Source organism: Streptomyces sp. Y1 (assembly GCF_041053115.1).
Classification (GTDB): Bacteria; Actinomycetota; Actinomycetes; order Streptomycetales; family Streptomycetaceae; genus Kitasatospora; species Kitasatospora rubellomurina.
Window position 1 is genome coordinate 3528197 of record NZ_CP163445.1, and the last position, 56904, is coordinate 3585100.

General features: G+C 74.0%; 48 protein-coding genes, 2 tRNA genes, 2 rRNA genes, 1 pseudogene and 1 riboswitch (2 of these 54 only partly in view). Of the genes and pseudogenes, 28 read left to right on the plus strand and 25 right to left on the minus strand.

The features are described 5' to 3' along the window. The 4 genes and pseudogenes from AB2U05_RS14890 to AB2U05_RS14905 form a co-directional block, all read right to left on the minus strand. A 23S ribosomal RNA gene (locus tag AB2U05_RS14890) occupies positions 1-2379 on the minus strand; it reaches 742 nt to the left of the window's first position. A 259-nt stretch (positions 2380-2638) separates the two neighbouring features. Beyond that, positions 2639-4162, minus strand: a 16S ribosomal RNA gene (locus AB2U05_RS14895). The 16S and 23S rRNA genes sit together here, the layout of an rRNA operon. Positions 4163-4771: 609 nt before the next feature. Beyond that, positions 4772-6040, minus strand: a pseudogene (locus tag AB2U05_RS14900) (PP2C family protein-serine/threonine phosphatase); the annotation flags it as partial. Positions 6041-6210: 170 nt separating this feature from the next. After that, complete coding sequence (locus tag AB2U05_RS14905; RefSeq protein ID WP_369185956.1) at positions 6211-7596, minus strand: NAD(P)/FAD-dependent oxidoreductase; 1386 nt, start codon at positions 7594-7596, stop codon at positions 6211-6213. A 545-nt stretch (positions 7597-8141) separates the two neighbouring features. Between AB2U05_RS14905 and AB2U05_RS14910 the strand changes: the two genes are divergently transcribed. Beyond that, a complete protein-coding gene (locus AB2U05_RS14910; RefSeq protein WP_369183438.1) occupies positions 8142-9080 on the plus strand; it encodes a helix-turn-helix domain-containing protein in 939 nt (312 codons plus the stop codon). A gap of 509 nt (positions 9081-9589) precedes the next feature. Continuing rightward, on the plus strand, positions 9590-11587 hold the full coding sequence (locus AB2U05_RS14915; protein ID WP_369183439.1) for a sigma-70 family RNA polymerase sigma factor: 1998 nt from the start codon (positions 9590-9592) through the stop codon (positions 11585-11587). A 27-nt stretch (positions 11588-11614) separates the two neighbouring features. On the opposite strand, the gene AB2U05_RS14920 is transcribed toward AB2U05_RS14915, so the two are convergent. Then, positions 11615-12319 (minus strand): DsbA family oxidoreductase, encoded by a 705-nt coding sequence (locus AB2U05_RS14920; RefSeq protein WP_045705639.1) that lies wholly within the window; start codon positions 12317-12319, stop codon positions 11615-11617. Between the two features lie 216 nt (positions 12320-12535). Here AB2U05_RS14920 and AB2U05_RS14925 point away from each other — a divergent pair, with 216 nt between their 5' ends. Beyond that, positions 12536-13075, plus strand: coding sequence for a universal stress protein (locus tag AB2U05_RS14925; RefSeq protein ID WP_052706462.1), 540 nt, complete (start codon positions 12536-12538; stop codon positions 13073-13075). Here the strand turns inward: AB2U05_RS14925 and AB2U05_RS14930 are convergent. Further along, positions 13065-15221 (minus strand): asparagine synthase-related protein, encoded by a 2157-nt coding sequence (locus tag AB2U05_RS14930; RefSeq protein WP_369183440.1) that lies wholly within the window; start codon positions 15219-15221, stop codon positions 13065-13067. The genes AB2U05_RS14925 and AB2U05_RS14930 overlap by 11 nt on opposite strands. A gap of 722 nt (positions 15222-15943) precedes the next feature. Here AB2U05_RS14930 and AB2U05_RS14935 point away from each other — a divergent pair. The 8 genes from AB2U05_RS14935 to AB2U05_RS14970 all read left to right on the plus strand — a co-directional run bounded on the left by AB2U05_RS14935 (position 15944) and on the right by AB2U05_RS14970 (position 26304). After that, positions 15944-17371 (plus strand): hypothetical protein, encoded by a 1428-nt coding sequence (locus AB2U05_RS14935; RefSeq protein ID WP_045701795.1) that lies wholly within the window; start codon positions 15944-15946, stop codon positions 17369-17371. 651 nt (positions 17372-18022) lie between these two features. After that, positions 18023-19600: a TROVE domain-containing protein gene (locus tag AB2U05_RS14940; RefSeq protein ID WP_369183441.1), complete on the plus strand. Its 1578-nt coding sequence runs from the start codon at positions 18023-18025 to the stop codon at positions 19598-19600. Between the two features lie 417 nt (positions 19601-20017). Next, the gene (gene lhgO, locus AB2U05_RS14945; protein ID WP_369183442.1) at positions 20018-21253 is read left to right on the plus strand and encodes an L-2-hydroxyglutarate oxidase; all 1236 of its coding nucleotides are present in this window, start codon (positions 20018-20020) and stop codon (positions 21251-21253) included. A 102-nt stretch (positions 21254-21355) separates the two neighbouring features. Then, entirely contained in the window at positions 21356-22186 is an 831-nt protein-coding gene (gene trmB / locus AB2U05_RS14950; protein ID WP_045701787.1) for a tRNA (guanosine(46)-N7)-methyltransferase TrmB, read from the plus strand. Positions 22187-22357: 171 nt separating this feature from the next. Next, entirely contained in the window at positions 22358-23662 is a 1305-nt protein-coding gene (locus AB2U05_RS14955) for a PrsW family intramembrane metalloprotease (protein WP_369183443.1), read from the plus strand. Positions 23663-23712: 50 nt separating this feature from the next. Further along, positions 23713-23786 (plus strand) — tRNA-Met (locus AB2U05_RS14960). Positions 23787-23985: 199 nt separating this feature from the next. Next, complete coding sequence (locus AB2U05_RS14965; protein WP_045701785.1) at positions 23986-24822, plus strand: hypothetical protein; 837 nt, start codon at positions 23986-23988, stop codon at positions 24820-24822. Between the two features lie 375 nt (positions 24823-25197). Continuing rightward, a complete protein-coding gene (locus AB2U05_RS14970; RefSeq protein ID WP_045701783.1) occupies positions 25198-26304 on the plus strand; it encodes a hypothetical protein in 1107 nt (368 codons plus the stop codon). Here AB2U05_RS14970 and AB2U05_RS14975 read toward each other — a convergent pair. The 3 genes from AB2U05_RS14975 to AB2U05_RS14985 all read right to left on the minus strand — a co-directional run bounded on the left by AB2U05_RS14975 (position 26301) and on the right by AB2U05_RS14985 (position 28682). Next, positions 26301-27038, minus strand: a complete 738-nt coding sequence (locus AB2U05_RS14975) for a hypothetical protein (protein WP_052706464.1) — start codon at positions 27036-27038, stop codon at positions 26301-26303. The genes AB2U05_RS14970 and AB2U05_RS14975 overlap by 4 nt on opposite strands. An 85-nt stretch (positions 27039-27123) precedes the next feature. Beyond that, positions 27124-27924 (minus strand): sensor domain-containing protein, encoded by an 801-nt coding sequence (locus AB2U05_RS14980; protein WP_369183444.1) that lies wholly within the window; start codon positions 27922-27924, stop codon positions 27124-27126. A gap of 113 nt (positions 27925-28037) precedes the next feature. Continuing rightward, positions 28038-28682 (minus strand): GNAT family N-acetyltransferase, encoded by a 645-nt coding sequence (locus AB2U05_RS14985; protein WP_369183445.1) that lies wholly within the window; start codon positions 28680-28682, stop codon positions 28038-28040. Positions 28683-28724: 42 nt separating this feature from the next. Between AB2U05_RS14985 and AB2U05_RS14990 the strand changes: the two genes are divergently transcribed. Continuing rightward, complete coding sequence (locus AB2U05_RS14990) at positions 28725-29597, plus strand: hypothetical protein (protein ID WP_045701781.1); 873 nt, start codon at positions 28725-28727, stop codon at positions 29595-29597. Positions 29598-29736: 139 nt separating this feature from the next. On the opposite strand, the gene AB2U05_RS14995 is transcribed toward AB2U05_RS14990, so the two are convergent. Further along, positions 29737-30606 carry a M23 family metallopeptidase gene (locus AB2U05_RS14995; RefSeq protein ID WP_052707621.1) on the minus strand — a complete coding sequence of 290 codons (870 nt, stop codon included), beginning with the start codon at positions 30604-30606 and terminating at the stop codon, positions 29737-29739. A gap of 12 nt (positions 30607-30618) precedes the next feature. Further along, a riboswitch (cyclic di-AMP (ydaO/yuaA leader) is annotated at positions 30619-30777 on the minus strand. Positions 30778-31239: 462 nt separating this feature from the next. Here AB2U05_RS14995 and AB2U05_RS15000 point away from each other — a divergent pair. The 6 genes from AB2U05_RS15000 (at position 31240) to AB2U05_RS15025 (ending at position 35704) form a co-directional block, all read left to right on the plus strand. Next, the gene (locus AB2U05_RS15000; protein WP_244178972.1) at positions 31240-32493 is read left to right on the plus strand and encodes a sensor histidine kinase KdpD; all 1254 of its coding nucleotides are present in this window, start codon (positions 31240-31242) and stop codon (positions 32491-32493) included. Continuing rightward, on the plus strand, positions 32477-32890 hold the full coding sequence (locus AB2U05_RS15005; RefSeq protein ID WP_045701779.1) for a roadblock/LC7 domain-containing protein: 414 nt from the start codon (positions 32477-32479) through the stop codon (positions 32888-32890). The genes AB2U05_RS15000 and AB2U05_RS15005 overlap by 17 nt, the downstream gene beginning before the upstream one ends. Next, positions 32887-33234 carry a DUF742 domain-containing protein gene (locus tag AB2U05_RS15010; protein WP_045701777.1) on the plus strand — a complete coding sequence of 116 codons (348 nt, stop codon included), beginning with the start codon at positions 32887-32889 and terminating at the stop codon, positions 33232-33234. The genes AB2U05_RS15005 and AB2U05_RS15010 overlap by 4 nt, the downstream gene beginning before the upstream one ends. Continuing rightward, positions 33212-33838 carry an ATP/GTP-binding protein gene (locus tag AB2U05_RS15015; protein WP_078860647.1) on the plus strand — a complete coding sequence of 209 codons (627 nt, stop codon included), beginning with the start codon at positions 33212-33214 and terminating at the stop codon, positions 33836-33838. The genes AB2U05_RS15010 and AB2U05_RS15015 overlap by 23 nt, the downstream gene beginning before the upstream one ends. Then, positions 33835-35316, plus strand: coding sequence for a cytochrome P450 (locus AB2U05_RS15020; protein WP_369183446.1), 1482 nt, complete (start codon positions 33835-33837; stop codon positions 35314-35316). Before AB2U05_RS15015 ends, AB2U05_RS15020 begins: the two co-directional genes overlap by 4 nt. A 124-nt stretch (positions 35317-35440) precedes the next feature. Continuing rightward, positions 35441-35704 carry a hypothetical protein gene (locus AB2U05_RS15025; RefSeq protein WP_045701775.1) on the plus strand — a complete coding sequence of 88 codons (264 nt, stop codon included), beginning with the start codon at positions 35441-35443 and terminating at the stop codon, positions 35702-35704. Between the two features lie 91 nt (positions 35705-35795). On the opposite strand, the gene AB2U05_RS15030 is transcribed toward AB2U05_RS15025, so the two are convergent. After that, positions 35796-36605, minus strand: coding sequence for an isocitrate lyase/phosphoenolpyruvate mutase family protein (locus tag AB2U05_RS15030; RefSeq protein WP_045701773.1), 810 nt, complete (start codon positions 36603-36605; stop codon positions 35796-35798). Between the two features lie 11 nt (positions 36606-36616). Further along, the gene (locus tag AB2U05_RS15035) at positions 36617-37123 is read right to left on the minus strand and encodes a carboxymuconolactone decarboxylase family protein (RefSeq protein ID WP_369183447.1); all 507 of its coding nucleotides are present in this window, start codon (positions 37121-37123) and stop codon (positions 36617-36619) included. Positions 37124-37252: 129 nt separating this feature from the next. Between AB2U05_RS15035 and AB2U05_RS15040 the strand changes: the two genes are divergently transcribed. From AB2U05_RS15040 to AB2U05_RS15060, 5 genes are all read left to right on the plus strand, one after another. Beyond that, positions 37253-38035 (plus strand): NRDE family protein, encoded by a 783-nt coding sequence (locus tag AB2U05_RS15040; RefSeq protein ID WP_369183448.1) that lies wholly within the window; start codon positions 37253-37255, stop codon positions 38033-38035. Between the two features lie 128 nt (positions 38036-38163). Then, positions 38164-38397 (plus strand): hypothetical protein, encoded by a 234-nt coding sequence (locus AB2U05_RS15045; RefSeq protein ID WP_369183449.1) that lies wholly within the window; start codon positions 38164-38166, stop codon positions 38395-38397. A 97-nt stretch (positions 38398-38494) separates the two neighbouring features. Continuing rightward, entirely contained in the window at positions 38495-39415 is a 921-nt protein-coding gene (locus AB2U05_RS15050) for an undecaprenyl-diphosphate phosphatase (RefSeq protein ID WP_045709653.1), read from the plus strand. A 127-nt stretch (positions 39416-39542) separates the two neighbouring features. After that, positions 39543-39893, plus strand: coding sequence for a hypothetical protein (locus AB2U05_RS15055; protein WP_045701763.1), 351 nt, complete (start codon positions 39543-39545; stop codon positions 39891-39893). A gap of 4 nt (positions 39894-39897) precedes the next feature. Beyond that, on the plus strand, positions 39898-40155 hold the full coding sequence (locus tag AB2U05_RS15060) for a hypothetical protein (RefSeq protein WP_045701761.1): 258 nt from the start codon (positions 39898-39900) through the stop codon (positions 40153-40155). A 39-nt stretch (positions 40156-40194) separates the two neighbouring features. Here the strand turns inward: AB2U05_RS15060 and AB2U05_RS15065 are convergent, their stop codons facing one another. After that, entirely contained in the window at positions 40195-41079 is an 885-nt protein-coding gene (locus AB2U05_RS15065) for a sigma-70 family RNA polymerase sigma factor (RefSeq protein ID WP_045701758.1), read from the minus strand. 118 nt (positions 41080-41197) lie between these two features. Here AB2U05_RS15065 and AB2U05_RS15070 point away from each other — a divergent pair, with 118 nt between their 5' ends. Together AB2U05_RS15070 and AB2U05_RS15075 are read left to right on the plus strand one after the other, a co-directional pair. After that, complete coding sequence (locus tag AB2U05_RS15070) at positions 41198-41647, plus strand: carboxymuconolactone decarboxylase family protein (protein ID WP_045701806.1); 450 nt, start codon at positions 41198-41200, stop codon at positions 41645-41647. Between the two features lie 29 nt (positions 41648-41676). Next, positions 41677-43128 carry a PLP-dependent aminotransferase family protein gene (locus tag AB2U05_RS15075; RefSeq protein ID WP_369183450.1) on the plus strand — a complete coding sequence of 484 codons (1452 nt, stop codon included), beginning with the start codon at positions 41677-41679 and terminating at the stop codon, positions 43126-43128. An 18-nt stretch (positions 43129-43146) separates the two neighbouring features. Here AB2U05_RS15075 and AB2U05_RS15080 read toward each other — a convergent pair whose 3' ends face one another. The 9 genes from AB2U05_RS15080 to AB2U05_RS15120 all read right to left on the minus strand — a co-directional run bounded on the left by AB2U05_RS15080 (position 43147) and on the right by AB2U05_RS15120 (position 53372). Next, positions 43147-43353, minus strand: a complete 207-nt coding sequence (locus AB2U05_RS15080) for a DUF6126 family protein (RefSeq protein ID WP_045701754.1) — start codon at positions 43351-43353, stop codon at positions 43147-43149. A gap of 31 nt (positions 43354-43384) precedes the next feature. Further along, on the minus strand, positions 43385-44020 hold the full coding sequence (locus AB2U05_RS15085) for a helix-turn-helix transcriptional regulator (protein ID WP_045709656.1): 636 nt from the start codon (positions 44018-44020) through the stop codon (positions 43385-43387). Between the two features lie 94 nt (positions 44021-44114). After that, positions 44115-45848, minus strand: coding sequence for a pyruvate dehydrogenase (locus tag AB2U05_RS15090; protein ID WP_279616852.1), 1734 nt, complete (start codon positions 45846-45848; stop codon positions 44115-44117). Between the two features lie 105 nt (positions 45849-45953). Beyond that, positions 45954-48359: a glycoside hydrolase family 65 protein gene (locus tag AB2U05_RS15095; protein WP_369183451.1), complete on the minus strand. Its 2406-nt coding sequence runs from the start codon at positions 48357-48359 to the stop codon at positions 45954-45956. Beyond that, on the minus strand, positions 48356-49129 hold the full coding sequence (locus tag AB2U05_RS15100) for an HAD family hydrolase (RefSeq protein ID WP_369183452.1): 774 nt from the start codon (positions 49127-49129) through the stop codon (positions 48356-48358). The genes AB2U05_RS15095 and AB2U05_RS15100 overlap by 4 nt, the downstream gene beginning before the upstream one ends. 109 nt (positions 49130-49238) lie before the next feature. After that, positions 49239-50039 carry a VOC family protein gene (locus AB2U05_RS15105; RefSeq protein WP_369183453.1) on the minus strand — a complete coding sequence of 267 codons (801 nt, stop codon included), beginning with the start codon at positions 50037-50039 and terminating at the stop codon, positions 49239-49241. A 195-nt stretch (positions 50040-50234) separates the two neighbouring features. Then, positions 50235-51983 carry an LCP family protein gene (locus AB2U05_RS15110; protein WP_369183454.1) on the minus strand — a complete coding sequence of 583 codons (1749 nt, stop codon included), beginning with the start codon at positions 51981-51983 and terminating at the stop codon, positions 50235-50237. 485 nt (positions 51984-52468) lie between these two features. Next, positions 52469-52541 (minus strand) — tRNA-Lys (locus tag AB2U05_RS15115). A 108-nt stretch (positions 52542-52649) separates the two neighbouring features. Further along, on the minus strand, positions 52650-53372 hold the full coding sequence (locus tag AB2U05_RS15120) for a nucleotidyltransferase domain-containing protein (protein ID WP_369183455.1): 723 nt from the start codon (positions 53370-53372) through the stop codon (positions 52650-52652). A gap of 379 nt (positions 53373-53751) precedes the next feature. On the opposite strand from AB2U05_RS15120, the gene AB2U05_RS15125 reads away from it, so the two are divergent. Further along, positions 53752-54444, plus strand: a complete 693-nt coding sequence (locus AB2U05_RS15125; RefSeq protein WP_045709659.1) for a tyrosine-protein phosphatase — start codon at positions 53752-53754, stop codon at positions 54442-54444. Between the two features lie 18 nt (positions 54445-54462). Here the strand turns inward: AB2U05_RS15125 and AB2U05_RS15130 are convergent, their stop codons facing one another. Then, complete coding sequence (locus AB2U05_RS15130; RefSeq protein ID WP_369183456.1) at positions 54463-54912, minus strand: RICIN domain-containing protein; 450 nt, start codon at positions 54910-54912, stop codon at positions 54463-54465. Next, positions 54909-55097, minus strand: a complete 189-nt coding sequence (locus AB2U05_RS15135; protein ID WP_369183457.1) for a hypothetical protein — start codon at positions 55095-55097, stop codon at positions 54909-54911. Before AB2U05_RS15135 ends, AB2U05_RS15130 begins: the two co-directional genes overlap by 4 nt. 76 nt (positions 55098-55173) lie before the next feature. Here AB2U05_RS15135 and AB2U05_RS15140 point away from each other — a divergent pair, with 76 nt between their 5' ends. Further along, entirely contained in the window at positions 55174-56268 is a 1095-nt protein-coding gene (locus tag AB2U05_RS15140) for a hypothetical protein (RefSeq protein WP_045701739.1), read from the plus strand. A gap of 105 nt (positions 56269-56373) precedes the next feature. Continuing rightward, positions 56374-56709, plus strand: coding sequence for a hypothetical protein (locus AB2U05_RS15145; protein ID WP_208615542.1), 336 nt, complete (start codon positions 56374-56376; stop codon positions 56707-56709). 24 nt (positions 56710-56733) lie between these two features. Here AB2U05_RS15145 and AB2U05_RS15150 read toward each other — a convergent pair whose 3' ends face one another. Beyond that, on the minus strand, positions 56734-56904 hold the end of the coding sequence (locus AB2U05_RS15150) for a TIGR02452 family protein (RefSeq protein ID WP_045701737.1). 654 nt of this gene lie beyond the right edge of the window; the window shows 171 of its 825 coding nt (coding positions 655-825); the start codon falls outside the window, past its right edge; the stop codon is at positions 56734-56736.

The window sequence follows — 56904 nt, forward strand, 5'->3', positions numbered from 1 at the left end:
TCCCACCCAACTGGCGTTGGGCTTTCACAGTCTCCCACCTATCCTACACAAGCCGAACCGAACACCAATATCAAGCTATAGTAAAGGTCCCGGGGTCTTTCCGTCCTGCTGCGCGAAACGAGCATCTTTACTCGTAATGCAATTTCACCGGGCCTATGGTTGAGACAGTCGAGAAGTCGTTACGCCATTCGTGCAGGTCGGAACTTACCCGACAAGGAATTTCGCTACCTTAGGATGGTTATAGTTACCACCGCCGTTTACTGGCGCTTAAGTTCTCAGCTTCGCCTCGACGAATCAAAGCTAACCGGTCCCCTTAACGTTCCAGCACCGGGCAGGCGTCAGTCCGTATACATCGCCTTACGGCTTCGCACGGACCTGTGTTTTTAGTAAACAGTCGCTTCTCGCTGGTCTCTGCGGCCACCCCCAGCTCAGAGTGCAAGACTCGTCACCAGGAATGGCCCCCCTTCTCCCGAAGTTACGGGGGCATTTTGCCGAGTTCCTTAACCATAGTTCACCCGAACGCCTCGGTATTCTCTACCTGACCACCTGAGTCGGTTTGGGGTACGGGCCGCCATGAAACTCGCTAGAGGCTTTTCTCGACAGCATAGGATCATCCACTTCACCACAATCGGCTCGGCATCAGGTCTCAGCCTTAATGAGTGACGGATTTGCCTATCACTCGGCCTACACCCTTACCCCGGGACAACCACCGCCCGGGCTGGACTACCTTCCTGCGTCACCCCATCGCTCACCTACTACCCCGTTGGGTCACCGGCTCCACCACTTCCCTTTGCCCGAAGGCTCCGGGACGGCTTCACGGGCTTAGCATCAGAAGGTTCAGCGTTGGCGCTTCAAAGCGGGTACGGGAATATCAACCCGTTGTCCATCGACTACGCCTGTCGGCCTCGCCTTAGGTCCCGACTTACCCTGGGCAGATCAGCTTGACCCAGGAACCCTTGGTCAATCGGCGCAAGAGTTTCCCACTCTTGTATCGCTACTCATGCCTGCATTCTCACTCGTATACCGTCCACGACTGGTTTCCACCGCCGCTTCACCCGGCACACGACGCTCCCCTACCCATCACAGCAACCGTTAGGTCTTCACGCTGCAATGACACGACTTCGGTGATGTGCTTGAGCCCCGCTACATTGTCGGCGCGGAATCACTTGACCAGTGAGCTATTACGCACTCTTTCAAGGGTGGCTGCTTCTAAGCCAACCTCCTGGTTGTCTCTGCGACTCCACATCCTTTCCCACTTAGCACACGCTTAGGGACCTTAGTCGGTGTTCTGGGCTGTTTCCCTCTCGACCATGGAGCTTATCCCCCACAGTCTCACTGCCACGCTCTCACTTACCGGCATTCGGAGTTTGGCTAAGGTCAGTAACCCGGTGAGGCCCATCGCCTATCCAGTGCTCTACCTCCGGCAAGAAACACGTGACGCTGCACCTAAATGCATTTCGGGGAGAACCAGCTATCACGGAGTTTGATTGGCCTTTCACCCCTAACCACAGGTCATCCCCCAGGTTTTCAACCCTGGTGGGTTCGGTCCTCCACACGGTCTTACCCGCGCTTCAACCTGCCCATGGCTAGATCACTCCGCTTCGGGTCTTGGGCATGCAACTCAGTCGCCCTATTCGGACTCGCTTTCGCTACGGCTACCCCACACGGGTTAACCTCGCTACACACCGCAAACTCGCAGGCTCATTCTTCAAAAGGCACGCAGTCACGGCCAGCCGGCAAGCCGACTGACGACGCTCCCACGGCTTGTAGGCACACGGTTTCAGGTACTATTTCACTCCGCTCCCGCGGTACTTTTCACCATTCCCTCACGGTACTATCCGCTATCGGTCACTAGGGAATATTTAGGCTTAGCGGGTGGTCCCGCCAGATTCACACGGGATTTCTCGGGCCCCGTGCTACTTGGGAGATGAGCAAGCAAGCCGTACAGATTTCGTCTACGGGGGTCTTACCCTCTACGCCGGACCTTTCGCATGTCCTTCGACTACCCATACGGTTTCTGACTCGCCGACCGGCCGGCAGACCGATCAAGCTCATTCCCACGACCCCCTGAGCGCAACCCCTGCCGGGTCTCACACGCTCAAGGTTTAGCCTCATCCAGTTTCGCTCGCCACTACTCCCGGAATCACGGTTGTTTTCTCTTCCTGCGGGTACTGAGATGTTTCACTTCCCCGCGTTCCCTCCACACTGCCTATGTGTTCAGCAGCGGGTGACAGCCCATGACGACTGCCGGGTTTCCCCATTCGGACACCCCCGGATCAAAGCTCGGTTGACAGCTCCCCGGGGCCTATCGCGGCCTCCCACGTCCTTCATCGGTTCCTAGTGCCAAGGCATCCACCGTGCGCCCTTAAAAACTTGGCCACAGATGCTCGCGTCCACTGTGCAGTTCTCAAACAACGACCAGTCACCCACCTCAACAAGCATGGGACCGGCAACCACTGAGACAACGTTTCCGTTCCCTCAGGACCCAACAACGTGCCCGACACAGTCAATCCCAGACCACGTTCCACGCCCGAAGGCAGTACTAACGATCCGATCTCTTCCTGTGCCGAATAGTCAACGTTCCACCCATGAGCGAGCACTCCGGGACATTCGCCCGAAGCTGCTATGTGCTCCTTAGAAAGGAGGTGATCCAGCCGCACCTTCCGGTACGGCTACCTTGTTACGACTTCGTCCCAATCGCTGGTCCCACCTTCGACGGCTCCTCCCCTTACGGGTTAGGCCACCGGCTTCGGGTGTTACCGACTTTCGTGACGTGACGGGCGGTGTGTACAAGGCCCGGGAACGTATTCACCGCAGCATGCTGATCTGCGATTACTAGCAACTCCAACTTCATGGGGTCGAGTTGCAGACCCCAATCCGAACTGAGGCCGGCTTTTTGGGATTCGCTCCGCCTCGCGGCATCGCAGCCCTTTGTACCGACCATTGTAGCACGTGTGCAGCCCAAGACATAAGGGGCATGATGATTTGACGTCGTCCCCACCTTCCTCCGAGTTGACCCCGGCAGTCTCCTGTGAGTCCCCATCACCCCGAAAGGCATGCTGGCAACACAGAACAAGGGTTGCGCTCGTTGCGGGACTTAACCCAACATCTCACGACACGAGCTGACGACAACCATGCACCACCTGTATACCGACCACAAGGGGGCACCCATCTCTGGATGTTTCCGGCATATGTCAAGCCTTGGTAAGGTTCTTCGCGTTGCGTCGAATTAAGCCACATGCTCCGCTGCTTGTGCGGGCCCCCGTCAATTCCTTTGAGTTTTAGCCTTGCGGCCGTACTCCCCAGGCGGGGAACTTAATGCGTTAGCTGCGGCACCGACGACGTGGAATGTCGCCAACACCTAGTTCCCAACGTTTACGGCGTGGACTACCAGGGTATCTAATCCTGTTCGCTCCCCACGCTTTCGCTCCTCAGCGTCAGTAATGGCCCAGAGATCCGCCTTCGCCACCGGTGTTCCTCCTGATATCTGCGCATTTCACCGCTACACCAGGAATTCCGATCTCCCCTACCACACTCCAGCCTGCCCGTATCGAATGCAGACCCGGGGTTAAGCCCCGGGCTTTCACATCCGACGCGACAGGCCGCCTACGAGCTCTTTACGCCCAATAATTCCGGACAACGCTCGCACCCTACGTATTACCGCGGCTGCTGGCACGTAGTTAGCCGGTGCTTCTTCTGCAGGTACCGTCACTTGCGCTTCTTCCCTGCTGAAAGAGGTTTACAACCCGAAGGCCGTCATCCCTCACGCGGCGTCGCTGCATCAGGCTTTCGCCCATTGTGCAATATTCCCCACTGCTGCCTCCCGTAGGAGTCTGGGCCGTGTCTCAGTCCCAGTGTGGCCGGTCGCCCTCTCAGGCCGGCTACCCGTCGTCGCCTTGGTGGGCCGTTACCCCACCAACAAGCTGATAGGCCGCGGGCTCATCCTGCACCGCCGGAGCTTTACACCCAGGAGCATGCACTCCCAGGTCATATCCGGTATTAGACCCCGTTTCCAGGGCTTGTCCCAGAGTGCAGGGCAGATTGCCCACGTGTTACTCACCCGTTCGCCACTGATCCACCCCGAAGGGCTTCACCGTTCGACTTGCATGTGTTAAGCACGCCGCCAGCGTTCGTCCTGAGCCAGGATCAAACTCTCCGTGAATGTTTACCGGTAATCCGGTCCACACCCGCGTTGAGCGGCACGGCAACCACCGGAATAGGGCGGCCCCGCGCACTGCGTCCTCGCTAGTGTTTATTTCAAAAGGAATCTCCAACCCCAGGAAACCTGAGGCCGGGGATGTCAACATATCTGGCGTTGACTTTTGGCACGCTGTTGAGTTCTCAAGGAACGGACGCTTCCTTCGAGCCGCTTTCCAGCGGGCCCTCCGGGCTTCGTTCTTTCGTGTTTCCAGCTTATCAGATGTTTTCCGCTCCGTTTCCGGGGCTTCGTCATCCAACTCGCCGGTGTCTTCCGGGGCTTGACGCCCTGTCCGACGTTTCAAACTCTAGCCGATCCCCGCTCCGAAAAGCGAATCCAGCCGAGTCCGACCGCAATCCGATAAAACGCGCACACCGAATAAGCACCCTGCCGCGACGCGAAAACGCAAACGCGACCCAGTGCGAACCGGGAAGTGGTGTTTCGAATGATTGGCTACCCCGGGACCGTCCGCGCAGATGCGTGTCCGGTGCTCCCTGCCAGGCAGCTCGAAGAACACTAGACCTCTGGCACAGCCGAGTCAAGCTCCGCAACCGGATTCCCGGCCTCCGCCTCGGCCGGCAGCTGGAAGGCCAGGACGGCCACGTCGTCGTCGTGCTCCGAGGCCACCCCCATCGCGCGGAGCAGGCGGGCGCAGATGACCTCGGGGGCGCCGATCGCGCCGGTGAGGGTGCGGGCCAGGAGGTCGAGGCCCTGGTCGATGTCCTCGTCGCGGCGTTCGACCAGGCCGTCCGTGTAGAGGACACCGGTGGTGCCGGGCAGCAGGCGCAGGGTGTGGGAGACGTGGAGGCCGCCGCCGGTGCCGAGCGGCGGGCCGTTCTGTTCCTCGCTGCGCAGGACGGTGCCGTCCGGGCAGCGCAGCAGCATGGGGAGGTGCCCGGCGGAGGCGTAGGTGAGGGTGCGACGGCACGGGTCCCAGACGGCGTAGGTGCAGGTGGCGATCTGGTTGGCGTCGATCTCCATGGCGATGTCGTCGAGCAGGCGCATCACCTCGTGCGGGGGCAGGTCGAGGCGGGCGTAGGCGCGGACGGCGGTGCGCAGCTGTCCCATCACCGCGGCGGCCCGCAGGCCCCGGCCCATGACGTCGCCGATGACGAGCGCGGTGCGTCCGCCGTCGATGGCGATGACGTCGTACCAGTCGCCGCCGACCGCGGCCTCGGCGCCGCCGGGCTGGTAGGTGGTGGCGACCCGCAGGCCGGCGGGCTGGTCGAGCTTCTGCGGGAGCAGGCTGCGCTGGAGGGTGACGGCGGCTTCGCGCTGGCGGCGCTCGGCCTCGCGGAGGCGGGCGGCGGCGAGGACCTGGTCGGTGACCTCGGCGGCGAAGATCAGGACGCCTGCGGGCGGGCCGTCCGCCGGGGTGTCGCAGGGGCCGAGCGGGACGCAGGAGACGTTGTAGTAGCGGTTGCCGGTGAGGCCGAGGATGCAGCGGGCCTTCACACTGCGGGGGCGGCCGCCGCGGATGACCTGGTCCATCAGCGGGAGGACGCCCATGGTGCCGAGCTCGGGGAGGGCTTCGCCGGCGGGCAGGCCGGTGCGGCGGTCGCCGAAGAGCTCGCGGTAGGCGCGATTGGTGTAGCCGAGCTGGTGGGCCGGGCCGTAGGTGACGGCGACCGGGGCGGGGATGCGGTTGAGGACCTCGCGCAGGTGCTGGGGTTTGAGCGGGTCGAGGAGTTCGGCGACGGCGGCCGGGTTGCTCGGGTCCCGGGGGCTGGGGACGACCACGGTGTCGGCGGAGGGCGTGCCCTCGTCGGTGCCGGCCCCGTTGGACGGGGTGGCACGCCAGGGGACTCCGGTGAGCCGGGCGCTCCAGCGCATGAGGTTCAAACGACGGCCGCTTCCTCGTTTTCCAGTCATATCATCACTTTTTGTGCGCACAGCAGCACACGGGGTAATGACCAGTTCGGGCTGATCCTGTCAGGCCGTGGCCCGATTCCGGAAGTCGCGCGCCCGGCGTGGCCGTCCGAACCGCCCCCGGGCGGAATCGTCCGCGCCGCTCACCGGGGCGCCTCCGGTCCGCCGCCGGGCGGCCGGCCCGGCCCGGGGTCGAACCCCGCCTCGAACTCCGAACGCCCGTACTCGACGCCGCCGAGCGAGACCACTTCGCGGGAGAACACCCCGCCGAGCACCCAGTCCATCAGCACCCGCACCCGGCGTTCCCGGCTCGGCAGCCGGCGCAGGTGCCGGGCCCGGTGCAGCCACCAGGCCCGCCGCCCGGTGAGCCGGCCGCCGCGCCGGGTGTGCGTGACGGCCCGGCCCAGGCCCAAGGAGGTGGAGCAGGCGGCGGGGCCCGGCCGGTACGGGGCCAGGCCGGGCGCGTGCGGCCCGCCGTCCAGGGCCACCGCGAGGTTGCGGGCGAGCAGGTCGGCCTGCGCGAAGGCGTGCTGGGCGTTGGGGGCGCAGGGCGCGCCGTCCGCGTTCGGGTCCGGTACGGCGGCGCAGTCGCCGACCGCCCAGACGCCGGGCAGCGCCCGCCCGTCCGGTCCGACCGCCTGCAGGGTGGCCAGGCAGCGGACCCGGCCGTGGGTGTCCAGCGGCAGGTCGGTGTCGCGCAGCAGCGGGGAGGGGCGCACGCCCGCCGTCCAGACCAGGGTGCGGGCGCCGAAGCGGCTGCCGTCCGAGAGCGCCACGACCTGGTCGACGGCGGACTCCAGGGTGGTCCGCAGGCGGACGTCGACGCCGCGTTCGCGCAGCTCGCCGAGGGTGTGGGCGGCGAGGTCGGGCGACTCCTCGGCGAGGATCCGGCCGGTGGCCTCGACCAGGACCCAGCGCAGGTCCTCGGCGGCGACGTTGTGGTACTGGCGGACGGCGGTGCGGGCCATGTCCTCCAGTTCGGCGAGCGCACCGACGCCCGCGTAGCCGGCGCCGACGAACACGAAGGTGAGCGCGGCCTGGCGCAGCGCGGGGTCGCGGGTGGTGGCGGCCAGGTCGAGCTGTTCCAGGACGTGGTTGCGCAGGTCGACCGCCTCGCCGACGGTGGAGAAGCCGCGGCCGTGCTCGGCGAGGCCGGGCACCGGCGCGGTGCGGGGCGCCGAGCCGGCGGCCACCACCAGGAGGTCGTAGGGGAGTTCGACGGGTGCGGGGGGCTCGCCCGGCCCGGCGGCGTCGGCGAAGGCCCGGCGGGTCGCGTGTTCGATGCGGGTGATCCGGGCGGTGAGCACCCGGCAGTCGGGCAGGGCCCCGCGCAGCGGGACGACGATGTGGCGGGGGTCGATCGAGCCGGCCGCGACCTCGGCCAGCAGGGGGTGGTAGGTGAAGTAGGCCCGGGGCTCGACGACGGTGATCTCCGCTTCGCCGCGCCGGATCCGGTCCCGCAGACCGCGCTGGAGGTTCAGCGCGGCGGCCGTTCCGGCACAGCCGCCGCCGGCGATCAGGATTCGGATGGTGCACCTCCTGACGATGTGACGATTCGTCCCGGCCTCGCGGCCGGGGGCGTCCCCCCATCACGCCCCCCTATGAAGGACCTGCGGGGGCGGTCTTGTCCACAGCCCGTACGGCCCCGGTCGTGGCGGCCGGGGCCGGAGTGGCCAGTTGTGCTGCCCGGACGACTTTCTGACGCACTTTCGGACGCGAAGAGGCGTGAACTATGGTCGGATTGTGTACCGGAGCGGCCACCGCCACGACCATCGGCGGCGACGCACCGTGGATCGGCCACTACGGCCTGTTCCAGTGTCGGCGCGCGGACCCGACTGCGGGGCAGTCATCCGGGGAAGGGTAGTTCCCGGACGAGGCCCCGGACCGGGCCGACGCGCCGGGCCGGACCACCCGGCCCGGCCGCACGAACCACCACCGTGGTCGACGGGACGGGACGGGCCGCACGAGCGATGGATCATCGGGTCTTTTCTGACGGATCGAGCTGCACCGGGGGGTGCAGAGGCGGGCGACGACGGGTACTGGTTTCGGACGCCTGCGGGGGAGAGTTGGGATGATGGAGCAGAAGCAGGTGTTGGGGCGGGTGGACACACCGCACGCGGGCCAGGGCACGGTTCCGGAGCAACGCGGGCCGGTGGACCTGCCGCCGCCCTTCGATGCGGCGCGGTCGGACTCCGTACCGGCCGTTCAGGCCGCCCAGGCCGTTCACGTCACTGCGTCGGGAGCGCCGGCCGCCTCCTACGCGGGTGCGCCGTACCGCGCGGAGCCGCCGCAGGCCGCTCCGCCGCTGCCCGGGGCCCGGCTGCGGGTGGATGCCCGGCGGAACCTGGAGAGCGTGCTGCGGGCCGCCCGCGAGGTGTTCGGCGAGTTCGGCTACGACGCCCCGATGGAGGAGGTGGCGCGCCGGGCCGGGGTCGGGGTCGGCACCGTGTACCGGCGCTTCCCGAGCAAGGAGGTGCTGGTCCAGCGGATCGCCGCCGAGGAGGTGGCCTGGCTGACCGACCAGGCCCGGGAGTCGCTGTACGGCGGGGACGGCGCCTGGGAGGCGCTGGCCGGCTACCTGGCGCGGGCGGTGAGCACCGGCGCCGGGCGGCTGCTGCCGCCGGAGGCGTTCCGGTACGCGGAGGAGCTGGGCCGGGTGCCCGAGCCGCGGCTGCCGGAGCAGCCGGCCGCCGTCCGCTTCGACCCGCGCGACGAGGACGAGCGGTCCGACGCGGCGGGCGAGCCCTCGGCGGCGGACGCCGATCCCCGGCTGCTGCTGCAGTTGCTGGCCGCCCTGGTGGCGCGGGCCGGCGCGGCGGGCGAACTGCGGCCGGGCGTCACGGTGTCGGACGTGGTGCTGGTGCTGACGGCGTCGGTGCCGGTGCACGCGGCGCGGACGGCCGTGGCGGGCGGCGGCTTCGGCGCCGGGGCTCCGCAGGCGGACGGTCAGCCCGCCGCCGGGCCCTCGGACCGACTGCTGCAGATCCTGCTGGACGGCCTGCGGGCGCGCTGACCCGGGTTCAGGGGCGGTCCGGCCCGGCTTCGCAGGTGTCGGACGGGCAGCGGGAGTTGAGCGGACCACCGGCGCGCGGCCCCATCACGCGCGCCGGGTGCGTGCGGCGCGCAACAGCCCGTCGCACGGGGGGCGAACACATCCGCGACGGCCCCACGGAAGAGTGGGTACCGGCCGGTCCGGCTACCGGCCCGCGCTGCGCTATGCCATCCTTTGCCCGTGGTTGGAGCCAATGTCCGGATGCGCGCCCTTCGCGCGCCGTCGGCGCCGCACGCCCGGGAACAGTGCGCCTGCGCACTCCCGCGCGCCCTGCCACACTACGGGGGCTGTCGTGGAGTCTGGGGTCCGTTGTGAGCGCCGAGGAACAGAACGACTACGGGTACGGCCTCGACTTCGGGGGCCCGTCCGGTAGTACGGCCGAAGGGTCCGCCGCGGGCCCCGGCGGTGCCGCCCACGCCCCCGGCGCCGCAGCCGGTCCGGGCGCCGGACACGTCCCCGACCAGGCCGGGATGCCCGACCGCGAGTCGCTGTCCGCCGCTCCGCTGCCGCCGGGCCGGGTGCCCGGCCAGGCCCCGGCCGGGCGCGGCGGCGTCGCCCCCGAGGCCTTCGTCGGCGGCGGCCGCCCCGTCCGCCCCACCGTGCCCGCCCCCGCCCACCCGGTGGACGGCGAGCGCCCGCCCGCCGACGCCGAGTTGACCGCCCGGGTCCGGGCCGGCGACGACACCGCGTACGAGGAGATCTACCGCCGGCACGCCGACTCGGTGCGCCGCTACGCGCGCACCTGCTGCCGGGACAGCTTCACCGCCGAGGACCTGGCCGGCGAGGTCTTCGCCCGCACCCTGCAGGCCCTCAGGGCGGGCAAGGGGCCGGACTTCGCCGTCCGCGCCTACCTGCTGACCGCCGTGCGCAACGTCGCCGCCGCCTGGCACCGCAGCGAGCGGCGCGAACAACTCGTCGACGACTTCTCGGTGTTCGCGCAGACCTCGGCCGCCGTCGCCGAGTTCGACCTGGCCGACCCCGGCGCCGACGCCTGGGCGATGGCCATGGCCGACCAGCGCATGGTGATGCAGGCCTACGCCGAACTCCCCGAGGACGACCGGGTGGTGCTCTGGCACACCGAGGTCGAGCGGGAGTCCCCGAAGACCGTCGCCGTGATGCTCGGCAAGACCGCCAACGCGACCGCCGTGCAGGCCCACCGGGCCCGCGACCGGCTCGCCGCCGGCTTCCTGCAGGCCCACGTCTCCGGCAGCCAGGACAGCTCCTGCGCGTCGTACGCCAACCGGCTCGGGGCGTACGCGCGCGGCTCGTTGCGCAAGCGGGCCTCGGCGGAGGTCGGCCGGCACCTCAAGGAGTGCGACCGCTGCACCGCGGCCTGCCTCGAACTGACCGAGATCAACACCGGACTGCGCGGGCTGCTGCCCGGCGGCGTGCTGGTCTGGATCGGCGTCGGCGGGGCCGGCGCGGCCGCGGCCGCCGTGGGCGGGGTCGCGGCGGTCGGCGGCGCGACGGTCGCGGCCGGTGCCAGTGCGGCCGGTGGCGGCGCGGCCTCCGGAAGCGGCGGGGCCGCCGCGGCGGCCGGCGAGGGCCTGGGCACCGCCGCGAAGGCGGGCATCGCCGCCGCGGTCGCGGTGGCCGCGGCCGCCGTCGCCGCGTACGCGCTGACCGGCTCCCCCGAGCCCGCGCCCCCGGTGGCCGCTCCCCCGGCCACCAGCGCGCCGGCCGCCCCCACCTCGGCTCCCCCCGCACCGCCGGCCCCGGCTCCGGCGCCCAGCAGCGCCGCCCCGGCCCCGGAGGCGCCCGCGCCGAGCAAGGCCCCGGCCCCGGCGCCGACACCCACCCCGGCGCCCTCGAAGGCGCCGAGGACCGCACCGCCCGTCCGGAACAGCCCGGCGCCCGCGCCCGCGCCGGTCGACGCGCCGACGCCGGTGCCCGAGCCGACCCTGCCGCCGGTGCCGACGCCCGCCATCCCGGACATCCCGGTGCCGACCGTCCCGACGATTCCGACCGTCCCGCCGGTCCCGACGCCCACCGTCGTGCCGCCGTCGCCGCCCGCGCCCAGCGACTTCTGGGCCGACGCGCTGCCGGTGCACAAGCCCGGCGGCCACCGGGAGCCGCCCAGCGGGCCGAGCATCCGGCAGAAGGGCAGCGACAGGTTCCAGCAGCGCGACGGCGCCTGGATCGGTGGCGAGTACCACCCGCACGCCGTCACCGTGCACGCGCCGGCGACCACCCTGATCGACCTCAACCGCAGCTGCACGTCCTTCGACGCCGTGGCCGGGGTGGACGACGCCACGCTCACGCCGGGCGGCGTGGTCTTCACCGTCCAGAGCGGCGACGGCAGCACCCTGTGGCGCTCCCCCGCGCTGAGCGAGGGCGACGAAGCGGTGCCGGTGCACGTGCCGCTGGCCGGGCAGACCTCGATCCGGCTGGTGGTCACGCCGGTGCACGGGATCTGGTCGGCGCTGAACATCGCGGACTGGGCCGAGGCCCGGTTCAGGTGCTCCTGAACCGGGCCTCGTGAAGGGGCGCGCGGATCAGATCGCGCAGGCGCCGTCCGCGCAGGCCTCGCCGGCCGGGGCGACCGGCTGCGGGGCCGGGCGGCGCTCGCCGATCTCGGCGGCGACCTGCTCCAGCACCTTGCGGAAGGTCTCGGCGTCCTGGGCGCCCTGGACCGCCCACTTGCCCTCGAACACGAAGGTCGGCACGGCGGTGATGCCCAGCTCGCGGGCCTCGGCCAGCTGGGCGTCGACCTCGGCGGCGCCCTCGTCGCCCGCCAGGTAGGCGGCCGCCCGCTCCCGGTCCAGACCGGCGGAGGCGGCGACCTCGGCCAGCGCGGCACGGTCGCCGACGTCGACGCCGTCGGTGAAGTGCGCCTTCAGCAGCGCCTCCTTCAGCCGGCCCTGCACCTCGGCGCCGTACTCGGTCTCGGCGAGGTGCAGCAGGCGGTGGCCCAGCAGGGTGTTGGCGTGCAGCGCGGCGTCGAAGTCGTACGTGATGCCCTCGGCGAGGCCCAGCTCGGCCACCCGGGCGTCCATCGCCACGGACTGCGGGCCGTAGCGCTCGGCCAGCCAGGCGCGGTGCGGGCTCGCCGTCTCCGGCGCGTCCGGGACCAGCTGGTACGGGCGGTAGACGACCTCGACGCCGTCCTTGCCCGGGAAGCCCGCCAGGGCCTGCTCGAAGCGGCGCTTGCCGACGTAGCACCACGGGCAGGCGATGTCGCTCCAGATCTCGACCTTCATGCGGGGTGGCTCCAGGGGGTTGCGGGGACAGGGGTGTCAGGGTGGGTGAACGGTGAACCATCTCGGGACATTCCCGGCACTCCCCGCGCCGCCGGACGCGTGCGGCGCGGCTGCGGGGGCCGGTCCGGCGGGGCGGGCCATGATGGCGGGGCCGCGGACCACGGGTGCGAGCGGCTTCGGCGGTAGGGGCGGTTTCGGTGGTGAGGAGGCTGTGCGGTGGCCGGTGTGAGCCCCGGGCGGGACGTGCCCGTCGTGCTGTCGGTGCTCGGGCGTCCGCCGGTCGGGCGGCCGCCGGGCGTGCTGGCGGCCTGCGACGGCTCGGACGGCTCGCTGTGGGCGCTGGACCGGGCGATGACGGAGGCGGAGCTGTTCGGGCTGCCGCTGTACGTGCTCGCCGTGGTGAACCCGGCCCCGGCCGGCTACCCGCCGGGGATGGCGGAGCTGGTGCAGGAGAGCGTGGAGACGCTGGTCGAGAGCATGGCGGACGGGCTGCGCCGCGCCGTCACCGCCGTGCAGCGGCAGCGGCCCCGCCCGTACGCCGGGGAGATGTCGCTGCACGTGGTGCTGGGCAACGTGATCGAGGTGCTGCTGGAGGCCTCGACCCGGCAGCACACGCTGGTGCTCGGCACCCGGGGCAACGGGGGCTACGCCCGGCTGCTGCTGGGGTCGGTGTCCTCGGCGGCCGTGCACCACGCGGCCTGCCCGGTGCTGGTCGTCCCGGCGCCGCCCGATCCGCGGGAGGCCGTCAGGGCGTGAGAGCGTGCTGCCGGGGTTGCGGGAGGCCGGTCCAGCAGGCGCCGTGCCGGCGGGCGCGCAGCCGGCGCAGCCAGAGCTCGGTGGAGACCAGTTCGGCCAGGCCGGCCAGGTCCGCCGGGGAGAGCGGGGTGTCGGGGTCGGCACCGTGGGCGAGCCGGGCGCGGACGGCGGGGAGGTCGATCAGGCCCGCCTCGGCGAGCAGGGGGGCGTCGAAGAGCTCGGCGAGGCCGTCCGCGGCGAGGCGCAGGCCCTCCCGGGCGGGGGCGGTGCGGTCGGGGCGGGGGCCGCGGCCCCAGTCGGGGGGCAGGTCGGTGCGGCCGGCGCCGGTGAGGACGGCGCGCAGCAGGGCGTGCCGGGCGCCGGGCTGGAGGCGGACGTCGTCCGGGAGCAGCCGGGCGGCGCGGACCACCTGGTTGTCGAGGAAGGGCGCGTGCAGGCGTTGGCCGGGTTGTTCGGCGGCGTGCACGAGCGTGCGGAAGGAGCGCGCCTGCCGGTAGAGGGCGTGCCGGGCCCGGTGCGCGCCCGGACGGTCCTCGGGCGCCGGTCGGCGCGCCGCCAGCCGCAGCCGGAGCGCGACCGAGGAGAGCGCCTCGTCGGAGAGCCAGCGGGCGGCCGGGCCGGGGACGCACCAGGCGAGGTCGACGGCCGAGCGGTGGCCCGCGGTGCCGGCGCCGTCCGGGACGTGCCGGGCGGTCAGCCGGGCGGCCGCCTCGTCCAGCGCCTCGGCGTAGCGGACCCGGGAGAGCCGGTGGGCGGCCCGGACCACGGTGAGCGGGGTGCGCAGCGCACCGGCCAGCACGCCCACGGCGGCCCGGTCGGCGCCGGCCAGCGCGGCGACCGGGGGCAGGAGTTCGCGCGGGCGGCCGGCCCGGAGCAGGTCGGCGAGCCGGGCCGGGTGGCCGTCCAGGACCTGGCGGGCGCCGTAGCCGGTGAGGTGGTCGGTGCCGCCGGCGTCGAAGCGGGCCTCGGCGCGGGCGGCGGCGACGAGTTCCGGGCCGGGCTCGTCGGTGAGCCGGCCGGCCTGCGGGTCGGCGCCCGGCCCGGCGTACGGGAGGGTGCCGGGGGCGGGGTCGAGGACGGTGTGCCGAAGCCGGGGGGTGTCGGGGGCGAGCGCGAGGACGGCCGGGGCGGCGGTCTCGCCGAGCGTGACGGCGGCCAACTGCTCGGGGGCGGACGGCTCCCGGGCGGCGGCGCGGGCCCAGGAGCCCTTCACCGCGCCGTTGCGGGCGCCGCCCCGGCCGCCGCCCGTCCGGGCCCCGGGCACGGCCGCCGTCGTCGCCGCCGGTGCGGTCGGCGGCAGCGGGACGGCGGCGGCGAGCAGGGCGACGGTCGCGGAGGCGGTGCCGTAGGAGAGGTCGACGCCGAGCCGGGCGCGGCCGTCCGGCCCCTGCGCGGGCACCGTGGTGCGGACCCGGGAGCGGACCGACTCCAGGAGGGCGCGTGTGAGTTCGCGGATCGCCGGGGCCTCGCCGCGGGCCTGGTCGGCGCCGGCCGTCTCGTCGTAGGCGTCCAGGTACGGGCGGCCGTCGCGGACGGCGAGCACGTGGCCGGGCGGCACCCGCTCGACGCCCAGGTACGGGGTGCCGGTGCCGAGCGCCTCCGGCGATTCCGGGCAGGCCAGCCGGGCGGCGAGGTGGCCGGTGTCCAGCCGGGCGCCGACCAGGTCGGCGAGCGGGAGGGCGGCGGTGGCGTAGGCGGTGCCGCCGGCCCACGGGGTGTGGAAGACCGGCTGGGCGCCGGCCAGGTCGGTGAGCAGCAGGGTGGAGCGGGTGCCGGTGCGCAGCACGACGGTGTGGCTGCCGGGCCAGGCGGTGAGGTGGCGGACGGCGCCGCCGCGGGCGGCGGCGAGGCCGGCGGCGAGTTCGGCGTCGGTGGCGCCGCAGTGGCCGAGGACGGCGAGCCGGGAGGTGGCGGGGGTGTCCTCGACCTGGTCGGGGGCGGTGGGGCCGGTGGTGACGGTGGCGGGGGCGCCGGGGCGGAGGGTGACCAGGCGGATCTCCTCGGGGCGCCAGTCGCCCACCGCCCAGAGCGGGTTGGGCCCGCCCCACAGGGGGCGCGCGGCGATCGGCGCGACCGCCGCGAGGGCTTCGCGCGCCGGTGTGCCCGCCCGGGATGTGCCCGTGCTCCAGCCCGTCAGCCACCGCATCGCGCCTCCACCGGACGAGGACCTGCATCCGTGCGGCGCGTCCGGGCGCGGGGCGGCCGGGTCGGGTGCCGTGGCCGGGCGCACGCGTGTCCTGGTGTGCCCGCCGGCGCTCCGGCGCGCCGTCAGTCTGGGGACATCGTGCCATCGCCGGGCACGGCTGGGGCCGGTGTTACCGGTTCCGGTTCCGCGTCGGGCCGCTCGGCGGGGCCGCAGCGGGGCCGTGGGGGGTGGTGGGGGAAGGGCGGGCCGGGCCTTCCCCTCCCGGGCCCGGACCGCCGAGGGACTGCCTTGGCATGGGCATCGCGAGATGGCCGAAAGGCGTCGCCCAGCCCGGGAGGGCATCCGCATGCCCTCCCGGACCTCGCCGCCGCCCGCGGGGATTGAGACGGCGGCGTCCCCCGGCCCGCCGGGTCCTCGACGGCGGGCCGACCCACGACCACCAGCGAACTGCCGACCAGCCGGTCGGGCCAGGGGGCACGGCCGGGCGCACATCGACACGGGACCGGAGCACGGCGCTCCGGCGCGTGGCACTTTCGGCCGGAAACAGGCGGTCCGGACCAACTCCCGCGCCGCCGCGGCGGGGTGGCCCGGGCACGCGATCCCGCCATCCGGAATGCGACCTCTTAACCCTCGGAACGCGTCCGACTACGCTAGGTACAGCAGCTACGGCCCGGTGCCGCCCGGGCCCCGCGCACAAGGCCGCAGGAGGTGCCGCCGCCACCATGACCGTCAGCCCGCGTGGACCGAACGAACGGCTCGGCACGCTCCTGTCCCTCGCCCAGATCAGCAACGCCGGCCTGGCCCGCCGGGTCAACGACCTGGGCGCCCAGCGCGGGTTGACCCTGCGCTACGACAAGACCTCGGTGGCCCGCTGGGTCAGCAAGGGCATGGTCCCGCAGGGGCCCGTCCCGCACCTGATCGCCACCGCGATCGGCGGCAAGCTCGGCCGCCCGGTGCCGCTGGAGGAGATCGGCCTCGGCGACACCGACCCGGCGCCCGAACTCGGCCTGGCCTTCCCGCGCGAGGTCGCCGACGCCGTCCGTTCCGCCACCGACCTGTGGCGGGTCGACCTCGACCTGCGCCGCGGCCCCGGCGGCGGGCGCTGGAGCGACAGCCTGGCCGGCACCTTCTCGGTCGCCGCCTACGCGACGCCCGTCTCCCGCTGGCTGATCACGCCCGCGGACGGCTCGGTGGCCCGCGAGGTGCCGCGCGCGGCCAGCGAGGCGGCCTCCTACCGGGTCGGCCACTCGGACGCCGCCAAGCTCCGCGAGGCCGCCCAGGAGGCCCGCCGCTGGGACTCCAAGTACGGCGGCGGGGACTGGCGTTCGTCGATGGTGCCGGAGTGCCTGCGGGTGGAGGCGGCGCCGCTGCTGCTCGCCTCGTACAGCGACGCGGTCGGCCGGGCGCTGTTCGGCGCGACCGCCGAACTGACCAGACTGGCCGGGTGGATGGCCTTCGACACCGGGCAGCACGAGGCCGCCCAGCGCTACTACATCCAGGCCCTGCGGCTCGCCCGGGCCGCCGCCGACGTGCCGCTCGGCGGCTACGTGCTGGCCTCGATGAGCCTGCAGGCCGGCTACCGGGGCTTCGCCGAGGAGGCCGTCGACCTCGCGCAGGCCGCCCTGGAGCGCAACCGGGGCCTGGCCACCGCCCGCACCATGAGCTTCTTCCACCTGGTGGAGGCCCGGGCCCAGGCCAAGGCCCGCAATGCCGCGGCGTGTGCGACGGCGCTCGGCGCGGCGGAGAGCGCACTCGAACGGGCGCGCGCCGGGGATCCCGACCCGGCCTGGATCGACTTCTACGCCTACGACCGGCTCGCCGCCGACGCCGCCGAGTGCTTCCGCGACCTCGGAGTGCCCTCCAAGGTCCGGCAGTTCACCCGCGAGGCGCTGGCCAAGCCCACCGAGGGCTACGTCCGCTCGCACGGCCTGCGGCTGGTGGTCTCGGCGATGGCCGAGGCCGAGGCCGGCGACCTGGACGCCGCCGTCGCCGCGGGCGAGCGCGCCGTCGAGGTCGCCGGGCGGATCTCCTCGCAGCGCAGCCGCGAGTACGTGGTGGAGATGCTGCGGCGGCTGGAGCCCTTCCAGGGCGAGCGCCGGGTCCGGGAGTTGACGGAACGGGCGCGGGCGGTGATCGTCGCGCCGGCGTGAGGGAGCACGCCGCGCGAGGGGCGCACCCGCCCCGGCGCGAGGGGCGCGGGTTCGGCGGTAATTCGGGTGCGCCCGCGAGAGGGGCCTGGCTAAGGTCTCTCTCGTCCAGGTGCGCAGGCGGAGGTTACTTCCACTCTTCATGGGCGGGTCGCGGGTTCGAATCCCGTCATCGGCTTCGGGCCGGTGTAGCTCAGTTCGGTAGAGCAGCTTCGTCACCTCAGCCGACCTCGAACTCTGGACGCCTACACGTGAATAGAGACATCTGAACAAGATGTCCGCACCTCCCGGTGCGAAGGCAGCGGTTACTTCCCGGTAAAGGCGTCGGAAACGGCGCCCGCGGTTCAAGCCCGCAACGCGGTTGAGCGCGCCATGCGATCAACCGCGCAGACACCGCCGCCACTCTTGATCTCGGGAGGCATCGCGCTTCGGTGTGCCCGGTGCGCAGGCGGGGGTTACTTCGGATCTTGCGGTTCCGGGTTCAAATCCCGGGCGGCCGTGCGCGAGTGCGGCCGGTAGCTCAATTCGGAAGAGCACAAGGCATATACCTCCACCGACGCCGGCCGTTCGACGACGGCCGGCACGATCTCGGGCACCCTCAGCCGCCGCATGCCTCCCTCCCGACGAAACCCGCAGGCCGAGGGGGGCTGCATCATGTCCAGGTTCAACATCCGCAAGACCAAGGCGAACCCGCTCTCGCCGGTGGCCACCACCGGTCGGCGCACCACCAACCACAACGGCGGCACCGGCTTCGTCCGGGACGAGAAGTCCGAACTCTTCCTGCTCGCCGTGGCCAACATGGTGGGCCAGGACACCTTCCACGAGCAGGGCGGCGCGCGCGACGACCGCTACACCGCGCTCGTCCGCGGGCTCGCCGTCAGCGATCCCGAGTGGACGCTCGCGCTGCTGCGCTGGCTGCGCGGCGACGGGCAGTTGCGCACGGCCGCGCTGGTCGGCGCCGCCGAGTTCACCCGCGCCCGGCTGGCCGCGGGCGCCCACGGGTACTCCCGGCAGGCCGTCGACGCGGTGCTGCAGCGCCCCGACGAGCCCGGCGAACTGCTCGCGTACTGGACGTCCCGCTACGGCCGTTCCCTGCCCAAGCCGCTCAAGCGCGGTGTCGCGGACGCCGTCCGCCGCCTCTACAACGCCCGCTCGCTGCTCAAGTACGACACCGCCGGGAAGGGTTACCGCTTCGGCGACGTGATCGAACTGACCCACCCCTCGCCGGACCCGGCCAAGCCCTGGCAGGGCCCGCTGTTCCAGTACGCGCTGGACCGCCGGCACCGGCCGGAGGAGGCCGTGCCGCCCGCGTCCGACCGGGTGCTGACCGCCAACCGCGAGCTCCTCGCGCTGCCGGTCGACGGGCGCCGGCCCGCCGTCGTCGCCGAGGGCGGCGCCGAGCGGCTCTCCGCCGCGGGCCTGACCTGGGAGGCGCTGGCCGGCTGGCTGCAGGGGCCGCTGGACGCGGCGGTCTGGGAGGCCGTCATCCCGTCCATGGGCCCGATGGCGCTGGTGCGGAACCTGCGCAACTTCGACCGGGCCGGGGTGTCGGACGCCGTCGCGGCCTCGGTCGCCCGGCGGATCTCCGACCCGGACGAGGTGCGGCGCTCGCGCCAGTTCCCGTTCCGCTACCTCGCGGCGTACCGGCACGCGCCCTCGCTCCGGTGGGGGCACGCGCTGGAGACGGCGCTCGCCCACTCGCTCGCCAACGTGCCCGAGCTGCCCGGCCGGACGCTGATCCTGGTCGACCGCTCCGGCTCGATGTTCGACCGGCCCAGCGCGCAGACCCAGCTCAACCGGGCCGACTCGGCGGCGATCTTCGGCACCGCGCTGAAGGTCCGGGCGGCGGAGGCGGACCTGGTCGAGTTCGGCACCAGCAGCAAGGTGATCGAGGTCGGCCGCGGGGAGGCGGTGCTGCGGGTGCTGGAACGCTTCTCCAGCCTCGGCGGCACCAACACCGCCGCCGCCGTCCGCGGCCACTACCGGGGGCACGACCGGGTCGTCATCGTCACCGACGAACAGACCGGCCCGGGCTCCTACGGCTCCGATCCTCTCGCCGCCGTTCCGGCCCACGTGCCCGTCTACACCTGGAACCTGGCCGGCTACGCCGCCGGCCACGGCTCCAGCGGCGGCGCCAACCGGCACACCTTCGGCGGCCTGACCGACGCGGCGTTCCGGCTGATACCGCTGCTGGAGGCCGGGGCGAACGCCGGCTGGCCCTGGGAGGCCTGAGGCCTGAGCGAGGGGGGCGGTGGCGCGCCGGGTCCGGGGGGCCGGCGCGCCACCGCTGGTGCGGCCGGGCCGTGGGAGCCCGGCGCGCGCTGTCGGGCCGGGCGGGCAGGAATGCCACCGGCGCACGCCCCGGAACCCGGCGCGCCGCTGTCGCGAGACCGGCGGCCGGACCGGCAGGAAGACCGGCGGGGAAAACCGGCAGGGAAGACCGGCGGGGAAAACCGGCAGGGAAGACCGGCGGAGAAGACCGGCCTCAGCACCACGGACGGGCCCGGCACGACCGCACCCGGCCGCTCGGCGGAGCCTTCGCGGGCCGACCGCCGCGCGGTGCGGAGGCCGTGCCGAGGCGCTCTGGACCGCCATCGGGCGCCGTGGCAGCATCGGCCGCACATGCGGTCGGATGCGAGGAGCGCGGCGATGGCGGACGAGTTCGATGTCGCGGTGGTCGGCGGAGGGATCGTCGGACTGGCCACCGCCCACGCGTTGACGACGGCACGACCGGGCCTGCGGGTGGCGGTGCTGGAGAAAGAGAGCGGCTTCGCCGCGCACCAGACCGGGCGCAACAGCGGGGTGATCCACAGCGGCATCTACTACCGCCCCGGCTCGTACAAGGCCCGGTTCGCCGTCGAGGGCGCGGCGGAGCTGGTGGCGTTCTGCCGGGAGCAGGGCCTCCCGTACGAGGTGACCGGCAAGCTGATCGTGGCCACGGGCGCCGCCGAACTGCCCCGGCTGGCGGCGCTGGCCGAGCGCGGCCGGGCGAACGGCATCCCGGTCACCGAGCTGGACCGGGACGGCATCGCGCAGTACGAGCCGAACGTCTCCGGCCTGGCCGGACTGCACGTCGGCACCACCGGCATCTGCGACTACCCGGCCGTCGCGACCGCGTACGGCCGGCTGGCCCGGGAGGCGGGCGCCGAACTGCGCCCCGGCGGCGAGGTGCTGAGCGTGGCCCGGCGCCGGGACGGGGTGACCATCGGCACCGCCACGGGCGAGCTGCGCTGCGGGGTGCTGGTGAACTGCGCCGGCCTGCACAGCGACCGGATCGCCCGGATGACCGGGGACGACACCGGGGTGCTGATCCTGCCGTTCCGCGGCGAGTACTACGAACTGACCGAGGACCGGCGGAAGTTGGTGCAAGGCCTGGTCTACCCGGTGCCCGACCCGGCCTTCCCCTTCCTCGGCGTGCACCTCACCCGGGGCATCCACGGGGACGTCCACGTCGGCCCGAACGCGGTGCCGGCGGCGGCCCGCGAGGGGTACGGCTGGGGCGTCGTCCGCCCGCGCGACGTGGCCGAGACGCTCGCCTTCCCGGGGACCTGGCGGATCCTGCGGCGGCACTGGCGCTACGAGGTCGGCGAGTTGCACCGCTCGCTGTCCAAGCGGGCGTTCACCACCGCCGTGCAGCGCCTGCTGCCGGCCGTCACCGCGGCGGACCTGGTGCCGGCCGCCGCCGGGGTGCGGGCCCAGGCGGTGGCCCGGGACGGCTCGCTGCTGGACGACTTCGTCTTCGCCGGCTTCGACCCGGCGGACCGGCGCTCCCCGCGCCGGGCGGTGCACGTGCTGAACGCCCCCTCCCCCGCCGCGACGGCCTCGCTGCCGATCGGCCGCGAGGTGGCCCGCCGGGCGCTGGCCGCACTGGAGGCGGGCGGCTGAGAGGCGGGCGGCCGAGAGCGCGGCCGGCGCCGGACTCCCCCGGATGAGCCGCGTCACAGGCCCTGCGGGGGAACGGCGGCGGCCCCGTAGACTCGGGTGATTGTGACTGCCACCGCCCCGATCCCCCAGCAATCGCCGTCCGCCCGGATGTCGGCCGCGCCGGCCGCGTACCCCGCGCCGATGTACCCGCACAAGGCCACCGAGGCCCAGCACCGCGAGCGGCGCATCCGCAGCTTCCAGCCGCGCCGGGGCCGGATGACCAACGCCCAGGCGGGCGCCCTGGACCGGAGCTGGGAGAGGTACGGCATCCCGATCGACGGCAGCCCGCTGGACCTGGCGGAGCTGTTCGGCGGCCTGCCGGTGACCCTGGAGATCGGCTTCGGCATGGGCGAGACCACCGCCGCGATGGCCGCCGCCGACCCGTCGACCGGCATCCTCGCCGCCGACGTGCACACCCCGGGCCACGGCAACCTGCTCGGGATGCTGGAGCGCGACGGTTCGCAGAACGTGCGGCTGGCCGCCGGCGACGCCGTCATCCTGCTGCGCGACATGCTGCCGGACGCCTCGCTGGCCGGACTGCGGGTCTACTTCGCCGACCCGTGGCCCAAGCCCAAGCACCACAAGCGCCGGCTGATCCAGCCCGCCTTCCTCGACCTGGTGCTGCCCCGGCTGGCCCCCGGCGCCCTGGTGCACTGCGCCACCGACTGGGAGCACTACGCCGAGCAGATGCTGGCGGTGCTGTCCGCCTCGCCGGAGCTGGAGAACCTGCACCCCGAGGGCGACGGGACGGGCTGGCTGGAGCCGGCCGACCACCCGGAGGGCAGCGTCCCCGGCTACGCGCCGCGCCCGGACTGGCGGCCGGTCACCAAGTTCGAGCGGGCCGGCATCGCCAAGGGCCACGTGGTGCACGACCTGCTGTTCCGCCGCCGCTGACCCGGCCGGGCGGGCGGCCGGCCGCCCGCTGAACCACCGGCCGCCGTTCGAACGCACGACCGCCCGCCGACCGGGTGTCGTTGCCCCGGACGGCCCAGTGGTCATGACCCGGACGGACGATTCGTCCCGAGTCCTCCCGGCGGGCCGCCCCCGTGGCCTACCCTGAGCCGCATGGGCAGCCCGTCCGGCGGCGGGCTCCGGACCACCGACCCGGCCCCCGCTGACGCACCGCACACGGCCCCGCGCACCGGAGGCACCCGGACCATCCCGGGGCCCCGGGGGCGCCGGGCCCACCGGCTGCTGCCCCGGCCGGGCGCCGCACCGCCGCCCGCCGGCCCGCCGCCCCGGCGGGGCCGCTCCCCGGCGCTCACCTCGGTCACCGCGACCACCGCGCTGACCCTGGCCGGCTGCGGGGTGCTGATCCTGCACCTGGTGCAGCGGCAGACCGGCACGCTCGGGCTGGTCGTGGGCCTCGCCCTGGCGATGGTGCCGGTGCCGTTCGTGCTCGGCGGCCTGGCCTGGCTCAACCTGACCGCGCGGGTGCCGCTGCGGCACACCGTGTTCTGCCTCGGCTGGGGCGCCTTCGCGGCCACCACCGTCGCCATCCTCGCCAACAACTGGACGGCCAGTCACCTGGCCAACCACCAGGGCCCGCTCGGCGAGCTGCTGGGCGCCGGGATGGCCACCCCGATGATCGAGGAAGTCGCCAAGGCCACCGCGCTGTTCGTGCTGCTGCTCCCGCTCGGCCAGCGGCTGCGCTGCCACGGCCGCCGCACCGGCCGCCCCTGCGCGCCCCTGCTGCACCGGCCGCCCGCCCCGCGCCGCACCCGCCCGTACGGGCACCGCGCGGCCGGCCCGCACGCCCGCGAGAAGCTGCGGCTGCGCCCGTACCTGCGGCCGCTGCCGTACCTGCGCCCCGCCCCGCCGTCCGGCGACGGGGCGCACCGCCGCTCCCGGCCGCGCACGCTGGCCGCCGGGGTGGTGCTCGGCGGGATGACGGCCTGCGGCTTCGCCTTCACCGAGAACGCCCTCTACCTGGGCCGGGCCTTCACCAACGACCAGCGGCAGCGGCTGGACAGCATCGGCCTCGGCACCCGGCCGAGCATCCGGGACTTCGACGGCACCGTGCAGACCTTCGTGCTGCGCGCCCTGCTCTCGCCCTTCGCCCACCCGCTGTTCACCGCGCTCACCGGGATCGGCCTGGCCGTCGCGCTGACCACCGGGCGGCGCTGGCTGGCCCGGCTCGCCGTGCCGGCCGGGCTGCTGCTGGCGACGGCGCTGCACGGCGCCTGGAACGCGGCCGCCGACCTCGGGACGGACGGCTTCCTGGTGGTGTACGCGGCGCTGATGGTGCCGTGCTTCGGGGCGCTGGTCGGCTTCGCGGCCTGGACGAGGTCGCGGGCCGCCCGGCCCGCCGGGCGGCGCGGGCGGCGGCCCGTGGAACCCCGGACGGGCACGCCCCGGGAGGCGGTCTGAGGAACCGATTTCCCATCCCGGCGACTTCCACGTATTGTTGTGTTCACCGACGCGGGGTGGAGCAGCTCGGTAGCTCGCTGGGCTCATAACCCAGAGGTCGCAGGTTCAAATCCTGTCCCCGCTACTCAGTAGCCGGAAGACCCGGAGGACTCGTCCTCCGGGTCTTCCGCGTTTCCGGGTGCGGGGAGAGCACGTTCCTGCCACGAAGCTGTAACAGGGGCCGAATCCAAGATCGGCTGTCCGGGACCTCCCGCATACTGCTGAGGAAAAACTCGTCCAGTTGGGGGCACGACAAGACCGTGCCCTGGATAAGGAACCACCTCATGCTGTCGAAGCGCCTGGTCAGCACCGCCGCGATCTGCCTCGTCCTGGGGGCCGGCACGGCCGCCTGCGGCGACAACAAGGACGGCGACAAGGCCGCCGCGCCCGCCGCCGCCGGTACGACCGCTGCCGCCGCGCCGACCTCCGCCGCGGCGACCCCCGCCGGCGAGAAGCTGGACACCGACAAGCTGTCCGCCCAGGAGATCAAGCAGAAGGCCAAGGACGCCCTGGCCGCCGCCACCTCCGTCAAGTTCGCCGGCACCATGGTCGACGAGGACGGCAAGATGGAGATCAACCTGGCCATGGACAACACGGGCAAGTGCACCGGCAGCATGACGATGCCGGGCTCGGGCAAGGTCGACATCCTGCGCGACGGCAAGACCTCCTACATGAAGGGCGACGCCCAGTTCTGGACCTCCGTGGGCGGCCCGAACGGCGCCCAGGTCGCCGAGCTCCTCAAGGGCCGCTACGTGATGGGCTTCGACAACGACCCGCAGATGGCCGGGTTCCTCTCCCTCTGCAACCTCGCCGATTTCAGCAAGCAGATCGTCGAGGGCGGCGACAAGGCCGGCGGCGCGCCCGAGAAGGGTGCCGCCGGCACCACCAACGGCGTGCCGACCTTCAGCCTCAAGGTCACCAACTCGAAGGGCGAGAAGGGCACCATCTTCGTCGCCACCCAGGGCAAGCCCTACCCGGTGGAGATCCAGACGGAGCCGAGCAAGGACGGCCAGACCAAGATCGACTTCACCGACTACGACAAGCCGGTCACCGTCCAGACCCCGCCGGCCGACCAGACCATGGACTTCAGCAAGTTCAAGGACCAGATGAAGAAGGCCTGATCCGCTCCGGACACCGGGCGCGGATAAATCCGTTGCCCCCTCCCGCAGTGGCTGCCTATCGTGGCAGCACACTGAAAGGAGGTGATCCTGAGTTGAGTTCCATCAGGATGCGTGAGGTGGCTGCTCGCTAGAGCCGCCCCTGCCTGCGCAGGGTGAGGCCCCTGGCCTCCGGCAGGCGAAATCCATAGCAGTCACCCGGCCCGCGGGCTCACCGGTACATCCCCGGTGCCTCGGCGCCTGGCCAGTGCACGGGCCGGCGCGAGGAGCAGCCCGCGGGCTGTCTGCTGTTCCGGACCGTTTGTGCGGCGGTTGTCCGGGCATCCCGTGGGGGACCGTGGGCGGCGCTAGAGTCGGCGCGGACACAGGGGGTGTGCGGTGGCGAAGGCGCGGCGGCAGGGCGGGGCGGCGGCCCTGCGGACGGCGAAGTGGGCGGCGGCCGGGGTGCTGGCCGGAACGGGACTGCTCGGGCTGGTGCTGTTCGCACTCGGCCGGGAGCGGGCCTGGCAGGCGCTCGGCGGCGGGCTGGTGGTGGCCGGGGCCTCGGCGGTGCTCGGCGGCGCGCTGGGCTTCCTGTTCGGGGTGCCCCGGGTGCGCGGCGGCTCCGGCGGTTCCGGCGAGCCGCAGGGCTCGTACGCGCCGAACACCAATCTGGAGCAGGTGTCGGACTGGCTGACCAAGGTGCTGCTCGGCGTCGGGCTGACCCAGCTCGGCTCGCTGGGCGAGCGGCTGCACCAGCTCGGCACGGCGCTGGCGCCCGTGCTCGGCGGGGACGACGCGGCGGTGCCGTTCGGGGCCGCCCTGGTGCTGTACTTCCTGGTGCTCGGCTTCCTGGCCGGCTGGCTGGTGACCAGGCTGGCCCTGCCGCGGGTGCTGACCAGCGCCGACGACCAGGCGCTCGACCTCTTCCTCGCCGGCCAGGACCGCGACCGGCACGGCGACAAGGTGGGCGCCGACGACCTGCGGGTCCGGGCCATGCAGCAGCTCGGCGTGCTGGGCGGCAGCGCGGAGCAGCCCGCCGCGCTGGCCGGCCAGCTGCCGCCCTCGGCCGGGTCGCCGGCCGGGCCGGACGGCGTGGTGGCCGAGGTGCGGGCGACGGCGAAGCGGTCGGCGCTGACCGCCGAGCAGGTGCGGGACCTGTTCGCGGACGGCTCCGAGGGCCGGCGGATCCAGGCGCTGGCCCTGATGCAGGGCGATCCGGCGCTGGCCGACCTCACCAGCCTGCTGGACGCGATCGAGCACCCGCGCTCGGACTTCGAGCAGTACCACGCGCTGCTGGCCGCCCGCGGGCTGCTCTCCCGGCTGCCCGCCGACGAGGCCCGGCGGCTGCGGGACGCGGTGGCCGGGCGGCTGGTGGACCCGGCGGGCATCCCGTACGGGTCGGACCGCAGCTGGCTGGCGGAGAAGATCCTCTCCCGGCTGCAGACCGCGGCACCGTCCGTCCCGGCCCAGCCGGGGCCGCCCGACGCCCCGGCGAACGTCTAGGGCCTGGAACGGCGGCGGTGGTCGGCCGCGCGCAGCACCAGGAGGCGGCGGGTGCGGCCGTCCTCGGGGCGGGGGAAGCGGCGGATCTCGCTGGCGATCCGGCGCTCGCCGAGCGCGTGGCGCAGCGCGTCGAGGTGGCCGCAGCGCCGGCCGTACCCGTCGTGCAGTGGCTGGACGCGCACCTCGCCGGCCGGGGAGGTGACCCGGACCAGCTCGGTCAGTGCGGCCAACTGGAGCTCGGGGCCGAAGAGTTCGGGGTAGGCGAAGAGCAGGTAGCCGCTCAGGGTGAGGGCGAAGGCGCCGTCCGCGAACGGCAGCCGGGGCAGGGCGGCGGCCACGTACTGCTCCGGGTGGAGGGCCGAGTCGGCGGCGAACAGTCGGCGGGCGCGGTCCCAGCTGCGCAGGTAACGCTCGGGGCGGCGGCCGGGCCGCGGGTAGAGCTGCGGGCGGGCGGCCATCGCCGCGGCCATCGACGCCCGGGCGGCCAGCGCGTGCGCCGCGACCACGGGCGGCGGCAGCGCGTAGGCCGGGTCGACGGCGATCACCCGGCAGCCCAGCTCGCGCGCCTCGGCGGCCAGGCCGGCGGCGCCGCCGGGGCAGTCCAGCAGCGGGCCGGGCAGGGCGGCGAGGCGGGCCCGGGTGAGGTCGAACAGGCCGCAGTACTCGTCCAGCGGCCGGGAGGTGACCAGGACGTCCGGGCCCGGCGGGCCACCGGCGGGGTCGGGGTCGGTCACCCGGCCATCGGAACACGGGCCGCCCCGGCCCGCATCCCGGGGTGCGGGGGGCGGGGCGGGGCGGAGCGGAGCGGGGAGCCGTGGCTCAGCGGCCGAGCAGGCCCCGGGCGGCGGCCCGGTCGACGTTGGTCAGGCCGCGCACCAGCTGCGCGGTGAGGAACACGATCACCAGCCCGATCGCGGAGAACCCGGCGATCTGCGCCGGCGACTGGACGTAGTAGGCGTAGTGGTCGGCGCCGTCGTGGAAGTCGACGATCCGGTACCCGGGCCAGTGGACGAAGGTCGGGAAGACCCAGTGGTAGACCGGGTACAGCGCCATCGCCCAGCCGAGCAGTAGGAAGGTCAGCGTCACGGAGAAGCGGAAGACGGCCCACGGGAACATCAGCACCTGGTGCAGCACGGCCTTCCAGCCCGCCACGTCCGCGAGCCGCGCGGTGACCCCGCCCCACAGGCCCGGTCGGGTCTGCCGCACCGGCGCCGGGCCCGGCACGTCCACGGCGAGCAGGCTGCGCACCCGGGCCCGCTCCAGCCGGCCGAAGCCGCGGGCGGTGCTGGTCAGCGCGGCCAGGACGGGCAGGCCGAGGCAGGTGACGAGGGTGCCGAGGCCGACGCTGAACAGCGTGACGCCGAGGACGAAGCCCGCGATCGCCACCGGCAGGCCGGTGAGGGCGTAGCCGACCTCGCGGTAGTAGTGCGCGGAGAACGGCGCCCGCCAGAAGGGCGGCGGCTCCTCGGTGCGGCGAGCCCGGGCGGGGCTCCGGCCGTGGTCGTACGCGTCGTGGGCGTACGCGTCGCGGTCGTACGCGTCGCGGTCGTACGCGTCGTGGCCCCCGTCCCCGTCCCCGTCCAGGACGTTCCACGCGCGGTCCTGCGTGCTGCTGCTCATCCCGGCCCCCGGCCCCTCGTTCTCGCGGTCGTTCGCATTCGTTTGACGTTCCACAGTCTGGCCGGGCGGGGGGCCGGGGGACCATCGGGAGGCCTGGCGGATCGGGGGTGGGGTTAACCCCCGGCCGTGCCCTCGGCCGGGGCCGCGGCGCCCGGCGGGGGCCACTCGTCGGCGAGCAGCGCGTACTGCTGCGAGTCCGACCAGACGCCGTCCCGGTACACGTCGTGCCGCACCCGGCCCTCCAGCTGGAAGCCGAGCCGGGTGAGCACCCGGGCGGAGGCCCGGTTGTCCACGTCGGTCAGGGCGACCAGCCGGTGCACGCCGAGCGGGCCGAAGGCGAGGCCGCAGAGCAGCCCGGCCAGCTCGCCCGCGTAGCCGCGGCCCCACGCGTCGCGGCGCAGCGCGTAGCCGAGGTGGGCGCTGCGGCGCGGGCCGAGCGTGAGCGAGCCCTGGCCGATCAGGGTCGCGCGGGCCGGGTCGGCGGCGTCGACGTCGGTGCCAGCTCCTGCGTCGGCTTCGCCCGTCGCGTCGGCGCGCAGGGTGACGGCGAGCCGGTAGACCCGGCGTGGCTCGGCCATCGCCTCGTCCAGGCAGAGTTCCAGCTGGTCGGCGCAGGTGTCCGGGTCGCGCGGCCCGAACGGCAGGTGGCGGGTGACCTCCGGGTCGCCGAACACGGCGTGCAGCGCCGCCACTTCCTCCGGGGTGTGGTGGTGCTCGCGGATGGCCAGCCGGGGGCCGGTGAGTCGTACGGGGACCATGGCTGCCGACCCTACCGGCGCCCGGCGGCTACCGTTCGGAGCATGAACGACGAAGACCTGCGGCTCGCCCCGCGCACCAGGGCCGCCGACCTGCTCGCCTGGGCGGCCGAGCAGGACCGCGCGCCGGTGGCCGAGGCGCCGCTGCGCGCGGTGCTGGCGCTGCTGGAGCTCGGCGAGGGCAGGATGCACGACGGCTGGCCCGAGCTGACCTCGAACGCGGTGGAGCAGCTGCTGTACGAACGCCTCCACCTGTACGTCCAACCCGCGCCGGAGGAGGACCCGCTCGCGTACGGCGACGCCGTCCGGCTGCTGGTCGACCACCAGCGGGCGGCGAAGCGGCTCAACGCCAAACGCCAGGAGCGGCTGCACGCCGAGGCCGAGTGGCAGGGCGAGGTCGCGGCCGGGCTGCTGCGCCGCGCCGACCTGGTGACCTGGCCGCGGCTGCACGCGCTGCTGATGCACGCGCACGGCGTGGACGTCGCCGACCCGGCGGCGGTGCGGGCGTGGCTGGCCGGCTACGCGGCGCTGTCGGAGGAGAAGCGGCTGGCCGGGTACGAGGCGCTGGCGGCGACCGGGTGGCTGGACGAGCTCGACGAGCGCGGCTGGGGCCCGGCCCGGGTGCTGTCGGTGGGCATGGCCACCGATGGCGCGCGGCGGCTGCTGGAGCACGGCCTGATGCGGCGCAGCTACCGCAACCTGGCCGAGCTGAACGCGCTGGGGCGGCCGATGCCGGACGAACTGGCCGGGGACTTCGGGTCGTTCGAGGAGGCGGCGGCCGAGGCGGCGCTCGACCTGTCCGGGGAGTGGACGGTGCCGGGGCTGCCGCGGCTGCTGGTCGAGGAGTTCCCGGAGCTGGCGCCGGAGCCGGGGCCGGAGGAGATCGAGGCGTACCTGGCGCAGCTGCCGGCGGAGTGAGGACGCCCGGAGGAGCATCCGGGTGAGAACGCGGAAGGGCCCCGGCGGTGGAACGCGCTTCCACCGCCGGGGCCCTTCCGCACGAGCGCACGGGCCTCACGGCCTCACGGCCTCAGGGGCTTCAGGGGCTTCACGGGCCTCAGGGGTTGAGGCCGCGCTGCTGGAGCCAGGGCTCCGGGTCGACCGGGGCGCCGCCGCCCGGGCGGACCTCCAGGTGCAGGTGCGGGCCGGTGACGTTGCCGGTGGCACCGACCTTGCCGATCTGCTGGCCGGCGGTGACCTGGCCGGAGCCCTTGATGATCGAGGAGAGGTGGCAGTACCAGATCTCGGTGCCGTCCGGCAGGGTCTCGACGATCCGGTAGCCGTACGAGCCGGACCAGCCGGCCGAGGTGATGGTGCCCTGGCCGACCGCCATCACCGGGGTGCCGGTGTCGGCGGCGAAGTCCAGGCCGGTGTGCAGGTGGGCCCAGTAGCGGGCGCTCTGCCCGTAGTGGGCGGAGAGCCGGTAGTCGGCGACCGGCAGGGTGAGGGCGGCGGCCTTGGCGCGCTCGGCCTCCTCGGCGGCGCGCTTGGCCTCGGCCTCCTTGGCGGCGGCCTTGGCCTCGGCCTCCTTGGCGGCCTGCAGGCGGGCGCTCTCCTCGGCGGCGGTGCGCTGGCTGTCGGCCTGCTGCTGGATGCGGGCGGCGAGCGCGAGGCCCGGGTCGGCGGAGAGCACGACCGGGGTCTCGTCGGGGGCCTCGATGGCGGGGGCGGCGGCCGGGGTGGCGGAGGCGAATCCGGTGGCGCCCAGGGTGGCGGCGACGGCGGTGACGCCGAGCAGCGGGGAGGCGCCGCGGGTCTGACGGGGCAGCCGGTGGCGGTTGGTCTCGACCTCGGTACCGAAGGCCTCCGGGCCGTCCGGACCGTCCGGACCGGCGGAGCCGGCCGGGCCGTCCTGGCCGGGGTGGTCGAGCAGCTGGGTGCCGGTTGCGGGTCCGGCCGGGTGGGCCGGGGTGTGCGTCGACGCCACGGAGGCGCGCTCCTTTCCTTCCCTCGCGCCTACCGGGTTAGCTGACGGGTTCGGAGCAGGAAGGTCTCCTACGGCCGGGCCGGGGCCCCGCCGATTCACCCCAAGGAACGTGGTTCCCCGGCTCCCTGGCCTGCCCGGAGGCCGGCCGGCGGGATTAGGCGACGCGCACGGTGCCGTCTGGGTACGGCGTTGACGACCGCGCTGCGTTATCAGACGTTAATCCTAGGGAGCTCTGATTCCAAGCCGTCCGCCCGGGACGAACGGGGACGGACCCGTCAACTGGTGCTTCCCGCCGGGGTTCTCCTCCTCTTGGTGCAGGTGGCGGGCCCGACCCGTCGCGGCGGCCCGCCGGAGCGGGACGGCCCGGCACCCGAGGTGCCCTGCCTGCACCGGACGGGGCCGCCTTGCCGACACCCCGCACACAATTCCTCCACATCGACCGGTGCGGTTCGGCCAATCACGGGCCCCGCGCGGCACCGCCAAGGCCCGGACCAGGCGGGACCGCCGGCTCCGGATCGCGGTCGAACGAGGCCGAACCGGCGCCCCGTTGCCGGATATTGACGAGATCCGGTCACATGGCGAGATCCGTTCACACCTTCGTGCGATCATCGCCCTACAATTCGCGACGTGACGATGACTCAGTGGTGCGCAACGGCAACCGGCGTGCTCGCCGTCCTCGCCCTGGTGGCCGCCGCGCACTACCACGCCGTGTCCGTCACCCAGCGCCGGCGCGCCGACCTGCTGCAGCGCGAACTCGCCCTCCTCCAGGGCGAACTGGACGCCGAAGTCGCCCGCCGCGGCGCCGAACTGGCCGCCGTCCAGCACGAGCAGGAGCTCACCGCCGCCGCCCAGCGGGCCTTCCTCAGCGTCGCCCGCCGCATCCTCGTCATGGCCCACGACCAGCAGGCGCTGCTCGACGAGATGGAACGCACCCACGACGACCCGGCGCTGCTGGAGGGCCTGCTCAAGGCCGACCACGCCGCCGCCCAACAGGCGCGCCTCGCCCAGACCCTGGCCGTGCTGTGCGGCGCCCGGGCCGGGCGGCACTGGCCGGAGCCCGTCCCGCTGGAGGACGTCGTGCGCGGCGCCCAGTCGCGCATCCTGCCGTTCCAGCGGGTGGTGCTGCGCAGCCGGATCGAGACCGCGGTGATCGGCGCCGCCGCGGAGGCGCTGATCCACGCCACCGCCGAACTGCTGGACAACGCCACCCGCTACTCCCCGCCCAGCACCCAGGTGTTCGTCACGGTGGTGCCGGTGCACAACGGCGCCGTCATCGAGATCGACGACTGCGGCGTCGGCATGCCGGAACTCGCCGTCGCCAAGGCCGCCGCGACCCTGGCCGGCGGCACCACCCTGGAGGTCTCCCGGCTCGGCGAGGCCCCGCAGCTGGGCCTGGCGGCGGTCGGCCGGCTCGCCGAGCAGTACGGCTTCCGGGTCACCCTCAGCTCCGCGCCCTCGCCGTACGGCGGCGTGCGGGTGGTCGTGATGCTGCCGAACGCGCTGCTCACCGAGCCGCTCCCGCCCACCGTCCCCGGCCTCGGCCCGGAGGGCCCGGCCTTCGGCTCCGCGCGCCCGGCCGGCCACCTCACCGGCCACCCCCTGGTGGAGGCCCCGCCGTCCTACTCGGCCGACGGCCCGCCCCCGCCGCTGCCCCGCCGGAGCCACCGGCGCGGCCGCCCGGGCCGCCCCGCCCAGCACGCCGCCCCCGCGCCGCCGCCCGCCCCGCCGTACCGCTCGGCCCGGGACGCGCAGGCGTTCATGGCGATGTTCCAGGCCGGGACGGCCAGCGGCCGCTCGGACGCCCGGAACCAGCCCCCGACCGACCCTTCCCGTTCCGCTTCCCCCCGACTTCCCCAGCCCGGAGAGTTCCATGACCACCACCCCTGACCTCGGCTGGCTGCTCGCCGACATCATCGCCGTGCCGCACGTCCAGCACGCCGTCGTCGTCTCCAGCGACGGCCTGGAGATCGGCCGCAGCGCCCGGATCGCGCGCGAGGACGCCGAACGGCTCGCCGCCGCCTGCTCCGGCCTGCAGTCCCTGGCCCGGGGCGTGGCGGACGGCTTCGGCGGCCAGGGCAGCACCACCCGGCAGATCGTCGTCGAGTACGGCGGCGGCTACCTGTTCATCGTCGCCGCCGGGGCCGGCGCGCACCTGGCCGTGGTCACCGGCGACGCGGTCGACGCCGGGCTGGTCGCCTACCAGATGCAGATGATGGTCGAGCGGATCGGCACCCACCTGACCAGCCCGCCGCGGTTCGACCACGCGGCGGGCGGCCTGCGGTGATCGGGCCCGTCCGGCCCTACGTCGTCACCGGCGGGCGCAGCCGGCCCACCCGGGCCGAGCTCGCCGTCGAGAGCCTGGTGAACGCGGTGCCGCGGCCGCCCGAGCTGCCCCGGCACGTGCTGCTCAACCGGGAGCACCGGCGCATCCTCGGGCTGTGCCGCAGCCTGCTGTCCGTCGCCGAGGTGGCCGCCCACCTGGGGCTGCCGCTCGGCGTGGCCAAGGTGCTGGTCGGCGACCTCTGGGACCTCGGCGCCGTCCAGGTCCTCCCGCCCGTCCCGCAGGCCGAGCGCCTGCCCACGACCCTCCTGGAAGAGGTGCTCGTTGGCCTCCGCCAACTCCGCTGAAGCCCCGGCCGACCTGCCGGCCGGGCCGCAGTACCTGCCCTCCTCGGTGCGCGGCGCGGTGAAGATCCTCGTCACCGGCCCGTTCGGGGTGGGCAAGACCACCCTGGTCGGCTCGCTCAGCGAGATCACCCCGCTGCGCACCGAGGAGGACATGACCGCCGCGAGCACCGGCGTCGACGACCTCACCGGGCTCGGCGGGAAGACCACCACCACGGTGGCGCTGGACTTCGGCCGGATCACCCTCAACTCCCGGCTGGCGCTGTACCTGTTCGGCACACCCGGGCAGCAGCGCTTCCAGCCGCTCTGGGAGGACCTCTCGCGCGGCGCGCTCGGCGCCATCGTGATGGTCGACCCGCGCCGGCTGAACGACAGCTTCGACGTCCTCGGCCGGCTGGAGGAGCAGGGCATCCCGTTCGCCGTCGCCGTCAACACCTTCCCGGGAACGCCGAGTTACCCGGAGGAGCAGCTGCGCTCGGCGCTCGACGTGCTGCCCGACGTGCCGCTGCTGTTCTGCGACGCCCGCGACCGCCGGCAGTCCTACGACCTGCTGATCGACTTCGTGGACCACCTGCACCGCAGCTCGCTGCTGGAGCTGGGCGGATGAGCGCGCCCGACGCGTTCGGCGGGAACGGCTGCCCGATCGGCCCCGGCGGCGGCGAACTCCCGTACGGCGCAGGCCGATCCGCCCCCGCGGACGGCCCGCCGACCGGGCTGTACGGCGCCGCCGTCGCCGAGGACCCGCACGGCCTGTACGCCCGGATGCGCGAACGCCACGGCCCGGTCGCGCCGATCGAGCTGGAGCCCGGCGTCGAGGCGTGGCTCGTGCTCGGCTACCCCGAGCTGCTCGAACTCACCCGCAACGACGCCCTGTTCTCCAGCGACTCGCGGCACTGGCGGGTGCCCGCCGAGGGCCGGCTGGCCCCCGACTCCCGGCTGCGGCCGATGACCGCCTGGCGGCCCACCCTGCTCCACCTCGACGGCGCCGAGCACCAGCGGCTGCGCGCCGCCGTCTCCGACACCCTCGCGCAGATCGACCACCACCAGCTGCGCGAGACCACCGAGGCCGCCGCCGACAGCCTGATCGACGGCTGGGGGCCGGACGGCACCGCCGACCTGGTCGCCCGGTACGCCCGCCCGCTGCCGGTGCTGGTCTTCACCCAGCTGCTCGGCCTGCCCTCCGGGGCCGGGCCCCTGCTCGCCGAGCTGATCAGCCACATCGTGGACAGCGGCCCCCGGTCGGTGCGCGCCGGCACCGAGTTCCAGGCGATCATGCACGACCTGGTGCGCCGCCGCCGGGCCACACTCGGCGCCGACCTCACCTCCTGGCTGCTCGCCCACCCGGCCGGGCTGACCGACGAGGAGGCCGTGCACCACCTGGTGGTGCTGATGATCGCCGGGAACGAGACCTCCATCAACTGGATCGGCAACACGCTGCGGCTGCTGCTCACCGACCGGCGCTTCCGCACCACCCTCGCCGGCGGCCGGCTCACCGTCTCCGACGCGCTGGAGGAGGTGCTGTGGCGCGACCCCCCGATGCAGAACCTCCCCGGCCGCTGGGCCACCGCCGACACCGTGCTCGGCGGCCGGTACGTCCGGGCCGGCGACATGCTGGTGCTCGGCCTGGCCGCCGCCAACGCCGACCCGGCCGCCCAGGGCCTGGCCTCCGCCGCGCAGGGCGCGCTGGGCGGCAACCGGGCCCACCTCGCCTGGGGCGCCGGCCCGCACGTCTGCCCGGCCCAGCACCCGGCGCGGATCATCGCCGAGACCGCGCTGGAGACCCTGCTGCACCGCCTGCCGGACCTCCAACTCGCCGTGCCGCCGAGCGACCTGACCTGGCGGCCGTCCCCGTGGTCGCGGGCCCTGACCGCCCTGCCGGTGCTGTACAGCGCCTTCACCCCGCCCCGGCCGCCCGCCGCCGACCGGCCCGCGTGGACACCGCCGCAGACGGCCCCGCGGCCCGGCGAGCACCGGTCCGGCCCGACCCGCCCGGACGGGGCCGGCCCGGCGGGAACACCCGGCTCCGGGGCGCCGGGCCGGCCGTCCTGGTGGGACTCCGTGGCGGGGTGGTGGTCCGGGCGGTGACCCGCCGCGCCGTCGCCCGGGAACGAGCCGATCGGGTCGTTCCCGGGCGACGGCGGACGGACCCTGCGGGTGACGGTCCGGCCCGCCCGGTTACCTCGGGGCGGCCCGGGTCGTTCGGCAGGGCATGAAGAAACTCGCCACCCTGGCCGCCCTCACCATGGCGGGCCTCGCCCTCGCCGCCCCGGCGGCGTCCGCCACCACCCAGACCGCCACGTCCCCGGACGCCACCGGCGGCCTCACCGACGGGATGAACCTCTCCCCCGCCGACCTCGCCCTGCAGACCGCGGGCAAGCTCCACCTCCCGGTCGTCAGCCACACCGCCGACGAGGTGGAGGCGGTCGGCACCAACCAGATGAGCCACCCGGGCCTCAGCGGGCAGATCGGCTGACCCCGCGCGGCCTCAGGCCTCCGGGCCTGTCGTCAGGGGCGACCGACCGACCCCCGTCCGGTCGGCCGCCCCTCGCCGTGCCCGGGAGCGGTCAGCCCGCCGAGAGGTCGTTCAGCTCCTGGTAGCCCAGCCCGTCCGCCAGGGCGGTGTACGTGCCGTGCCCGTACACCTCCTCGGCGGCCCGGCGCACGGCCGCGTACGCCGTCTCGGCCAGGCCCGGGCCCAGGCTGATCCGGGCCACGCCCAGCTTCGCCAGCTCGGCCACCGGGAGGCAGCCCGGGCCGGCCAGCACGTTCAGCGGCGCGGGGACGGCCGCGACCAGCGCGGCGATCGTCTCCGGGTCGTCCACGCCCGGCACGAACACGCCGTCCGCGCCCGCGTCGAGGTACAGCTTCAGCCGGCGGACCGCCTCGTCCAGCCGGCCCTCCGGCTCGCCGATCCCCCGCAGGAACACGTCGGTGCGCCCGTTCAGGTAGGCCGGGACGCCGGCCGCGTCCGCCGCCGCCCGGGCCGCCGCGATCCGCTCGGCGGCCTGCTCGGCCGGGTACTCCGCGTCCTCCAGGTTGAACCCGACCGCGCCGGTGGCGAGCAGCCCGGCGACCGTCCCGCCGACCCCGGCGGCGGTGTCGGCGAAGCCGCTCTCGATGTCCGCGGTGACGGGCAGGGCGACCGCCCGGGCCACCTGGGCGGTGCGCACCAGCACCTCCTCGCGGTCCGCGCCGCCGCCGTCCGCGCTGCCCAGCGACCAGGAGACGCTGGCGCTGGCCGTGGCCACCGCCTTCGCCCCGGCGGCCGCCACCAGACGGGCGCCCACCGCGTCCCAGACGTTCGCCAGCACCAGCGGGTCGCCCGGGCGGTGCAGTTCCCGGAGCAGCCGGGCCTTCTCCTGCTGGTCGTTCATGTCCGTCCGTCTCACTTCGCGGCCGGGCTGAGGCGGGTGGCCACGCCGATCCGGTTCCAGGCGTTGATGGTGGCGATCAGGGCGATCAGCTGGGCCAGCTCGGCCTCGTCGAACTGCGCTGCGGCCTCGGCGTACACGGCGTCCGGCACGTGGCCCTGGGTGAGCAGGGTGACCGACTCGGTGAGGGCCAGCGCGGCGCGCTCGCGGGCGGTGAACCAGGGGGTCTCGCGCCAGGCCGGCAGGGAGAGCAGGCGGTGGTCCTGCTCGCCGTTCGTCCGGGCGTCGGTGGCGTGCATGTCGATGCAGAAGGCGCAGCCGTTGATCATCGAGGCGTGCACCTTGACCAGCTCGGCGAGGTCCGGGTCCAGGCCCTTCCGGGAGGCGCGGTCCACGGCGAACATCGCCTGGTAGTACTCGGGGGCCAGCTGGGGCATCGAGAGGCGCTGCGCGGGCGCGGGGACCGGGGCGTCGGCGGGCGCCCCGGTCGCCCCGGTCGTCACGGTGTCGGTCGTCGTCATGCGGCCAGCCTAGGAAACCGCTGGCCCGCTGTCCTGGTGTGATCGACGCGCGTTTCCTTGGGCCACTTCCGGCCCGCGAACGTGCGTGCGAGGATCGACGACAGGATCGGATCAGGGGGAAACCAGCTCGTGTGCACGGCGTTCGTCAGCATAGAACCAGGCTCCGCGGTACCGGTACTGCTGCTCTCCGTCCGGGACGAGTACCTCGGCCGCGACTGGCTGCCGCCCGGCCGCCACTGGCCGGACCGGCCCGGGCTGGTCGGCGGGCTCGACCTCGCCGCCGGCGGCACCTGGCTCGCCGTCGACCCCGAACGACGCACCGCCGCCTGCCTGTTGAACGGCTTCGGCCCGCTCGCCCCGGCCCACTCCCGGCTCTCCCGCGGCGCCCTGCCGCTCACCGCCGTCCGGGACGGCGGCATCGGCCACCTCGACCTCACCCCGTACGACCCCTTCCACCTCGTCCAGGTCCGGCCGGACGGCGCCCGGGTCACCAGCTGGGGCGGCCGCGGGGAGCCGGAGGAGCACGAACTGCCCACCGGGCTCAGCGTGATCATCAACGACGGGCTGGAGGGCCTGGCCGCCAGCCGCACCGGCTCGGAGCGGGTGCGCGCCCTGATGGCCGCCCGCGCCGCGCACTTCCGGGCCCGGTTCGACGCGCTCCCCCGGCCGCGGCCGACCGCCGACGGAACCGCCGAACAGGCCTGGGGCGACTGGCTGCCCGTCGTCACCGGCGACGGGCTGGCGCTGGACGCGGACGCGGCGCTCATCCAGCGGCGCGACTTCGGCGACGGACGGCTCTGGGGCTCCTCCTCCGTCTCCCTGCTCGCCCTCGGGCCGGAGCTGCTGCGCTACGACTTCGCCGCCGCGCCGCTGCCGGACGGGCCCGGCTGGCAGCGGGTCGCGCTCGGCTGACACCCGGCGGGGGCGGCGCGCGGCAGGGGCAACGCGACGCAGGGGCAACGCTCGCCGCCGGAAAAGGACTTGCACCTGACGCAACGGCAGGCGGCAGGGTGGGGTCGTCGATCCCGAGGAGGCCCCCGATGGACCCCGTCCACCCAGCGCGTTCACCCGAACCGGGCCGCGTTCTCCGCGCCCTGCCCGCCGTCCTGACGGTCGCCCTGCCGCTGCTGGGCCTCCCGCTCGCGGCGACCGCCCTGCTGCTGCTCAGCGGCGCCGCGCACCGCACCGCGCCGACCACGGCCCTGCTCGCCTCGCTGGCCGCCGCGCTGCTCGACCACCTCGACCTCGGTGTCCTGCAGCCGTACGCTCGGTGAATTTCTGATCGTCGGCCTGCCGGGCGTCTACAGGTCGGTAGTAGCTTCGCGGGGGCCCCGGTATCGGCCGGCCGCAGATCCCGAGCGAAGGTGCGCGATGTCCACCCTGACCTACCCGGAAGCGATAGGCGTCGGCCTGCTGCAGGGTGTGACGGAACTCTTCCCGGTCTCCAGTCTCGGCCACAGCATCCTGCTCCCGGCCCTGCTCGGTGGGAAGATCCAGCGGGACCTCGACATGACCGCGGACGGCTCCTCCTACCTCGCCGCGCTGGTCGCCCTGCACCTGGCCACCGCGCTCGCGCTGGTGGTGTTCTTCTGGCGGGACTGGGTCCGGGTGGTCAGCGGCCTCGTCAGCTCCGCCCGGCACCGCCGGGTGCGGACCCGGGACGAGAAGCTCGCCTGGCTGCTGATCATCTCCACCATCCCGGTCGGCATCGCCGGGCTCGTCCTGGAGAAGGCCCTGCGGCACGCCCTCGGCAAGCCCGTCCCGGCCGCCGTCTTCCTCGCCCTCAACGGGCTCGTCCTGCTCGGCGCCGAGCGCCTCAAGCGGGGCGGCACCGGCCGCCGCCGCGCCGGGCTCGCCGCCCCCGTCGACGAGCCGGGCACCGACGACCCGGCGGTCGCCTCCGACGCCCGGCTGACCCGGCTCAGCTTCGGCCAGGGCGCCTGGATCGGCGCCGCCCAGATCCTCGCCCTCTTCCCCGGCGTCTCCCGCTCCGGCGTCACCATGAGCGCCGGCATCCTGCGCGGCCTCCACCACGAGGACGCCGCCCGCTTCTCCTTCCTCCTCGCCACCCCGGTCATCCTCGCCGCCTCGGCCCTGAAGGTCCCCGAGCTCTTCAAACCGGAGAACTCCGACGTCCTCGGCCCCGTCGCCGCCGGCAGCGTCGCCGCCTTCGTCGCCGGCTACGTCTCGGTCCGCTTCCTCACCAAGTACTTCGAGACCCGCAGCCTCACCCCGTTCGCCGTCTACTGCTTCCTGGCCGGCCTCGGCAGCGCCGTCTACCTCTCCGTCTGAACCACCTGCGCCGTCCCCGCTCCGGGCCGCCCGAAACCGGCCGCCCGAACCGGCCGAATCCGCGAGAACACCGCCGCCTGGTCGGCCGGTTCGCGAGTAGGCTCACCGGGGAGGAGAGGAGCCGCCCATGAGCCAACCCCTGCCGGAAGGCGCCGAGACCATCCCTCGCCCCGACCGGACCCCGACCGCGCTCAAGGCCGCGCTCGCCGTCCTCGCGCCGGACCGGCTGCCCGAGATGGTCGACGGCCAGACCAGGGCGATGGCGGAGGCCATCGAGGCCGGCAGCGTGCGCCCGATCCACGCCTTCGTCGCACACTGGGCGGCCGTGGTGGAGATCGAGCGGATCCCGGAGTCCGCGAAGGCTTACCACCGGGCGAACTACCTGGCCAACCACGCCCCCTCCGTCGCGGAGTGCCGGGCGCACGCCGTCGAGGTCGCCGAGCTCTACCGCTCGGCGTTCGCGGCCGTGAACGGGTGAACGGGTGAGCTGGGCCTGGGAGTACCTCCCCAGCGCGGAGCACGTCACCGCCGGCGCCCCGGCCGGTTTCCTCGCGGCCGTCGAGTCCAAGGCCGACGAACTCGTCCGGGCCGCTTCGGCGCTCTACCTGGACGGCACGGCGTACCAGGGCAGCGGCGAGCCGATGCGTTACGTGGACGTCGCCGGCGGCCTCTTCGCCTACTACGTGGTCCCGCGCCTGGAACTCGTGGTGGTCTGCCAGGTGACCGCTCCCCCGGCCTGACCGGGCCGCCCGACACCGGTCGGACGGCCCGGAGTGCGTTCAGGGGGTGGGGGCGAGGGCGGCGAGGCGGGTGGGGTCGGTGAGGATGTCGAGGCCGGTGATGCGGCCGGCGTGGATGGTGAAGGACATCACCGAGAGCGGGCGGCCCTCGGCGTAGGAGACGACGCCCGGGGAGCCGTTGACCAGGACCAGGCGGGCCTCGGCGGCGAAGCGGGCGAAGGTGATCGCCTGGGAGGCGACCTCGGCCGCGCCGCGGCGCAGGACGCCGGGCACCAGGGTGCCGCCGTCCGAGCGGGCCAGGACGTCCGGGTCGAGGACGGTGAGCAGGGCCTCGAAGTCCCCGCCGCGCGCGGCGGCCAGGAAGGCCTCCACCACCTGCTGCTTGCGGCCGGTGTCGGTGTCGGCGGCCGGGGTGGCGCCCTGGACGCGGCGGCGGGCGCGGCTGGCCAGCTGGCGGGTGGCGGCGGAGGTGCGGCCGAGCACGTCGGCGATCGCGTCGAAGGGCACCTCGAAGAGGTCGTGCAGCACGAAGGCCACCCGCTCCGCCGGGGACAGCGTCTCCAGGACGACCATCAGCGCGAGGCCGACCGAGTCGGCGACCAGGATCTCCTGCACCGGGTCGAGCGCCACCAGGCCGCCGATCACCGGGTCGGGCAGCCGGACCCGGCCGTCCTCCTCGGGCAGCGGGTCCTCCTTGCGGGAGGCGCGGGAGCGCAGCTGGTCCAGGCAGATCCGGCCGACCACGGTGGTCAGCCAGGCCCCGAGGTTGCGCACCTCGCTGACGTCGCTGCGCTCCAGCCGCAGCCACGCCTCCTGGACGGCGTCCTCGGCCTCGGCGACCGAGCCGAGCATCCGGTAGGCCACCGACCGCAGTTGGGCCCGTTCCGCCTCGAAACCGTCGGCCAGAAAGTCTTTCCCGGTCACCTGTCACATCCTCGCGTCGGCATCCGTCGATTCGATGACGGACGCTAACGAAGAGGAGACCGCGGTGACCACCGCCAACACCAGCACCACCGGCACCACCGGCACCACCACCGCCCGCATGAAGAACCCCGCCTACGTCCTGCCGGACGCGATGAAGGGCATCCGCACCATCTTCACGTCGCTGTACCAGGGCGGCGTCGCCCCGAAGCTGCTGGAGCTGGTCCACCTGCGGGCCAGCCAGATCAACGGCTGCAGCGCCTGCGTGTTCGGGGGCGTGGACAGCGCGAGGAAGCACGGCGTGACCGACGACCAGCTGCACGCGCTGGTCGCCTGGCGCGAGGCCCCGTTCTTCTCCGACGAGGAGCGCGCCGCGCTCGCCCTCACCGAGGCCGCAACCCGGATCGCGGACCGCTCCGGCAAGGCCGTCCCGGACGAGGTCTGGGACGCGGCCGCCGACCACTTCGGCGAGGAGCAGCTCTCCGCGATCATCCTGATGATCGGCCTCACCAACTTCTTCAACCGGATCAACACCACCATCGAGGAGCCGGCCGGCACCACCTGGGGCTGAGCGCCCGCCAGCGGGCGAGAATGGAGTCCGTGAACGGCTCCTGGACCTCCTTCGGCGGCGACCTGCACCTGGACCTCACCGAGCGGCGCGCCGCCGGTGCCGGGCTGCGGGCCGCCCTGGAGGACGCCCTGCGCGAGGCCGTCCAGGACGGCCGGCTCGCGGCCGGCACCCGGCTGCCGTCCTCCCGGGCCCTCGGCGAGGACCTGGGGATCGCCCGCAACACCGTGGTCGAGGCGTACGGCCAGCTCACCGCCGAGGGCTGGCTCAGCTCCCGGCAGGGCTCCGGCACCACCGTCGCCCAGCGGTCCGCGCCGGCCCGCGGCCCCCGCGGCGCCCGGCCGGGGCCGCGCCCGCCGGTCTTCCGGCACGACCTGATGTCCGGGCGCCCCGACCTGTCGCTGTTCCCCCGCACCGCCTGGCTGGCCGCCGCCCGCCGGGCGCTGGCCACCGCCCCGCACGAGGCGTTCGGCTACGGCAGCCCGCTCGGCCGGATCGAACTGCGGGAGGCGCTGACCCACTACCTGGCCCGGGTCCGGGGCGTGCGCACCGACCCGGACCACCTGCTGATCTGCACCGGCGTCTCCCAGGGCCTCGGCCTGCTCTGCGCGGCGCTGCGCGAGCGCGGCGCCCGCGGGCTCGCCGTCGAGGGGTACGGGCTGCCGCCGCAGCACGCCGTCGCCCGGGCGGCCGGGCTGGCGATCCGCCCGCTGCCGCTGGACTGCGACGGCGCCCGGGTGGACCGGCTGGACGAGCGCAGCGGCGCCGTCCTGCTCACCCCCGCCCACCAGTACCCGACCGGCGCGGTGCTGTCCGCCGAGCGCCGGGCGGCGGCGGTGCGCTGGGCGCGCGAGCGGGACGGCTACGTCGTCGAGGACGACTACGACGGCGAGTTCCGCTTCGACCGGCAGCCGCTCGGCGCGATGCAGGCGCTCGACCCGGAGCGGGTGGTGTACGCCGGGACGGCCGCCAAGAGCCTCGCGCCGGGCCTGCGGCTGGCCTGGCTGGCCCTGCCGGACGACCTGGTGGAGCCGGTCGCCCGGCTGAAGCGGCGGGCGGACACCATGTCCCCGGTGCTCGACCAGCTGACCCTGGCGGAGCTGATCACCTCCGGGACGTACGACCGGCACGTGCGACGGTGCCGCCTGCACTACCGGCGCCGGCGCGACCGGTTGGTCGCCGCGCTGGCCGAGCACGCCCCGCGGGTCGAGGTGACGGGCATCGCCGCCGGGCTGCACGCCGTGGTCCAACTGCCGCCCGGCGCGGGCTCGGAGGCCGAGCTGCTGGCCCGCGCCGAGGCCGCCGGGATCTCGCTGAGCGGGCTGGTCTGGCACCGCGCCGAGCCGGACGAGGAGTCGGACGCCGAGCCGGACGGCGAACGCGCCGAGTCCGGCCCGGCCCTGGTGATCGGCTACGCCACCCCGCCCGAGCACGCCTTCCCGGCGGCCCTGGCGGCGCTCTGCGAGCTGCTGCGCGAGCGCTGAACCCGCCTGCCCACGGGGCTACTTGTTGCGGCTGCCCAGCTGGAACAGGAGGATGATGAAGCCGGCGAAGGCGTGGCAGCCGACTGTGTAGATCACCAGGCGGAGGTAGATCCGCTTGTTGGCCCACTTGCCGGCGTCCATGGTCTTGGGACCGGCGGCGGTGTCGGGCGCGGCGGGACCGGCGGCCGAGGTGGCGGTCGTGGCGGTGGCGGTGGGATCGGCCATGGGGATCTCCTCCAAAGGAACTGACGAGGGGTCAGTGGATCGCTGCGGGCCCGCCGCCCAGGCAGAGCTCGCCGCCCGGGCTCTGCAGCAGGGTGTGGACGAAGAGCAGTTCGACACCGCCCTCGGACTCGGCCGCGATGCAGTGCGGGGTGAGCGAGTCGTAGTGGGCGGAGTCGCCGGGGCCCAGCTGGTGGACGCGGTCGCCGAGGGTGACCCGGAGCGTGCCGCTCAGCACGTACAGCCACTCCTCGCCGGGGTGCACCCGAACCACCGCGTCCTGCACGCCCGGCGGCACCTGCACCCGCAGCGCCTGCATGGCGCGGCCGGGGGCGCCGGCCCGCCGGTAGCCCCAGCCGCCGGCCCGGCCGGGCTCGATGGCACCGCCGCGCACCACCGGGTCGGGCTCGGCGACGGTCTCGCCGAGCAGTCCGGAGACGGAGGTGCCGTAGGCGCGGGCGAGGCCGAGCAGGACGGGCAGCGAGGGCTGCCGGCGGCCGGTCTCCAGCCGGGACAGATAGGCTGGGGAGAGACCGACCCGCGCGGCCGCGACCTCCAGGGTGAGGCGGCTGCTGAGCCGGTGCTCGCGCAGGCGGGCGGCGAGGCCGGCGACCTCCTGGTCGTCGATCCGGTCGCCGGCGGCGTCCGCGCCGGTGGGGCTGCTGGTCATGTGACCAGTGGACACCCGGCCTGCCGCACAGGCAAGAAATGTGCCTCAGAGGCAAACCCGTTTCGGCCCACTCAGCTCCCGCTCGCGCTCGCGCTCACGGCCGCGGGATGTTGCGCAGGTTGCTGCGGGCCAGGTCGACCATCCGGCCCACCCCGCCGTTCAGCACCGTCTTCCCCGCCGCCAGCGCGAAGCCCTTCAGCTGGGCGGCGGTGATCCGCGGCGGGATGGACAGCGCGTTGGGGTCGGTGACCACGTCGACCAGCGCCGGCCCCGGCCGCTCCAGCGCCTCCGCCAGCACCTCCCGGACCCGCTCCGGCTCGGTGACCCGCTTGGCGGGGATGCCCATCGCCCGGGCGATCCCCGCGTAGTCCACGTCGCCGTTGTCGATCTCGTACTCCGGATAGCCGGAGACCAGCATCTCCAGCTTGATCATGCCGAGCGCGCCGTTGTTGAACACCACCGTCTTCACCGGCAGCCGGTGCTTGACCGCGGTGAGCAGTTCGCCGAGCAGCATGCCGATCCCGCCGTCGCCCGCCATCGCGATCACCTGCCGCCCGGGGCAGGCGAGTTGGGCGCCGATCGCGTGCGGCAGGGCGTTCGCCATCGAGCCGTGCAGGAAGGAGCCGATCACCCGGCGCCGGCCGTTCGGCGTCAGGTAGCGGGCGGCCCAGACGTTGTTCATGCCGGTGTCCACGGTGAACACCGCGTCCTCGGCGGCGACCTCGTCCAGCACCGCGGCCACGTACTCGGGGTGGATCGGCAGGTGCTTCTCGATGCCCCGGGTGTACGCGCCGACCACGTCCTCCAGCGCACGGCAGTGCTTGCGCAGCATCCCGTCCAGGAAGGCGCGGTCCCGCCTGGCGTCCAGCAGCGGCAGAACGGCCCGCAGGGTCGCGGCGACGTCCCCGTGCACGGCCAGCTCCAGCGCGGTGCGGCGGCCCAGCCGGGTGGCGTCGTGGTCGACCTGGACGGTACGGGCCTGCGGCAGGAACGAGTCGTACGGGAAGTCGGTGCCGAGCAGCAGCACCAGGTCCGCCTCGTGCAGCGCCTCGTGGCAGGCGCCGTAGCCGAGCAGGCCGCTCATGCCGACGTCGTACGGGTTGTCGAACTGGATCCACTCCTTGCCGCGCAGCGAGTGCCCGACCGGCGCGTTCAGCGCCTGCGCGGCGGCCATCACCTCGGCGTGCGCGTCGCGGACGCCCGCGCCGCAGAACAGCGCCACCCTGCGGGCCGCGTTCAGCAGCCGGGCCAGCTCCTGCACCTGGGACCACGGCGGCGCGGCGACGGCCTGCTCGGTGAGGAAGTGGCTGCTGCCGGTCGGCCCGGCGGCGGGCAGCGCGGCGACGTCACCGGGGAAGGCGAGCACCGAGACGCCGTGCGAGCCCAGCGCGTGCTGGATCGCGACCCGCAGCAGGCGGGGCAGCTGGGCGGGGGCGGACAGCATCTCGCACCAGTTGCTGCAGTCGGTGAACACCCGTTCGGGGTGGGTCTCCTGGAAGAAGCCGGTGCCGATCTGGCCGGACGGGATGTGCGAGGCGAGCGCGAGCACCGGCAATCCGCTGCGCTGGGCGTCGTACAGGCCCTGGATCAGGTGGGTGTTGCCGGGGCCGCAGGAGCCGGCGCAGACGGCGAGCCGGCCGCTCAGCTCGGCCTCGGCGGCCGCCGCGAAGGCCCCGGCCTCCTCGTTGCGCACGTGCACCCAGCTGATGCCGTCCGCCCGGCGGATCGCGTCGACGACGGGGTTCAGGCTGTCGCCGACGACGCCGTACACCCGCTCCACCCCGGCCTGCCGGAGCACCTCCACCATCTGTTCGGCCACGCTCGCCACAGGTACTCCCTGTTTTCGTCACTCGCGACGGGGGTCGGCACGGATCACCTGCACCCTCCGGCGCTCGGGTCCGCTCCGCACCCGGAGCGGACCCGAACGGGTGAACTACTCCGCCGCCAGGTGGTCCTGCTGCCCGAGCTTGCCGATGGCCAGGCCCGCCTGCGGCTGCCGGCGGGCGGGTTCGCGGCCGGGCGGCTGGACGCAGCGCTCCTGGGCGGGCGGGACGGTGGTGGGCAGGGTGACCGGGGAGCCGGCCTTGACCTGGACGGGCTCGCCGTCGTGCCGCAGGTGCAGCACCTCGCCCCGGCGCAGCGTGTACGTCGTCCCGTCGTGGGTGATCCGGACGCCGAGCAGGTGCCCGCGGACCATCAGCGAGAAGCTGAGCTTCATCAGCCCGGCGGGCAGCCGGGGCCGGAAGGCGAGCGTCTCGTTGTGGTCGCGCAACCCGCCGAAGCCGGCGACCAGGGCGATGCAGGCCCCGGCGAGGGAGGCCATGTGGAGGCCGTCGCGGGTGTTGCCGCCGAGGTCGTGCAGGTCCATCAGCGCCGCCTCCGCCGTGTAGTCGTAGGCGAGGTCGAGCTGGCCGACCTCGGCGGCGATGACGGCCTGGGTGCAGGCGGAGAGGGAGGAGTCGCGGACGGTGAGGCGCTCGTAGTAGGCGAAGTTGCGGGCCTTCTGCTCGTCGGTGAAGGCGTCGCCGCGGACCTGCATGGCGAGGACCAGGTCGGCCTGTTTGACGACCTGCTTGCGGTACAGGTCGAAGTACGGGTAGTGCAGCAGCAGCGGGTAGTTCTCGGCGGGCGTGTTGTCGAAGTCCCAGACCTGGTGGTGGGTGAAGCCGTCGGCCTGCGGGTGGACGCCGAGGTCGGCGTCGTACGGGAGGTACATCGCGGCGGCGGCGTCGCGCCAGGCGGCGGTCTCCTCGGTGTCGACGCCGAGGTCGCCGGCCTCGCGCGGGTGGCGGACGGCGGAGTCGGCGGCGGCGCGCAGGTTCGTCTGCGCCATCAGGTTGGTGAAGACGTTGTTGTCGGCGACGGCGCTGTACTCGTCGGGGCCGGTGACGCCTTCGATCCGGAACCTCCCGGCGGCGTCGTGGTGGCCGAGCGAGCGCCACATCCGGGCGGTCTCGACGAGGAGTTCGAGCCCGTACTCGCGCTCGAACTCGACGTCCCCGGTGGCCCGGACGTAGCGGACCACGGCGGCGGCGATGTCGGCGCCGATGTGGAACGCGGCGGTGCCGGCCGGCCAGTACCCGGAGCACTCCTCGCCGCGGATCGTCCGCCAGGGGAACACCGCGCCGGCCAGGCCGAGTTGGGCGGCCCGTTCGCGGGCGAGCGGGAGGGTGGTGTGCCGCCAGCGCAGGGCCTGGTTGACGGCGCCCGGCAGGCAGTAGGTGAGCACCGGCAGGACGAAGGTCTCGGTGTCCCAGAAGCTGTGCCCGTCGTAGCCGGGGCCGGTCAACCCCTTGGCGGGGATGGCCCGTTCCTCGCTGCGGGCGCCGGCCTGCAGGACGTGGAAGACGGCGAACCGGACGGCCTGCTGGAGTTCGACGTCGCCCTCGATCTCGATGTCGCTGGTCTCCCAGAACTGCCGCAGGTAGTCGGCCTGTTCGGCGACGAGGCCGTCCCAGCCGGTGTACCGGGCGGCGGTGAGCGCGGCCTCGACCTGGTCGCGGACAGCGGGCAGCGAGCGGGTGCCCGACCAGCCGTAGGCGATGAACTTGACCAGCCGCAGCCGCTCTCCGGGTTCGAGCACGGTGGTGACGCTGATCCGGCAGTGGTCGGACTCGGCCTCGGCGACGGTGTCGAGCCGGTCGGGACCCTCGATGATGTGGTCCATCCCGGCCGCGACCCGGATGCCGCTGTAACGGGTGCGGTGCACCAGGACGGCCTTGGCGCCGCTCGCGTGGTGCGCCTCGGGCTGCAGCGGGGCCTCCAGGACGGCGGCGGCGCGCGGGTCGCCCTCGGGGCCGCCGGGCAGCTGCTCGTTGGCGACGAGTTCGGACTGCAGCACGATCCGCACCGGCCCGTCGACCGCCTCGACGCTGTACTCGACCGCGGCGACGGCGCGCTGGGTGAGCGAGACCATTCGGGCGGAGCTGACCCGGATGGTCCGGCCGGCCGGGGAGGTCCATTCCGCCTCCCGGTGCAGCAGGCCTTCGCGGAAGTCCAACCAGCGCTTGTGGCTGAGGAGTTCGCCGTAGCGCAGGTCGAAGGGCTCGTCGTCGACCAGCAGTCGGATGATCTTGCCGTTGGTGACGTTGATGACGCTCTGGCTGGACTCCGGGTAGCCGTAGCCGCCCTCGCCGTACGGCAGCGGGCGCAGTTCGAAGACGCCGTTGAGGTAGGTGCCGGGCAGGCCGTGCGGCTCGCCCTCGTCGAGGTTGGCGCGCAGGCCGATGTGCCCGTTGGAGAGCGCGAAGACGGATTCGGCGCGGGCCAACGAGGCGAGGTCCAGGCCGTGTTCGGCGACCTGCCAGGGGTCGACGGCGAAGTTGTCGGAGGCGGTCATCGCGGGCCTTCCTCTCCCGGCAGCGGCGGGGCCGCGGACAGCAGGTCGGCGAGGTCGGCGACGACCACGGTGGCGCCGTCGCGGCGCAGTTCGGCGGCCTGGCCGGTGCGGTCGACCCCGACCACGGCGCCGAAGCCGCCGGCCCGGCCGGACGCGACGCCGGCGAGCGCGTCCTCGAAGACGGCGGCGTGCGCGGGCTCGACGCCGAGGGCGCGGGCCGCGTACAGGTAGGTGTCGGGGGCGGGTTTGCCGGGCAGCCGCTCGCGGGTGGCGACCACGCCGTCGACGATCACCGGGAACAGCTCCAGCAGGCCGGCGGCCCGCAGCACGTCCCGGCAGTTGGCGCTGGAGGAGACCACCGCGCGGGGCAGTCCGAGCGCGTCCAGCCGGCGCACGTAGGCGACCGAGCCGTCGTACGGCTGGACGCCCTGCTCGTGGATGAGCCGCAGCACGGTGTCGTTCTTGGCCCGGCTGATCCCCTGCACGGTGCGGGCGTCGGGCGGGTCGTCCGGGGTGCCCTCGGGCAGGTCGATGCCCCGGCTGTGCAGGAACGCCCGGGTGCCGTCCAGCCGCGGGCGGCCGTCCACGTAGGTGTCGTACTCGGCGACGGCGTCGAAGGGGACGAACGGGCCGCCGGTGCGGGCGGCTTCGGCGCGCAGGAAGGCGTCGAAGGTGTCCTTCCAGGCCGCGGCGTGCACCTTCGCGGTCTGGGTGAGCACCCCGTCGAGGTCGAAGAGGAAAGCGCGGATGTCGTCCGGTAGCCCCAGCATGGGTGCAGTCTTACCCGGCTCGGCCGGGGAACACCGGGAAGCCGCCCTTTTCCCGGCGGCGCGTCGCGGGAAGGGCGGCTTCCGTTCGCCTCTGGTCACCCGGCGTTCGTCAGGGCGAGTCCGGCAGTTGCGCCTCGGGGGCCTGGATGACGGCGAAGGCGGCGCCCTGCGGGTCCCGCACGACGGCCATCCGGCCGGACTGCATGTCGAACGGCGGCTGGATCACCGAGCCGCCCGCCTTGACCAGGGCGTCCACGGTGGAGTCGGCGTCGTCCACCGAGAAGTAGGTCATCCAGTGCGAGGGGGTGTCGCCGGACAGGTAGCCGGGGATCGCCTGCATGCCGCCGACCGTGCGGTCGCCGACGTTGAGCGAGTAGTAGCCGTCCATGCCCTGGATGGTGGCCGGGCGCAGGCCGAGCGCCGGGTGGTAGAAGCGGCCGGCGGCACCGGTGTCGGAGGTGTTCAGCTCGTTCCAGACCAGCGCGCCGGGCTCGTTGACCACGCCGGCGCCGATGAAGTCCATCGCCTGCCAGACGCCGAACACCGCGCCGGTCGGGTCGGCGGCGACCAGCATCCGGCCGATCGCGCCGACGTCCATCGGCTCGTACAGGACGGTGCCGCCGGCCTCGGTGACGGCCCGCATGGTCGCGTCGGCGTCGTCCGAGGCGAGGTAGGTGGTCCAGGCGACGGGCGGCAGCGGCTGGCCCTCGGGCGCGGACTGCGTCATGATCCCGGCGACCGGGCGGCCGTTGAGCGTGCACACGGCGTAGCCGCCGAACTCGGCCGGGCCGGCCTCGCCCTGCCAGCCGAACAGGTCACGGTAGAAGTCGAGCGCGGCCTGCTGGTCGCTCGCCATCAGGTCGATCCAGCACGGGGTGCCGGGCTTGTACGGATCGGTGACTACGGGCATTGCTGGGCCTCCCGGAGGCGGTGGTGGCCGGCTGGGGTCGTCGGGCGGGCGCCGCGCGGCCCGACCGGTACGGCCACGCGCGCACGGCGGTACACCGCCCACCATCGGCCCGCCGCCGCGATCCCGCCACCGGACGGCGCCCGGCGGGCGAACCTCGCCCGGCCGGGGCGCCGTGGCCCTGCCCCGTGGTGACGCTCAGCCGCCGCTGCCGTACGAGGTGTTGGCGCAGATGTCGTCGTCCGCCGAGCGGGCGTCGTTGGTGACGGTGGTGGGCAGCGGCTGCGGGGCGGCCGGGGTGCCCGGGGCGGCGCCGGGGGTGCCGGAGGCCGTGCCGCCCATGCCGTTGGCGGCCGCGAAGTCCTGGCCGACGATCACCGACACGCCGCGCCCGCTGCCGGCCGAGAGCTCGGCGCCCGGGAACAGCGCGGCGACCTTCTCGGCGTTGGCCTTCTGCCCGGCGCCGTACTCGACCGTCGTGGTCTTGTACTTGGTGCTGGGCCCCTGGCCGGCCGTGACGGCGTTGAACTTGGCGCCCTTCAGCACCTCGGTGCCCTTGCCGGCCAGGCCGTTGTTGCTCGTGCCGTTGTAGACCGAGACCTTGATCGAGGCGTTGGCGGCGTCCCCGGGCGGCGGGGGCGGGGTGGTGGGCGCGGCCGGGGTGCTCTGGGTGCCGGGGGCGTCCGGCTGCTGGCCGGTGGCGTTCTGGCCGTCGATGGTCTGGTCGGCCTTGAGGATGTCCCAGAGCTTGTTGGCGTCCGGCTGGACCAGGTCGAGGTCCTTGTCCTGGGTGCGGTAGCGCCAGGGCGCGGTCACGAACTTGAGGTCGTGCATGTCGATGTTCTTCAGCGACAGGCCGAAGGAGATCAGCTTGTCCGCGGAGTCCAGCCCCGGGTCGACGGTCAGCGACTTGGTGGCGGCGTCGGCCAGCGGCAGCAGGTTGGTGGGGCTCAGCCCCTCCTTCTTGATCTTGGTGGCGAGCGAGCTCAGGAAGGCCTGCTGGCGCTTCATCCGGCCGATGTCCGAGCCGTCGCCGATGCCGTGCCGCAGCCGCACGTAGTCGAGCGCCTGCTGGCCCTGGACGGTCTGCTTGCCCTGCGGCAGGACGAGCGCGCCCTTCTTCGGCAGCTTGGGGTTGATGTCGCCCTCGTAGATCGGCTGCGGCAGGCAGATGTCCACGCCGTTCACGGCCTTGGTCATCGCCGCGAAGCCGCTGAAGTCGACCACCATGGTGTGGTCGACCCGGATGCCGGTGATCTTCTCCACCGTGTTCTGGGTGCAGGCCGGGTTGCCGTCGTCGCTGCCGCCGGTCGAGAAGGCCGCGTTGAACAGGTCGATGCCGCCGCCCTTGGTCCACTTGCCGTTGGGCAGCTTGCAGGACGGGATCGGCACCTTCGCGTTGCGCGGGATCGAGATGCCCACGGCGTGCTTGTGGTCGGCGTAGACGTGCAGCAGGATCGTGGTGTCCGAGCGGGCGCCGCCGTCCTCGCCGCCGCCGAGGTCCGCGTTGTTCTTGCCGCGGCTGTCCGAGCCGATCAGCAGGATGTTGACCGGCTTGTTGCCGTCCGCGTCGGCCTTGGCCTCCGGCGGGCGGTCGGTGGCTATCGCGTCGGCGTCGAAGGACTTGATGTTGGCGTTCAGCTTCAGGTAGATCGCGCCGCCCGCGCCCGCGATCAGCACCAGCACGCCGGCCGCCGACCAGGCGACGATCTTCTTGACGTTCCGCTTCGGCTTGCCGCCGCGCCGGGCCGCCGCCCGTCCGCCGGTCGTGCCCGCGCCGCCCTTGGCGTCCTCGCCGCCGCCTCTGCCGCCCTTGCCCTGGGCCGCCCGGCGGGCCTCGGCCCGACCGCCGGCGCGCGGCGACGGCACGGCCGAACCGCCCGTGGTCGAGACCGCGCCGGGGGCGTCCTCGTCCCGATCCGGGCCCTCGCCCCACTGTCCTGACATGCGCGTACCTTTCACCGACGGAAGCGACGCCCCGGACGAACTGGCGCACCGCACACACAGGAGACCGACCCGATCGGCTCCAGGTTGCACATACGAACGTCGATACAAAACGACGAGCGTGGCTTCCGATCATATTTAGGGCTCTTGCGGTCACGAACCTCCGGTCCACCAGCAGCCCCGGTGGCACGCCCCGCAGCCCCCGACAGAACCGGCGAAAACGGTCGATTCCGGCGTGACCCACGCCACTTCGGCCACGCGCGACCGGAGCCGGCAGCCGTAGCCGGTCCATCAGGTCCGCCGTCGTCCGACGGGTCGTGCGCGGCGACCGGCCCCGGCCGAGCACGCGCGGCAACTCCCGCTCCCGGCCCGCCAGTCCCTGCTCGTCGCGCCCCGGCGGGACGCCGTCCGCCGACTCCTCCGGCCGTTCATGACGAAGGGCGCCCTCCCGACAGGAGGACGCCCGGGCCGCAAGCACGTTCACACGGTGGGCCACCAGGGGCTCGAACCCTGAACCTACGGATTAAAAGTCCGCAGCTCTGCCAATTGAGCTAGTGGCCCGCGGCTCTCGGACCCGGCGTGCCGGGCGGGGAGGGCCACCGCGATCCTACCCGTTGGGGGGTGGGGCTCCGCCAGTGGATTGGGCGGGCGTGGCGGGCCTCCGGGCGCTCAGGCCGGCGGCCGGTAGTGAGCGGCGCGGACGCGTCGGAGCCAGGCCTCGGCGGGGCGCCGGTCGGGGGCGTCGGGCAGGACGCCGGGGCGGGAGAGGCGTTCGGCGGCCGCGGCGAGGAGGAGTTCGGCGGAGTCCGGACGGTCGGCGATGCGTTCGCCGAGCTCGCGGACGCGTTCGGGGTCGGGCAGGCGGATCAGGTGCCGGCCGGTCTCGTGCAGGCGGACGGCCTGTTCGGTCAGCCGGACGAGGTGGCGGGCGTGCTTGGCGGCCCGGCGGCGGGCGGCCGGCTCGGCGGTGTCGCGGGTGAGCAGTTTGCGGAACTGCTGGTCGGCGTAGCCGAGGTAGGCCCTGCGCACGGCCGGGGCGCTGAGGAACGTCGAGCGGATGGCGACGAGTTCGGCGCCGAGCGGGGTACGGGTCTCGTACAGGTCGTCGGGCAGCCAGACGAGCTCGGAGGCGGTCGGGTTGCAGTTCAGCGCCAAGCGGCACCACTTGGCGGCCTCGTGCAGGGTGAGGTCGGGCGCGGTGGTGACGTACGACTCGGCCGGGCGGTCCAGGCCGTGCAACTCCTCGGTGGGGGTGGCGAACAGGCCCAGCCGGTCGACGTCGGAGCCGGCGTGGGCGAAGCCGTAGGCGGTGGAGCCGACGATGCCGGCGAGCAGGACGGTCCCGGGGGCGCCGGCTCCGGGGGACACGGGCGGGGGCGTGGACGCGGGCAAGGTCGGCTCCTCTCGGGTAGGTCGGCCGGGTACCGCATCCTCTCCGGCGGGCTTCGCCGCGGCCACCGAATTCCGGCCGCACGCTCCCGCTGGATGATCGAACTGCCGTGTAGCGTACGGAACATGTCGACCACCAACGATCCCGAAGAGGTCCTGCTCGTCACCGGTGGCGGCCGCGACATCGGCGCCGCCACCGCCCTGCTGGCCGCCCGGCGCGGCTACCACCGGGGCGTTCCTGGAGGTGTCCGGCGGGCGCTGAGCGGGCGCTGGGCGGGCGCTGAGCGGGCCCCGTGCGCAGGGCGGCGGGAAACCGGCGGACGCCCAGCGGCCTCCCCCGGTTTCCTTCCCCCGGGCCCGCCCCGCCCGTACGGTGGGGCACATGACCGACGCCTTCATCGAGATCCCCGGTGTGCGCAACTTCCGTGACGCGGGCGGGATCGGCGGCCTCCGCCGCGGTGTGCTGTTCCGCTCCGGCTCCTTCCACACCCTCACCGAGGAAGGCGCCCGCCGCCTCAAGGCCCTCGGCCTGCGCACGGTGATCGACCTGCGCAGCCCCGTCGAGCTGGAGGTCTGGCCGGACCAGCGGCACGGGCTCGATCTCGACTCCGTCAACCTGCCGACCCTGCCGGCCAACCGCGAGGACGTCGACCAGCCCTGGCCCGAGGACCAGGCCGCCCTCTACCCGTTCATGGCCGAGACCGGCGGCCGCTCGATCGCCGGCGTCGTCCGCCTGCTCGCCGACCCGGCCACCGGCCCGGCCGTCGTGCACTGCGCGGTCGGCAAGGACCGCACCGGCCTGACCATCGCCGTCCTGCAGTCGCTGCTCGGCGCGGACGAGGACGAGATCACCGCGGACTTCCTGCGCTCCAACCTCGGCCTCGGGCTGGACAAGGGTCCGGTCCCGTACGTCGACGAGACCGGCACCGAGCGTGTCTCCCGCCCGGTCGGCGCCGAGCACCTGGCCTCCGCGCTCGACACCATCCGCACCCGGCACGGCAGCCTCCCCGCCTTCCTGGCGGCGCACGGCGTCACCGAGGACGAACTCGCGGCCCTGCGCGCCAACCTGTCCTGAGCGTGCCCGCGGGCACGCTCAGTCCCGCCGCTCGAACCGCCACCACTGCGCGGGCGAGTCGACGTCCTCCCACTGCCGGACGGCGTCCTCGGGCGGTTCGGCGGCGGTGAGCGGCTTGCCGCTGATGAAGCTGGTGACGGTGTAGGTGCCCGGGGCGTCGACGTGGGCTTCGAGCAGCCACTCCTGGGCGCCGAAGGCGTTCGCCGACCACTGCTGGATCGGCACGCCGTCCTCGGTGGCGGCCCCGGTGACGTCGAGGCGCTTGCCGCTGCCGGCGTTCTCGATGTGGACGAGCGCGCCGCCCGGGTGGACGGCGGTGAGCTGCCACAGCTGGGCGTCGGAGCCGTCGTCCGCGCCGACGCGGACCTTGGCGCCGCTGCGCTTGGAGGCGTCGGCGACCTCCAACAGCAGGCCGGTGCCGACGTTGCGGATCAGGTAGCGGCCGTCGGTGATCGCGAGGTTGGTCACGATCGCAGTCTCCCACCGGGGTCCGACAGACCGCCGCGCAGCGGGCCGCCCTCGTGGGCCTCGTAGCCGAAGACGGCGGCCGGCACCGCCGCCACCGCGCCGACCTGGTCGAGCGCGGACGCCTGCGGCAGGCTGAGCGCCGCCCTCCCATCCGGCCTGGTGGGGACGGCATTTGACGCGGTCACCGCGCGAGCATCCGTCACCGGTCCGAATTCCGGGGAGGTTTCCGGTGAACGGGCTCCGCCGCCTATGCTGCGGCGAATGTCCATCGATCAGACGCCCTCGCACCGCCGTCCGCCCGCTCTCCTCGACGCGGTCGCCGAGTTGGAGGCCGTGGTCGCGGCCGGGGAGGACGAGCACGTCGGCCGGGCGCTGGCCGAGCTGGGCGGCCTCTTCGGCGCGGCCGGGCCCGACGAGCAGCGGGCGGCCGGCCCCCGGCTGGCGGCGCTGCTGCCGGGCACCCCGCCGTTCCCCCGCGCCCACCTGGCCATGATGGTCGGCGCCTGCGTCGAGCAGGGCGCCGACCCGGTGGCCTGCGCGGGCCCGGTGCTGGCCGGCCTGCGCGGGGCGCTGACCGGCGCGCAGCGGCTGGTGGAGCGCTGGGCGCGGACGGGCGGCGGCGAGCTGCCCGACCCGATGGAGGACGACCCGGCCGAGGCGCACGCGCGGATCGAGGACCCGCGGCAGCTGGACGAGTGGCACGCCTTCCTGGCCGTCGCCGGCTGGTGGACGCTGCACCTGTGGCAGATGGCCGCGTTCGCGGTGTACGCGCACCCGCCGGTCCGGGCCGAGGCCCGCGCCTCGGGCGTGACGGAGGTGCTGCTGGAGCTGATCGGCCGCTACGAGGGCGACAACCACGACTTCCGGGGCCTGACCCACCTGGCGCAGGTGCTCGACGACGAGCCGCTGCTGGTCCTCGACCGCCCGAGCGGCACCGGCTACCTGCTGCGGATGAGCGGCCTGAGCGACACCTTCCAGCTGCACACCCTGCTCGCCGACGTGCTGATCGGCGGCGGCCACCTGCCCGGCGCCCCGCAGGACCCGGAGGTGGTGGCGCTGGCCCGCACCGCGTTCGTGGACGGCCGCCGGCTGATCGCCACCGGCGCGTTCAACCTGGTCGCGCCGGACGGCTCCTGGCTCTGGAACGAGGGGACGCCCGCCGACGTCCCGCTGCTGGACGGCGTCCGCACCCTGGTGCTGGAGCCGCTGCCGTACGAGCGCACCTGGACGGCCGGGCGGTTCCTCCAGGAGCTCCCGGGGGACCTGCGGCTGGAGCGGGTGCTCGACCCGGCGGAGGCCGCCCGGCTGCTGGCCCGGACGGTGCCGGGCGTGTCCACGGCCGCGGCCTTCGGGTAGCGCCCCGCCCCGGCGGCCCCCGGACGCCCCGAGGCCCCCGGCGGCCGCCGTGTTCGGCGCGTTAGGGTCGGAAGCCGACGAAGCCCCTACCGAGTGGAGCCGACGATGGCGAAGGTCCCGAACGCGCTGGTGTCCGCCGCGCCCGCCGCGCTGACCGCGGCGAGCGGTCTGGTCGGCGGCTACGGCGTCGCCCGCTGGAGCGGCCGGCGCGAACTCGGCGGCGCGGTGCTGGCGGTGGCCGGCGCCGGGGCGGCCGCGCAGTGGCGCCGCAGCGCGGGCACGGGCGCCGCGGCGGCGCTGACCGGCCTGTACGTGGCGGCCTTCGGCGGCTCGCACCCGCTGGCGAAGCGGATCGGTGCCTGGCCGGCCGTGTTCGCCGTCACCGGCGTGGTCGCGGCGGCCTCCACCGCCGCGACGGTGCTCGGCGCCCGCAAGCGGTAACGCCCCCGCCCCCGGAGGCGCCGGTCAGCGCCCGAACCGTGCCTCGAAGGCGGCCCGGTTCACCGAGACCGGCGAGCGGTCCCAGACCGCGAACACCACCCGCTCGAAGGCCGCCCCGTACCGGGCCAGCGCGCCCTCGAACGCCTCGGCGACCTGCGCCGGGTCGTTGCGGAACACCCCGCAGCCCCAGGCGCC

Bases quoted from the DNA above. Each gene is read 5' to 3' on its own strand.
- AB2U05_RS15110 (WP_369183454.1), bottom strand. From the start codon at position 51,983: ATGTCAGGACAGTGGGGCGAGGGCCCGGATCGGGACGAGGACGCCCCC.
- AB2U05_RS14985 (WP_369183445.1), bottom strand. From the start codon at position 28,682: ATGGTCCCCGTACGACTCACCGGCCCCCGGCTGGCCATCCGCGAGCAC.
- AB2U05_RS15105 (WP_369183453.1), bottom strand. From the start codon at position 50,039: ATGCCCGTAGTCACCGATCCGTACAAGCCCGGCACCCCGTGCTGGATC.
- AB2U05_RS15080 (WP_045701754.1), bottom strand. From the start codon at position 43,353: ATGGCCGATCCCACCGCCACCGCCACGACCGCCACCTCGGCCGCCGGT.
- AB2U05_RS15070 (WP_045701806.1), top strand. From the start codon at position 41,198: ATGAAGAACCCCGCCTACGTCCTGCCGGACGCGATGAAGGGCATCCGC.
- AB2U05_RS15100 (WP_369183452.1), bottom strand. From the start codon at position 49,129: ATGCTGGGGCTACCGGACGACATCCGCGCTTTCCTCTTCGACCTCGAC.
- AB2U05_RS14910 (WP_369183438.1), top strand. From the start codon at position 8,142: ATGGAGCAGAAGCAGGTGTTGGGGCGGGTGGACACACCGCACGCGGGC.
- AB2U05_RS14930 (WP_369183440.1), bottom strand. From the start codon at position 15,221: ATGCGGTGGCTGACGGGCTGGAGCACGGGCACATCCCGGGCGGGCACA.
- AB2U05_RS15095 (WP_369183451.1), bottom strand. From the start codon at position 48,359: ATGACCGCCTCCGACAACTTCGCCGTCGACCCCTGGCAGGTCGCCGAA.
- AB2U05_RS15000 (WP_244178972.1), top strand. From the start codon at position 31,240: ATGACTCAGTGGTGCGCAACGGCAACCGGCGTGCTCGCCGTCCTCGCC.
- AB2U05_RS14935 (WP_045701795.1), top strand. From the start codon at position 15,944: ATGACCGTCAGCCCGCGTGGACCGAACGAACGGCTCGGCACGCTCCTG.
- AB2U05_RS14990 (WP_045701781.1), top strand. From the start codon at position 28,725: ATGAACGACGAAGACCTGCGGCTCGCCCCGCGCACCAGGGCCGCCGAC.
- AB2U05_RS15035 (WP_369183447.1), bottom strand. From the start codon at position 37,123: ATGACGACGACCGACACCGTGACGACCGGGGCGACCGGGGCGCCCGCC.
- AB2U05_RS14920 (WP_045705639.1), bottom strand. From the start codon at position 12,319: ATGAAGGTCGAGATCTGGAGCGACATCGCCTGCCCGTGGTGCTACGTC.
- AB2U05_RS15145 (WP_208615542.1), top strand. From the start codon at position 56,374: ATGGCGAAGGTCCCGAACGCGCTGGTGTCCGCCGCGCCCGCCGCGCTG.
- AB2U05_RS14940 (WP_369183441.1), top strand. From the start codon at position 18,023: ATGTCCAGGTTCAACATCCGCAAGACCAAGGCGAACCCGCTCTCGCCG.
- AB2U05_RS15140 (WP_045701739.1), top strand. From the start codon at position 55,174: ATGTCCATCGATCAGACGCCCTCGCACCGCCGTCCGCCCGCTCTCCTC.
- AB2U05_RS15005 (WP_045701779.1), top strand. From the start codon at position 32,477: ATGACCACCACCCCTGACCTCGGCTGGCTGCTCGCCGACATCATCGCC.
- AB2U05_RS15045 (WP_369183449.1), top strand. From the start codon at position 38,164: ATGGACCCCGTCCACCCAGCGCGTTCACCCGAACCGGGCCGCGTTCTC.
- AB2U05_RS15020 (WP_369183446.1), top strand. From the start codon at position 33,835: ATGAGCGCGCCCGACGCGTTCGGCGGGAACGGCTGCCCGATCGGCCCC.
- AB2U05_RS14980 (WP_369183444.1), bottom strand. From the start codon at position 27,924: ATGAGCAGCAGCACGCAGGACCGCGCGTGGAACGTCCTGGACGGGGAC.
- AB2U05_RS15055 (WP_045701763.1), top strand. From the start codon at position 39,543: ATGAGCCAACCCCTGCCGGAAGGCGCCGAGACCATCCCTCGCCCCGAC.
- AB2U05_RS14915 (WP_369183439.1), top strand. From the start codon at position 9,590: ATGCCCGACCGCGAGTCGCTGTCCGCCGCTCCGCTGCCGCCGGGCCGG.
- AB2U05_RS15025 (WP_045701775.1), top strand. From the start codon at position 35,441: ATGAAGAAACTCGCCACCCTGGCCGCCCTCACCATGGCGGGCCTCGCC.
- lhgO (WP_369183442.1), top strand. From the start codon at position 20,018: ATGGCGGACGAGTTCGATGTCGCGGTGGTCGGCGGAGGGATCGTCGGA.
- AB2U05_RS15050 (WP_045709653.1), top strand. From the start codon at position 38,495: ATGTCCACCCTGACCTACCCGGAAGCGATAGGCGTCGGCCTGCTGCAG.
- AB2U05_RS14965 (WP_045701785.1), top strand. From the start codon at position 23,986: ATGCTGTCGAAGCGCCTGGTCAGCACCGCCGCGATCTGCCTCGTCCTG.
- AB2U05_RS15125 (WP_045709659.1), top strand. From the start codon at position 53,752: ATGACCGACGCCTTCATCGAGATCCCCGGTGTGCGCAACTTCCGTGAC.
- AB2U05_RS14955 (WP_369183443.1), top strand. From the start codon at position 22,358: ATGGGCAGCCCGTCCGGCGGCGGGCTCCGGACCACCGACCCGGCCCCC.
- AB2U05_RS15085 (WP_045709656.1), bottom strand. From the start codon at position 44,020: ATGACCAGCAGCCCCACCGGCGCGGACGCCGCCGGCGACCGGATCGAC.
- AB2U05_RS15030 (WP_045701773.1), bottom strand. From the start codon at position 36,605: ATGAACGACCAGCAGGAGAAGGCCCGGCTGCTCCGGGAACTGCACCGC.